Origin of the sequence: Streptomyces sp. WG5 (assembly GCF_049974565.1) — a bacterium.
Taxonomy (GTDB): domain Bacteria; phylum Actinomycetota; class Actinomycetes; order Streptomycetales; family Streptomycetaceae; genus Streptomyces.
The window spans coordinates 1-42,366 of record NZ_JBNGGC010000048.1; the positions used below are offsets into that span (position 1 = coordinate 1).

Below are 42,366 nucleotides of genomic sequence, written 5' to 3' on the forward strand. Positions count from 1 at the left end.
CGGCTGACCAGCTGGATCGACATGATGCTGTCCCCGCCCAGCGCGAAGAACCCGTCGTCCGCGCCGACCCGCTCCACGCCCAGCACGTCGGCGAAGAGCGCGCAGAGCAGCCGCTCCCGTTCCGTGCGGGGCTCCCTGCCGTTGCCCGCGCCCTGTGGGTGCGGCACCGGGAGGGCGGTGCGGTCCAGCTTCCCGTGCCGGGTCAGGGGCAGTGCGTCCAGGACCTGCAGGGTGCTCGGGAGCGCGTACTCGGGCAGCCGCTCGGCGATCAGGGCGCGCAGCCGGTCGGTGTCGAGGGTGCGGCCCGGTTCGGGCACGACATAGCCGGCCAGGTGCTTGGCGCCGGTGGGTGCCCGGTGCACGAGGACGACGGAGTCGGCCACGTCGTCCTGCTCGCCGAGGGCCGCCTCGATCTCGCCGAGTTCGATGCGGAAGCCGCGGATCTTGACCTGGTGGTCGGCCCGCCCGAGGAACTCCAGTACTCCGTCCGGGGTCCAGCGCACCAGGTCGCCCGTGCGGTACATACGGGTACCGGCCGGACCGAACGGATCGGCGACGAACCGTTCCGCCGTCTGCGCGAACCAGTTCAGGTAGCCGCGCGCCAGGGCGTCACCGGCGATGTACAGCTCTCCCGGCGCCCCGGGCGGCACCGGCCGCAGCCGGCCGTCGAGCACGTAGGCCCGCATGCCGTCACGGGCCCGGCCGATCGGCACGGTCGACGGCACCGAGCGCCGGTCGGCCATGGTGTGGGCGGTGGCGTACACGGTGATCTCGGTCGGGCCGTACGCGTCGGTGACCACGGTGTCGGGGCAGTGCTCCAGCACCCGGCGGACGGTCGCGGCGGTGACGACGTCGCCGCCGACCATCACCTCGCGGACGCCGGCGAGGCAGCCCGGGTCCTCTTCGGCCACGACGCGGAAGAGCCCGGCCGTCAGCAGGAGAAGGGTGACCTCGTGCTCGCGGACCGCCCGGGCGATGGCCGCCACGTCGGGCTCGCCGGGCGGGGCCACCACGACCTCCCCGCCGTTCAGCAGGGGCGTCCACAGCTCGCAGGTGGACGGGTCGAAGCCGTACGGCGAGTGCAGCAGCGTCCGGACGGGGCGATCGGTCGCCGTCCTCGTCCAGTGACGGTCCGTGGCCAGGCTCACCACACCGCGGTGGGTGGCCGTCACGCCCTTCGGCTCGCCGGTGCTGCCCGACGTGAACATCACGTAGGCGGCGTGATCGGGGTGGGGGCGCACCACGGGAGGTACGACGACCGGGTCCTGTCGCGGGTCGTCGTGTCGCGGGTCGTCGTGTCGCGGGTCGTCGTGTCGCGGGTCGTCGTGTCGCGGGTCGTCGTGTCGCGGGTGGTCGTGTCGCGGGTGGTCGTGTCGCGGATCGTCGTCGGTCACCGCGAGGAAGTGGGCGGCTCGGGGCAGCAGGCCGGGCGCCGTGCCCCGGTGGGTCTCGTCGGTGACGACCACCGACGCACCGGTCTGCCGCAGCATCTCGTCCAGCCTGGCCTCGGGCAGGTCGGGGGCGAGGGGCACGTAGGCCGCTCCGGCCTTCAGCACGCCCAGGATCGCCGTCACGGTCTCCGGCGAACGCTCCATCAGCAGCGCGACCCGGTCCTCCGGACCGGCCCCCAGGGACACCAGCCGCGTCGCCAGGCGGTCCGCCCGCTCGTCGAGTTCCCGGTACGTCCGCACACCGCCGTCCCAGCGGACGGCCACGGCCTCCGGCGTACGCGCCACCTGCGCCGCGAACGCCTCGACGACACTCGCCGCCTCCCTCGCCGTGTCCGCGTCGACGTCGTTCCAATCGGCCAGGACGCGGTGCCGCTCCTCCTGCGACAGCACGTCCACCGTGCCGGCGGGCCGATGGGGGGCGTCCACGAACGCCCGCAGCACCCGCACGAACCGGTCGGCCAGCACGCGTGCCTCCTCGTCGCCGAACGCGGCGGGCGCGTACTCGATGCGCAGGGACACCCCCTGCTCGCGCGGTGCGGCGATCAGCATGAGCCGGTAGTGGGCGGCCTCCCGGGTCTCCGCGCGGGTGAGGGTGAGGGAGGTGCCGGTGAGGGCCGTGGCCTTCTCGTCGACCGGATAGTTCTCGTAGACCATGGCCGAGTCGAACAGCCGGGGCAGGCCCGCGAGGCTCTGGATGTCGCTCAGACCCAGGTACTGGTGGGCCATCAGCCCGGCCTGCTCGTCCTGGAGGCCGCGCAGCAGTTCCTCGAGGGTCCGGTCCTGGTCCAGCCGCGCCCTGACGGGCAGGGTGTTGATGAACAGGCCCGCCATGGTCTCGATGCCGGGCACCTCCGGCGGCCGGCCGGACACCGTCGTGCCGAAGACCACGTCGTCACGGCCGGTCAGCCGGGACAGCAGCAGCGCCCAGGCGCCCTGGAGGACCGTGTTGACGGTGAGCCCGCGGGACCTGGCCCACGTGACGAGGCGGGTGGCGAGGCCCTCGGGGAGCTCGGGGTGCACCCGTCCGGGGCGGGCGGCCGGCGCCGGCCGGTCGGAGGCGGCGGGGGCGACGAGTGTGGGCTCGTCCACCCCGTCCAGGGCCCGCGCCCAGGCGGCGTGCGCGTCGTCGCGGTCCTGCGCGGCCAGCCAGCGCAGGTAGTCGCCGTACGGGGCGACCCGGGGCAGCGTGACCGCCGGTCCCCCGGCCGCGTACAGGGCGAACAGATCACGGGCCAGGACGGGCACCGACCAGCCGTCCAGCAGGAGGTGATGGTGTGTCAGGACGAGTCGGTGGCGTTCGTCGCCGAGGCGGAGCAGGGCGGCCCGCAGCAGCGGCGGGCGCGCCGGGTCGAAGCGCTCGGCGAGCTCCGCGTCCGCGATCCGGTCGCTCTCCGCGGCCTGCGCGGTTTCGGGCAGGGCGCTCAGGTCGGCCGTCAGCCACGGGAGTCGGGGATCGCGGGCGATCACCTGGACGGGGGTGTCCGTGATGTCGTGGACGAACGCGGCCCGCAGGTTGGCGTGCCGGGCCAGCAGCGCCGTGCAGGCGGCCTTCAGCGCGTCCGCGTCGAGCGGACCTTCGAGGTCCAGGCAGAGCTGCGGGGTGTAGACGTCGCTCTCGCCGCCGTCGTAGACGGCGTGGAAGAGCAGGCCCTGCTGGAGCGGGGAGAGCGGGAGGACGTCCTCCAGGCCGGGGTACGCGGCCTCCAGGGCTTCCACCTGCTCCTGGGTGAGGGCGGGTACGAGGGGGAAGTCGGACGGCGTGTGGCCGCCGGCCCCGGCATCCGTGCCCGCGAGGGTCTCCAGCGCCCGCAGCCACCGCTCGGCCAGCTCCCGCACCTCCGCCTCGTCGAGCAGACCGCCCGCCCACGAGAACGTCGCCGACAGCACCGGGCCGTCCGCGCCGTCGACCGCGACCGCGTTGACGTCGAGCGCGTGCAGCAGCGGGGTGGCGGGGTCGGTGCCGGCGCCCAGTCCGTGCGCGTCGTCGGCCACCGTCCAGTCGGCGCTTCCGTCGGCCCCTCCGGACCCGGACGGGGCCTGGGAGTCCAGGGACGTGGTCGTACGGCCGAGGTAGTTGAAGCCGATCTGCGGCCGGGCGCAGTGCGTCAGGAGCGGGGCCGTCTGCGGGTTGAGGTAGCGCAGCAGGCCGTGGCCGAAGCCCTGGCCCGGCACCCGGCCGAGCTGCTCCTTGACCTGCTTGGCGGCGTCCACGGGATCGTCGCCCGTGGCGTCGAGCCGTACGGGGTGGACGCGGGTGAACCAGCCCACCGTGCGGGAGAGGTCCACGTCCGGCCGGTCGCTGTCACGGCCGTGGCCCTCCAGGTCGACCAGCACCCCGCCGTCGGCGTCCACGCCCCGCGCCTCGCGCCACTGGCGCACCGCGAGGGCCAGCGCGCCCAGCAGCACGTCGTTGACCCCGCCGTGCAGGGCGGCCGGGACGGACGACAGCAGCGGAGCCGTGTGCGCCCCGGGCAGCGTCACCGTGAGCTGCCGCGCCGTGCCCACCGTGTCCTGCACGGGGTTCAGCGGGCGGGAACCGAGCGGCGGCTCCGGGGCCGCGAACGTGTCGGTCCAGTAGGGGAGTTCCTCCAGCAGCGCCGGGTCCTGTGCCCGCTCGCCGAGCAGTCCCGCCCAGCGCCGGAACGACGTGCCCACCGGGTCCAGCCGCACCGGCCCACCGGCCGCCACCGACTCCCACGCCTGCCGCAGATCCGGCAGCAGGACCCGCCACGACACCCCGTCCACCGCCAGGTGGTGCACCACCACCAGCAACCGGCCCGACGCCTCCGCGCCCGCGTCGAACCACACCACCTGCACCATCACGCCCGACTCCGGCGCCAGCCGCGCCACCGCCGCCCGCGCCTCCTCCGCCACAACGGCATCGGCGAGAGGCACCCGGCGGACGGACCCGGCAGCGTCCACCGAACCCCGCTCCCCCACCTCCAACGCCCAGACCAGTCCGCCCGCCGTCCGGGTCAGCCGCAGCCGCAGGGCGTCGTGGTGGTCCAGCAGCGCCTGCACCGCCGCCCTCAGCCGCCCCTCCCCCAGCCCCGCCGGCACCCGGAGCACCACGGACTGGTGGAAGGCGTCGACGGGTCCCCGGCGCTCGCGCAACCGGTGGACGATCGGGGTGAGTTCGACGGGTCCGGTCCCGTCGTCCTCGGCGCGGGCGGCCGGGCGGTCGTCCGCTCGTCCGCCGACCCGCGCGAGCGCGGCCACCGTCTGGTGGGTGAAGACGTCGCGCGGGGTGAGGACCAGGCCCGCCCGCCGTGCCCGGCTGACCAGCTGGATCGACATGATGCTGTCCCCGCCCAGCGCGAAGAACCCGTCGTCCGCGCCCACGCTCGCGGCATCGATGCCGAGCAGTTCGGCGAAGATGCCGCGGAGGATCTCCTCGGCCGGGGTGCGCGGTGCGCGTCCTCCGTCCGCCGTGCCGGTGGCATCGGGCCTGGGCAGGGCGGCGCGGTCCAGCTTCCCGTTGGGGGTGACGGGGAAGGCGTCGAGCACCATGATCTCGGCGGGGACCAGGTACTCGGGCAGGGTGTCGGCGGCCCGGCGGCGCACCTGTCCGCCGTCCAGGGTGCGCCCCCGCTCGGGCACGACGTAGCCGACCAGGCGCCGGCCGCCGGAGGGAGCCTCGTGGGCCACTACCACGGCGGCGCTCACGCCCTCGTGCTCGCCGAGCGCGGCCGCGGCCTCGCCCGGCTCGACGCGCACGCCGCCGACCTTGACCTGGTCGTCGACGCGGCCCAGGTACTCCAGTTCGCCGTTCTCCGTCCAGCGGGCGAGGTCGCCGCTGCGGTACATCCGGGCGCCGGGCGGGCCGAAGGGGTCGGCGACGAAGCTCTCCGCCGTGGCGCCGGGGCGGCCCAGGTAGCCGCGGGCCAGCTGGGCGCCGGCGATCCACAGCTCGCCGGAGGCGCCCGGCGGCACCGGCTCCAGGGCCGCGTCGAGGACGTACAGGCGGGTGTTGGCGACCGGCCGGCCGAGCGGCGGCGGGCCCTCGGGGTCGGCGGGGCAGCGCCACCAGGTGACGTCGATGGTGGTCTCGGTGGGCCCGTACTGGTTGAACAGAGCCACGCCCGAGGCGCCGAGCACGTCGTGGAAGCGCCGTACGAGGTCGGCGGGCAGGGCCTCGCCGCCCGAGAAGACCCGGCGCAGCCCGGTGCAGCCGCCGGCGGCCGGCTGGTCCAGGAAGGAGCGCAGGACGGTCGGCACGAAGTGCGCGGTGGTGACGGACCGGTCCCGTATCAGCTCGGCGAGCCGGGCGGGGTCACGGTGCGCCTCGGGCTCGGCGACGACCACGGCGGCGCCGGCGAGCACCGGCCAGAACAGCTCCCACACGGAGACGTCGAAACCGGCGGAGGCCTTGTGCAGCACCCGGTCGTCGGACCGCAGACCGTACTGCTCCTGCATGCCCCACAGACGGTTGACGACGGCCCGGTGCGGGACGGCGACGCCCTTGGGGCGCCCCGTCGAGCCGGAGGTGTGGATGACGTAGGCGGTGCTGTCGTGGTGCGGCGCCGTGAACCCGGCGGCGGGCCCGGAGGCGTCGTCCTGCGGTCCGGGCGTCCCGTCGAGCAGCAGGACCGGGGCCCGCACGGCGGAGGGCAGCAGGCCGCGCGCCTCCCGCGTGGTCACCACGCACACCGGGTCGGTGTCGGCGAGCAGCAGGGCGATGCGCTCGGCGGGGAGGCCGGGGTCCACGGGCACGTACGCGGCACCGGTGCGCAGGACCGCGTGCAGGGCCACCGGCAGGCCGGTCGAGCGCGGGACGAGCACCGCGACGCGGCGCTCCGGTCCGGCCCCGACCGCGCGCAGGCGGCGGGCGAGGGCGTCGACGCGGGTGTCCAGCTGCACGTAGGTGAGGCGGTCGGCACCGCAGACGACGGCGTCGGCGTGCGGGGTGCGCGCGACGCGGTCGGCGAGGAGTTCGGGCACGGTGGCGGACGGGACGTCCATGGCGGTGTCGTTCCAGTCGGTGAGTACCCGCCGGCGTTCGTCGGCGGAGGTGGTGGCGGCCCGGGACACGGTGAGGTCCGGGTCGTCGGCGAAGGACTCCAGGAGCCGGGTCCAGCGCCGGGTGAGGAGCCGTACCGCCGCGGGGGTGAAGCGGTCCGCGCGGTACTCGACACGGCCGGCGATCCCGTCCGGAGCGCCTTCGGCGGTGCGGTGTTCGGCCATGTTGAAGGAGAGGTCGAAGCGGGCGGTGGCGGCGCCGACGCGGATCAGCTCGGTGGTGAGGCCGGGGAGTTCCACGGCGTCACGGGTGAGCTCGGGCTGGGCGGCCAGCATCACCTGGAACAGCGGGTTGCGGTCCAGGGAGCGGGTCACGTCCAGGTCGTCGACGAGGCGCTCGAAGGGCACGTCCTGGTGGGCGTAGGCGGTGAGGTCGGTCTCCCGCACCCGCCGCAGCAGCTCGTGGAAGTCCGGGTCGCCGCTGGTGTCGGTGCGCAGGACGAGCGTGTTGACGAAACATCCGACGAGGTCCTCCAGCACCTCGTCGCCGCGCCCGGCCACGGCCGTGCCGAGCGGGATGTCCGTACCGGAGCCGAGGCGGGTCAGCAGCGCGGCGAGTGCGGCCTGGAGCGTCATGAAGACGGTGGCGGAGTGCTCGCGGGCCAGCTCCGCCAGGCGGGCGTGGAGCGGTGCCGGGATGCGGAAGAGGTACGAGCCGCCGGGTGCGGTGCCGGCGGAGTCACCCGGTGCGACGAGGGCGGTGGCGTCCGGTGCGCCGGTGCTGGGGACACCGGACGCGGCGGCGGTGGGGTCCACGGGCAGGTCGATGCGGTCGGGCAGGTCCGCGAGCCGCTGCCGCCAGTGCGCGAGCTGCCGGCCCGTCACCCCGTCCGCGCCGTCGTCGGCGAGCAGGTCGTGCTGCCACAGGCTGTAGTCGGCGTACTGGACGGGCAGCGGGGCCCAGTCGGGCGCCTGTCCCCGCGTACGGCTGCGGTAGGCGGTGGACAGGTCGGCCGCCAGCGGTCCGAACGACCAACCGTCGGCGGCGATGTGGTGCAGCACCAGTGCCAGGACGTGATCGCCCTCCCCCAGCTCGAACAGGGCCGCCCGCAGCGGGATCTCGGTGGCCAGGTCGAAGGGCCGGCCAACGGTCCGCTCCAGTTCCGCGGTCAGGTCCGCCTCCGCGACGCGGACCGCGACCGGTTCCGGGCGGGTCTGCTCGGCACCGGCGTCCAGGATCTCCTGGCGGGGGCGGCCGTCGGTGTCGGGGAAGACGGTGCGCAGCGCCTCGTGGCGGGCGGTCAGGTCGGCGAGGGCGGCGCGCAGCGCGGGGAGGTCGAGGGGACCGCGCAGCCGCAGCACCACCCGCATGACGTAGCCGTCCGTGGCACCCTCGGCGAGCTGGTGCAGGAACCACAGGCGGCGCTGGGCGGAGGACAGCGGGATCTCGTCGGGCCTGGGGCCGGCGGTGGGGCGGGGACGGGACGGGGTGCCGGCGGCGGCGGTGACGCGTTCGGCGAGTTCCGCGACCGTGGGGGCCTCGAAGACGGCGCGGACCGGGAGGTCGGCGCCGAGCGCGTCGCGTATGCGGGCGACGAGGCGGGTGGCGAGCAGCGAGTGTCCGCCCAGCTCGAAGAAGCTGTCGTCGATGCCGATCCGGCCGGCACCGAGGAGCCGCGCGTACAGGCCGCACAGCACTTCCTCGAGCGGCGTGCGCGCCTCGCGCCCGCCGTCCGCCGCGGAGCCGTCCGCGGCACCGGGACCGGGCAGGGCACGGCGGTCGACCTTGCCGTTGGGGGTGAGCGGCAGCCGGTCCAGGACGACGAACGCGGAGGGCACCATGTAGCCGGGCAGGCCGGCCGCGGCGTGGCGGCGCAGCTCGGCCGGGGCCGGGACGCTCTCGGGCCCGGTCACGGTTCCGGTCCCGGTCTCCGGGACGACGTAGGCGACCAGTCGGAGGTCGCCGTCGGGGGTGTCCCGGCGTACGTCCGCGACGGCGCGGGCGACCGCCCCGTGGCTCTCCAGGAACGCCTCGACCTCGCCGAGTTCGACGCGGTGGCCGCGCACCTTGACCTGGTGGTCGGCGCGGCCGAGGTGGTCCAGGCGGCCGTCCGCGGTCCAGCGGGCCAGGTCGCCCGTGCGGTACATGCGGGTGCCGGGCCCGCCGTACGGGTCGGCGAGGAAGCGCTCGGCGGACGGACCGGGGCGGCCCGCGTAACCCCGGGTGACGCCGGGACCGGCCAGGTAGAGCTCGCCGGGCGTTCCGGCGGGGACCATGCGCAGGCGGTGGTCCAGGACGTAGGCGCGGACGCCCGGGCGGGGACGGCCGATCAGGAAGCGTCCGCCGGCCCGCGGTGCCCCGGGCTCGTCCACCGCCTGGAAGGTGCTGCTCATGGTCGCCTCGGTGGGCCCGTACTGGTTGACGACCAGCGGGTTCCCGAGGGCGGCCGTCTGCCGGAGATGGCCTTCGGTGAGCGCTTCGCCGCAGGTCATCACCAACCGCGGGGAGGGGCGTCCGCCGGCGGGCAGCTGTGCCGCCTCCTCGTTCAGGGCGGCCAGCAGGGACGGTACGACGGAGAGCAGCGCGGTGACCCGGTGGCGGTGCATGGCGCGGACGAGGGCGCGGGCGTCGTTGGCCTCGTGGGGCGGCACCATGACGACGCGCCCGCCGGCGGCCAGGGTGCCGAGGATGTCGCGCACCGAGGGGTCGAAGGAGACGGACGCCAGGTTGAGCACGACGTCGTCGGGGCCGAGCCGGGCGACCCCGGACGTCAGGTACGAGAAGTAGGCGGCGACTCCCTCGTGCGGCACCACGACCGCTTTGGGCCGCCCGGTGGAACCCGAGGTGTGGATGACGTAGGCCGGGTGGCCGGGCCGCAGGGGCGCGGTGCGCTCGTCGTCGGTGGGGTCGCCGTCCGGCAGGGCGCGCAGCGCGCGTCCGGTGTCCGGATCGTCGAGCCGTACGGCGCCGGAGCGGACGTCCTCGGGGAGCGACACGGCCGCCTCGGTGGTGGTCAGCACCGTCACCGGCCCGGCGTCGCCGAGCATGTGCGCGATGCGGTCCGCCGGGTAACCGGGGTCCACCGGGAGGTACGCCGCGCCGGCCTTGAGGACCGCCAGCAGGGCCACCACCAGGTCCGGGGAGCGGGGCACCGCGACGGCGACGGTCCGTTCGGGCCCGGCGCCCCGGGCGACGAGCAGGCGGGCGAGGCGGTTGGCGCGGGCGTGCAGTGCGCGGTGGGTGAGCCGCTCGTCCCCGAAGACAACCGCCGGGGCGTCGGGGGCGGTGGCCGCCCGGTCCTCGAGGACGCCGGTGACCGTGCCGGCCGCCGTGGTCCCGTCCTGTGCTCCCTGCCAGGCGGTCAGCAGGCGGCCGCGTTCGCGCGGGGTGAGGACTCCGGCGCGGCCGGCGGGCCGGTCCAGGCCGTCGCCGAGCTCCTCGAAGAGGCGCACCAGCCGGTCCATGAGCGCGTCGGCGGCGGCCCGGCCGTAGGCGGAGGTGTGGTAACCGAGGGTGAGGTGCATCCGCTCGCCGGGGGCGGCGAGCAGCCGCAGCGGGTAGTTCGTGGCCACTGCCCCGTCGACGGCGGAGACCCGGACGCCGTCCGCCGGCCGGAACACGGCCGGGTCCAGCGGCACGTTGAGGAACACCACCATCGTGTCGGCGAGCGCTCCGGCCCCGGTCTGCCGCTGGATCTCCGGCAGTCCGAGGTGCTGGTGGGCGGCGAGGCGGGACTGCTCGTCCTGCAGCCGGCGCAGGACGGCGGCCATCGGCCGCACCGGGTCGAGACGCACCCGCACGGGAACGGTGCTGATGAACAGGCCGATGACGGACTCCACGTCCTCGACGTCGGCCGGGCGGCCCGCGTTCGGAGCGTCGAGGACGACGTCGTCGCGACCCGTCAGCGCGCCGATCAGGGTGGCCCACACGCCCTGCACCAGGGTGGCCGGTGTCAGGTCGTGGCGGCGGCAGTGCGCGGTCAGCCGGGACGTCAGGTCCGGCGGCAGCAGGCGCTCCACGACCTCGTGCCCGGGTGCGGAGGCCGTACCGCCGGTGTCGTCGTGGCCGGTCCGGCTGCCGGTCACCGGCACCACGAGGGTCGGTTCGGCGCCGTCGAGCGCCTGCCGCCACGCCTGCCGTGCCGCGTCCTTGTCCTGCCGGGCGAGCCAGGACAGGTACCGCTCGAACTGGGGTGCCGGGGGGAGGGAGTCCGGCTCGGCGTAGGCGGTCAGCAGTTCGTTCAGCAGCAGCGGCTGCGACCAGCCGTCGAGCAGGATGTGGTGGTAGGTCACGATCATGGTGTGCCGGTGCGGGGCCAGGCGTGCCAGCGCCACGCGCAGCAGCGGCGGCCGCGCCGGGTCGAACGGTGTCTGCCGCTCCGCGGTCCGCAGCCCGGCGAGCCGCGCCTCCCGCTCCGGCCCGTCGGTCGTGGACAGGTCCGTCTCCCGCCAGGGCGGTTCCGCCTCGCCGGTGACGATCTGCACCGGGCCCGCGTCCGCGTCGTGCACGAAGGCGGCCCGCAGGCTGCCGTGCCGGGCCAGCAGCCGGGTCCAGGCGGTGCGCAGCCGGGCCGGGTCGAGGGGGCCCTCCAGCGTGAGCGACAGCTGGACGGTGTAGTCGTCCACCCGGGCCCGGCCGTCCTCCCCGGCCTCGCCCGCCTGGGCGGCCTGCGCGGCGGCCAGGGACTCGAAGAGCAGCCCCTCCTGCAACGGTGTCAGCGGGAGGACCGGCATGTCCGCCGGGCCCGGGTACGGGGCGGCCAGCCGCTCACGCACCGGCGCCGGCAGCGGCGGCAGGGGCTCCTCGCCCGTCGCTTCCGGCGCTTCGGTGGCGCCGGTGGCCCCGGCCTCCCGCGCCACGGAGGCGAGGGCCGCGACGGTGGGGTGCGCGAAGACGTCGCGGACGGCCAGGCCGATCCCCGCCCGGCGCGCGGCGCCCACCAGCCGCATGGCCAGCACGCTGTCGCCGCCCAGTCCGAAGAAGCTGTCGTCGATGCCCACGTGCGGGAGGCCCAGCAGCTGGGCGAAGGCGGTGCACAGGGCCTGCTCGGTCGCGTCGCGCGGCGCCCGGCTGTCCGGTGCGGCCGCGAAGTCCGGCGTCGGGAGGGCGGCGCGGTCCAGCTTGCCGTTCGCGGTGAGCGGCAGCTCCGCCAGCACCACGAAGGCGGCGGGCACGAGGGCCTCCGGCAGAGTGCGTTCGGCGAGGGTCCGCAGTTCGGCCGGGAGCACGGCGAGCCTGCGGGCGAGACCCGGCTCGTTGGTGCGCCGTGCCGGGGCGGGGAGGGACTCCGTCGCGGGCTGGTAGGCGCACAGCACGTCACCGGTCACGGCGGCGTCCGGGGTGGCGGGCTGCCCGGTCACGGCGTCCGGGGTGACCTCACCGGTCGGGGAGTCCGGGGTGTCCGTGCGCCGGAAGACGGCGTCCACCGCGCCGGGGCCGGTCACCGACGGCGCCACGGCCACGCGGTAGCCCAGTTCCCCGGCGAGGGCGTACAGGTCCTCGGGGTCCACCGCGCCGGGCACCGGGACGTCGTCGGCGAGGACGCGCGCGGCGCGGGCGGGTTCGGTCCCCTCGTCCAGCCGCCGGGCCGCCAGGACCTGCCGGGCGGTGCGCTCGTCGGAGAGCCCGCAGACGCGGAGCCGAGCCGGGCGGGCCGTGGACAGGATGTGCCGCAGCCCGTCCAGGTCCGTGCCCTCGCCGGCGTCGTGGCTGTCGGCCGACGGCTCCGCCTCGGCCGCCACGGCTGCCGGGTCCGTGTGCAGGACGACGTCGTAGCGGTAGCGGCTCAGTTCGTTGCGGTACCCGCCCCGCTTCACCTGGACGTCCGCGGCGGTGAAGGGGCTGTCGGGACCGGTCCGTCCGGTGAACCAGGCGGGGTCGACGAGGAGTTCGTTCTCGTTCAGCAGGGCCCTGCCTATGGACCGGCGCAGCGCCGCGGTGCCGGTGTGCCGGCCCGCGGGGAGGCGGACGAGGTGCTTCTCCGTCTCGAAGACGCGGGCGGCCCGCAGGTCCCGTACGTCACCGACGAAGATCCGCCCGCCGGGTGCCAGCAGCGGCGCGACGGCGCGGATCACCCGGTCCAGGTAGCCGGCGTCCGGGAAGTACTGGATCACCGAGTTCAGTACGACGGTGTCGAAGAACCCGGTGGGCAGGCCCTCGGTGTCGTCCGCCTCCCGGTGCCGCAGGGTGACGCGGCCGGCGAGGCGGCCGGGCAGCCGGTCGCGCAGCGTGCCGATCACCTCGGCGGAGAAGTCGGTCGCCCAGTAGGTCTCGGTGTCCCCGGCGAGCCGCGACAGCAGCAGGCCCGCACCGACGCCGATCTCCAGCAGGCGTACGGGACGCAGGGCGCGGATCCGCTCCACGGTCGCGTCGCGCCAGCGGCTCATCTCCCGGTGAGGGAGGGGACGGCCGTCGTAACTGCTGTCCCAGCTGGAGAAGTCGTCGCCGAAGGCGGGGGGTTCGCCGGCCCGAAGCTCCGCGGCGGCGTCCGGTGCGGACGGTGTCCGGGCGGCGGGCGCGTAGACCGACTCCCAGACGGCGTTCCACTCCTGAACCTGCGCCTGTGCCTGCTCGGCCCCGGGCCCGTCCGTGTCACGCCCGTGGACGGCCGGCACCACGTAGGCGGTGAGCTGTCGTCGGCCCGGCTCGTCCTCCCGGACGATCACCGCGGCCCGGCTCACCGCCGGGTGCCCGGCGAGCGCGGCCTCGATCTCCGCCGGCTCGGCGCGCACTCCTCGGATCTTGACCTGGTGATCGGTCCGGCCCAGGTACTCCAGCGTGCCGTCGCGGCGCCACCGCGCCAGGTCGCCGGTGCGGTACATGCGGCTGCCGGCGGGTCCGAAGGGGTCGGCCACGAAGCGGAGCGCGGTCGTTCCGGGCAGCGCCGGGTAACCGCGGGCGAGCTGGCGTCCCGCCAGGTACAGCTCACCCGCGACGCCCGGGGCCACCGGCCTCAGCGCCGCGTCGAGCACGTACACCCGGGTGTTGTCCACCGGACGGCCGATGGGGACCGTGGCCCCGGCCCCGACAGGGACCGTGGTGCCCGCCCCGGCGGGGAGGCAGCTCCACCGGGTGACGTCGATGGCCGCCTCGGTGGGCCCGTACAGGTTGAACAACGGGACGCCGAGGAGGCCGAGGCAGGTGTCGGCGAGTTCGGCCGGGAGCGCCTCGCCGCTGCAGATCACGCGCCGCAGCCCGGCCGCCGTCGCGGCCGCGGCGGGCTCGTCGAGGACGTCGAGGAACATCCGGAGCATCGACGGGACGAAGTGCACCGTCGTCACCCGGTGGGTCTCGACGGCCGCCGCCAGGTACTGCGGGTCGCGGTGCCCGCCGGGGCGTGCCACGACCACCGCGGCGCCCGTGGTCAGCGGCCACAGCAGCTCCCACACGGACACGTCGAACCCGACGGGTGTCTTGTGCAGCACCCGGTCGTCGGCGGTCAGGGCGAACTCCCGCTGCATGCCCAGCACCCGGTTGGCGAGGGCCTCGTGGGAGACGACGACGCCCTTCGGGCGGCCCGTCGAGCCCGAGGTGAAGATCATGTACGCGGCCGAGCCGGGCGCCACGGGGACCGGCGACGACAGCGCTCCGCCGTCACCGGCGGGCGCGCCGTCCCCGAGGAGGATCGTGTCCGGGCCGCCCAGGCGGGGGAACCGCTCGACGGGGCCGGGCGTGGTGAGGACGCAGGCCGGTGCCGCGTCGTCCAGCAGCAGCCCGATCCGCTCCGCCGGCAGGTCCGGGTCCACCGGCACGTACACCGCGCCCGCGCGCAGCACGGCGTGGACGGCGACGAGCAGGTCCGCCGAACGCGGCACGGCGACCGCCACCCGGGTCTCGGGCACGGCCCCACGCTCGCGCAGCAGCGCCGCGAGCGCCGCCACCCGGGCGTCGAACCCGGCGTACGTCAGCTCCTCGGTGCCGTCCGCGCCGTCCCCGTACACCACGGCGGTCGCGTCGGGCGTGACCGCCGCCCGTGCCGCGACCAGTTCGGGCACGGTGACGGGCGGCACCGGCACGGCGGTGTCGTTCCACTCCGCCAGCACCTGCCGCCGCTCCTCCGGGAGGAGCACGTCGACGGTGCCGACGGTCCGGTCGGGGTCGGCGACCGGACCTTGGAGCAACCGCACCAGCCGTTCACCGATGAGGGCGATGTCCTCGGGCGAGAAGACGCCGGTCCGGTAGCCGAACCGCAGGCTGAGCCCGGCGGTCTCCGGCACCACCAGCAGGGTCAGCGGGTAGTGGGTGCCCGCGTGGACGTGCGGGTCGGTGATGCCGAGGCCGGGGCCCGGCCGGAAGGCGGCCGGGTCGACGGGGAAGTTCTCGAAGGTCAGGACGGTGTCGAAGAGCCGGTCGAGCCCGGTCGGGCGGGTGATGTCCGGCAGGCCCAGGTGCGCGGCGCCCGCGCGGCGCGACTGCCGGTGCTGCATCCCGCGCAGGACGCCGAGCAGGTCGTCCGCCGGGCGCAGCCGTACGCGCACGGGGACGGTGTCGACGAACAGCCCGACCATGGACTCGGCCCCGTCGATCTCGGCGGGACGGCTGGCGACGGTGGTGCCGAACACGACGTCGTCGCGCCCGGTCAGCCCGGCCAGGAGGAGGGCCCAGGCGCCCTGGACGACGGTGTTGAGGGTGAGGCCGTGCGCGGCGGCCAGGTCCCGCAGGGCGTCGGTGGTGCCGGCCGGCAGGTCGACGGTGTACCGGCCCTGCGCCGGCTCCGCCGCTTGGGCGGCGTCCGGCACGAGGACCGTCGGTGCGTCGAGCCCGTCGAGCGCGGCGCTCCACTCGGCGCGGGCCGCGTCGCGGTCCTGCCGCCCGAGCCACGACAGGTACGCGCGGGGCGGGGTCACCGGAGGCAGGGGCTCGTCGTGGTACAGCGCGAACAGCTCTCGGCCCAGCAGGGGCAGCGACCATCCGTCGAGCAGCATGTGGTGGTGGGTGAAGAGCACGGCGTGCCGCTCGGGGGCGAGCCGCACCAGGGCGACCCGCAGCAGCGGGGGGCGTGCCAGGTCGAAGCGTCCGGCCCGCTCCTCGGCGGCGACCTGCCGCAGCCGCCGGTCCCGCTCCCGCTCGCCGGTGTCCGTGGGCGCGTGTGCGAGGTCCACGTCGCGCCAGGGCAGCTCGACGTCGTCGAGCACCACCTGCGCCGGTACGTCGGCGGCGTCGGCGACGAACGCGGAGCGCAGGACGGGGTGCCTGCGCACCAGGGCGTGCCAGGCCGCACGCAGCCGGTGCCCGTCCAGCGGGCCCTCGACCGTGAAGCCGAGCTGCACGGTGTAGTCGTCGTCCCCGGCGGCCTGCGCGTCGTGCAGGGACTGGAACAGCAGGCCCTGTTGCACGGGGGTCAGGGGCAGGGCGTCCGAGAGCCGCGGGTAGCGGGCGCGCAGGCGCCCGAGTTCCGCCTCGGCGAACAGGGCGGCGTCCGAGGGCTCCGGTACCGAGGAGGCGTCGCCCGTGGCGTCCTCCCGCGGGAGCGCGCGGGTGGCGAGGTCCGCCACGGTCGGGTGCTCGAACACGTCGCGCAGGGCGAGGGTCAGTCCCTCGCGGCGTGCGACGGCGACCAGGCGCATCGCCGAGATGCTGTCGCCGCCGAGGGCGAAGAAGTCGTCGTCGATGCTCGCGCCCGGTGTGCCGAGCAGGTCGGCGCGGAGCCGGCAGAGGGTCTCCTCGACCGCGTTCCGCGGCGTCCGGCCGCCACCGGGGACGGCCGCCGCCGGCGCGGGCAGCGCGGCCCGGTCGAGCTTGCCGTTCGCCGTCAGGGGCAGTTCCGGGAGGGGCACGAAGGCGGCGGGCACCATGTACGGGGGGAGGCTCCGCGCCAACGCCGCGGCCAGCTCCTCCGCGCCTGCCACCTGTTCCGTGCGCGGGACGAGGTACGCCGTCAGCTGCCGCCGGCCCGGCGTGTCCTCGCGGAGCACGACCGCGGCACGGTCCACGCCCGGCTGCCGCTCGAGCACGGCCTCGATCTCGCCCGGCTCGATACGGTGGCCGCGCACCTTGACCTGCTGGTCCGCCCGGCCCACGTAGGCGAGCCGGCCGTCCGGCGTCCACCGTACGAGGTCGCCGGTCCGGTACATGCGGGTGCCCGGGGCGCCGAAGGGGTCGGCCACGAAGCGCTCGGCGGTCAGGCCGGGCCGTCCCGCGTACCCGCGCGCCAGTCCGGCACCGGCGATGTACAGCTCGCCCACCACGCCGGGCGGCACGGGTCGAGCCGCCCCGTCCAGCACGTACACCGCGGTGCCGGCGATCGGCCGTCCGATGGTGACCGTCGCCGCTTCGGTGTCCTCGGCGGACAGGTCCGCCGCGGTCGACCAGACCGTCGTCTCGGTGGGTCCGTAGACGTTGGTCACCGACGCGGCGGACGCGAGGAGTTCACGCGCCAGTGCGGCCGGCAGCGCCTCGCCGCCGACGAGGACGCGGACGCCGCCGAGGGCGGGGGCGACCTCCGCGGACACGGCCTGCCACAGGCTCGGCGTCGCCTGTATCACCGAGACGCCCTCGGTCAGCAGCAGTCGCCGCAGCCGGGCCGGGTCGCGTGTCTCGTCGGGTCCGGCCACCACCACCGCGGCGCCGGCCACCAGGGGCGCGAGCAGCTCCAGGTTGGCGATGTCGAAGCCCAGCGTGGTCACGGCGAGCAGGCGGTCGCCGGCGCCGAGGCCGGTCCGCCCGGCCATGTCCAGCAGCAGATTGGCGAGGCCCGACCGGGGGACGACCACGCCCTTGGGGCGTCCCGTCGACCCCGAGGTGAAGATGACGTAGGCGGCGGCCGAACCGTGCACCGCGGCGGGCGGCGCCGTGACGTCGGCCTCCGCGCGGGCATCAGCAGGGGCAGGAACGCGGGCACGACCGGGTGCGTGAACAGGTGCGTGCGCAGGGGTGGGGGCGTCGGCGGGAGCGACGTCCCGCGCCCCGTCGGTCAGCACGCGTCTCGGCCCCCGCGGCACCCGCTCGGCCAGTTCGGCCGTCGTCAGGACGACGGCCGGCCGTGCCTCGGCCACCATGAGCTCCAGCCGCTCCGCCGGGTGCGACAGGTCCAGCGGCAGATAGGCGGCGCCGGAACGCAGGCAGGCCAGCACGCCGGCCACCAGGTCCACCGAGCGTGGCAGTGCCAGCGCCACGCGGTCCTCCGGCCCCACTCCGTGACCGGCCAGGACGCCGGCCAGCCGGGCCACCCGGCCGACCAGTTCGGCGTACGTCAGGGACGCTCCCCGGGCGGTCACCGCGACGGCGTCCGGAGTGCGGGCCGCCTGCGCCGCGACCAGCCGCCACGGGTCGCTCTCCGGGGCTCCCCCCGGCTCACCCGCCGACGTCCGCTCCGGGGCGTTTCCCGGGGCGCCTTCCGTGTCGCTCTCCCCGGCCGGGGCGCCATCGCCGGCGGTTCCGGAACCACCGGACCAGCCGCCGAGCAGGCGCCGGCGCTCGTCCTCGTCGAGCAGGTCACCGTGGCCGATCGGCCGCGCGGCGGCGTCCTCGCCCGCGGTGAGCCTCTCCAGCAGCCGCAGGAACCGCTCGTGGTGTCCGGCCAGTTCACCGGCCGAGTACAGCGCGGGGTTGCCGTCGACGGCGACCTCGACCGCGCCGCGCTGTCCCGGGCGCCCGCCGTAGCAGGCGACCGACAGGTCGGCCACCGGCCCCACGGCCAGATGGTGCAGGGAGCCGTGGAGGCCTGCGAAGGTGAAGTCCTGGCCGAACGGCATGACGTTGACGAGCGGCCCGTAGAGACGGCCCCCCGCGGAGAGACCGAGGTCGCGGGTGAGGTCGGCCTCCGGATAGCGCTGGTGCCGCACCGCGTTCTTCATCTCGGCCGCGACCCGGGCGGTCAGCTCGCCGTACGTCAGGCCGGGGTCCACGCTCAGCCGCAGCGGGACGACGTTGGACACCATGCCGGGGGCGGTCTGGGCGACGGAACCGACGCGCGCGGTGACCGGGAAGCCCAGCACCAGGTCGTCCACCCCGGTCATCCGGTGCAGATAGGCGGTGACGCCCGCGACGAAGGCGGCCGGCCAGCTCGACCGGCGGCTCCGCGCGACCTTCCGCAGTCCCGACTCGATCCCGGGGCCCAGCCATGAGGTCCGCCGGTGCACCGGGGCGGAAGGCGGCGCTGCCCAATCCACCAGCCCGGCGGGTGCGGGCCGGCCGGCCATCCGTTCCAGCCAGTACGCCCGGTCGGCGCGGAAGTCGTCCGAGGCCCGGTAGGCCGCCTGCTCGGCCAGCAGTTCCCGGACCGGCCGCAGGGCGCCCCCCACGGGTTCGCGCCCCTCGCGGAGCGCGGTGTAGAGGGCCGCCGCACGCCGTACGGCGATCCCGGCACCGAATCCGTCGCTGATCAGGTGGTGGAGGCCCGCGTACCACCAGTGGCGCTGCCCGGCGACGCGGATCACCGCGCTCGTGAGGTTCGGCGGGTGGCCCAGGAGGCGCGGGCGCTCCATGTCGGCCCTCATCCAGGCGTGTGCCGCGGCCTCGGGGTCGGCCTCGGCCGACACGTCGACGAAGAGCTGCTCCCACGCACCGGCCGGTTCGACCCACTGGCGCAGTTCGCCCTCGTGCTCCCCGATCCGGACGCGGAACCCGTCGGCCTCGTCGAGGAATCGGCGCGTCGCCTCGGCCAGCAGCGCGAGGTCGAGCGGACCGGTGATGTCGACGTAGACACCGAGGTTGTAGGCGCGGCTCTCCGGCGCCAGCTGCTGGCCGAACCAGACGCCCGACTGTCCCGGGGTCAGCGGCAGGCCACGAGGGTGGTCGTCTAGCACGTGCGTAACTCCCAGGCGTGCGGATGAGCGGTGATCGCGGCCCGGCCTCGGTACCGGACCGGGACGACCCCGGTGCCCACGGCATGCACCGTGCCGGCCGATCCGTGACCCTGGTGACGGGCTCTCACCAGGGTGTCTAGCACGGCGAGTTGACCGGTCGGGGCGCCCGCCGACAGAAGATGATCTTCAGGTGAACTGTCCCGCGCGGCGCGGAACCTCCGCGGCGGCCGACGGGGGCGCGGGAACTGCGTGTCCCGTTCGTGGCGTCCGCCCGGCATTCACCCCGGCATCACTTGCGGCGACCTCGTGTTCACCCGGCTGAACTTTCCCCCAACTGCGGTGACGCCCACGGTCCGCAACGGCATCCGCCGTCCGCGGCCGGATGCCATCATCCAGCTGTCGCGGCGCCGCTTCGCCTCCGCACCCCCGGCCCTGCGCCGGCACTCGTCGCACCCTGCCCCCGGTCCCTCCCCCACCCGTTCCCGATCCTTCCCGGCCCCTCCCGCCGCGTCGTGCGGCAGCGACCCCCGAGGACTCTCATGGCGCAGCCCGGCACCCCTCCGGCGAGCCCCGCCACAACCCGCCGCGCGTTCCGCGCCCTGCTGCTCGCCCTCTTCACCGGGCTGCTGTCCAGCACCGTGGTCGTCACCGCGCTGCCCCGCGTCGTCACCGACCTGGGCGGCAGTCAGGCCGCCTTCACCTGGGTCGTCGCCGCCACGATGGTCTCCTCCACGCTGAGTCTGCCGCTCTGGGGAAAGCTCGCCGACCTCGCGGACCGCAAGACGCTGATCCAGTGCGCGCTCGGCCTGTTCGCCCTCGGGTCGGCGTGGTGCGCGCTGGCCGGTGACGTCGGGCAGCTCATCGCGGGCCGGGCCGTGCAGGGGCTGGGAGCCGGCGGGGTGAACGCGCTGGCCCAGGTCATCATGGCCACGCTGGTCCCGCCACGAGAGCGTGGCCGGTACAACGGCCGCGTCACGCTGGTCATCACGGCCGGAACGGTCGCCGGTCCCCCGCTCGGCGGCCTCCTCGCCGAGACCCCCGGGGTGGGCTGGCGCGGCTGCTTCCAGCTGGGCGTGCTCCTCGCGGCCGGCGCCGGACTCGCCCTCCACCGGACCCTGCTGCTGCCCGCGCCGGCACCCGGGGCCGGTTCCGGGCGGGCGACGGGCGGGCCCCGCCCCGACCTCTGGGGCGCGGTCCTGCTCACCGCGACGGTCGGTACGCTCCTCCTCGCCGTCACCCGGGCCGGCGACGTCGTCCCGTGGCTGTCCTGGCCGTCCGCGGGAGCGGCCTGCGCCGTGCTCGTCCTGGCTGTGCTGTTCGTCCGTCACGAGTCGCGGGCCGCCGATCCGCTGGTGCCGCTGCGCCTTTTGCGCGACCGCACCGTCGCCCTGTCGGCGCTCGCCGGTTTCGCGGTCGGGCCGGCGCTGTTCGCCGCCCCCGCTCTGCTGAGCCAGTACTTCCAGACCGCCCGGGCGCAGTCGCCGGCCGCGTCGGGCCTGCTGACCCTCCCGATGATCGCGGGTCTGCTGGTGGCCTCCGGCGTCGCCGGGCGTCTGATCGCGACGCGAGGCCGCTGGAAACGCCTCCTGGCCGTCGGAGGCCTGCTGCTCGTCCTCGGCTTCTCGCTCATGGGCACCGTGGCGGCGGACACCCCGCTGCCGCTGGTGAGCGCCGCCCTGTTCGCGGGAGGCGCGGGCATCGGCATCGTCTCGCAGAACCTCGTGCTGATCGCCCAGAACGCGGCGCCGCCGGACGACCTGGGCGCCACCACCACTTTGGTGGTCCTGTCCCGCAGCCTCGGCGGTGTACTCGGGCTCGCCGCACTCGGCTCCCTGCTGACCGCCCGCGTGGACGCCCTGTCCCGCGCACACACCGCGGCCGGAACCGGGCCCGACGGCGGCCTGCCGGACCTGGGCGCCCTGCCGCCCTCCGCCGTGGAGAGCGTCCAGGCGGTGCACGGGCAGGCTTTCGGCGACGTGTTCGCCACCGCCGTACCCTTCGCGCTGCTCGCGCTGACCGCCGTCCTGCTGATGCGGGAGACGCCCCTGCGCACCGCGCACGGGGAACCCGAGTACACCGCGCACGGGGAACCCGACCGGAGGCCGGCCCCCGGCCAGGAGTAGAGCTCCAGGGCACCGCACCTCGCGGACACCGCTCCTCGTCACGCGGTCGGCTCGACGGTGCTCACGGGGCCGGCCCGGGCGCCTCGGGCAGTGCGTCGCGCAGGCCTGTGGCCGCCGGCACCCGGCGCGCGGCCGGCGTGCGGCCATCGGCCGACCCCGGTTGCTTCGCGGGCATACCATGCCGCCCATGGCGCAAGAAGACGAGCAACTGGACAGCCTCGTACGCAAACGGATCCGCGCGCTGCGCGTCGCCCAGGGCTGGTCCCTGGAGGAACTGGCCACCCGGGCCAACCTCAGCCAGTCCTCACTGAGCCGCATCGAGAACGGGCAGCGCCGCCTCGCCCTGGACCAGCTCGTCACCCTCGCCCGCGCCCTGGACACCACCTTGGACCAGCTCGTGGAGAACGCCGCTGACGACGTCGTCATCAGTCCGACGGTCGACGGCGCCCACGGTCTGATGCGCTGGCCCGTGAAGGGCGACCCCGGCATGAGCGTGATGCGTCAGCGGATGACCGACCCGCCGCCCGAGAACCCGGCCCGCATGCGCGCCCACCCCGGCCGCGAATGGCTCGTCGTGCTGTCCGGCACCGCCGTCCTCATGCTCGGCCACCGGCGCTTTCGCATCGAGACCAACCAGGCCGCCGAGTTCCCCACCATGATGCCGCACGCCATCGGCGCCGAGGGCGGACCGTGCGAGATCATCGGCATCTTCGACCGCGACGCCCGCCGCGGCCACCAGAAGGACGCCCTCACCGACGGCACCGAAGCCGACCGCGGAGGCGCGCAGGACCCCCGCGCATAGAGTGCGGCGACCGCCCCGGCGGTCCCGCTCCGCCGGGCGGTCTTGCCCGGCGGGCAGCACCCCGAGCCATCTTCTTGCGTTCTACGCAAGCAGTCGTGCTGTTCGCGCATGAGCGTCCTACGGTGTCGCCATGACATCAGCAGACCAGCACACCTGCCTCTCCCCCCACGGCGACCCACACGGCCACCGCCGGTCGCACGACGACAGCGGCCAGGCGGAGATCCTCGACCTGGACGCCGAAGTACTCGCCGAGCACATCGCGTCCATCACCGCCTGGCTGCCGCTCGAGAACGAGCCGCGCCGGATCGTGGACCTGGGCTGCGGCACGGGAGCGGGCACCTTCGCGCTCCTCGAACGGTTCCCCGAGGCACACGTCACCGCCGTCGACGCCTCAGCCGGGCATCTCCGGCTCCTGAACGAGAAGGCACGCGCCCGCGGCATGCGGGAGCAGGTGCGCACCGTGCAGGCCGACCTCGACTCCAGCCACTGGCCCGACCTCGGCACACCGGACCTGGTGTGGGCCTCGGCGTCGATGCACCACATGGCCGACCCCGGCCGGGCCCTCACGAGCGTCCACGGCCTGCTCGCTCCCAGGGGCCTGTTCGCCGTCGTCGAGCTCGCGGGCTTCCCCCGTTTCCTGCCCGCGGACGCCCCCGAGGAGCGGCCGGGTCTCGAAGAGCGCGCCCATGCCGCTGCCGACCGCTTCCACGCCGAGCACGTCCCGCACCGCGGCGCCGACTGGGGGCCGATGCTGACCGCAGCCGGCTTCACCGTCGTGGGCGAGCGCACCATCAGCGTGAACATCGAAGGTGGGCGCAGCGAGGCGATCGGGCGTTACGCCTACGGCGGCCTGCAGCGCATCCGCGGCGCCGTCGCCTCGGTACTCGGCCCCGACGACCTCGCCGCGCTCGACGAGCTCCTGGACACCGACAGCCCGCACAGCGTTCTGCGCCGCGAGGACCTCGCCCTACGCACCGAGCGCACCGTCTGGGCCGCCCGCCGCGCCTGACGTTCGGGCACCCGTCCAGGGTCGCCTGCCAGGCCGCCCCGCACGGAATCGCCCGCCCCGCCCGTGATCATCGCCCGCGCAGGGCCGTGCGCTCCGCCGGGCGGAGCGAGATCAGGCGGCCAGGAGGCGCGGGACGTGCCCGCCGCCGGTCGGCGTCTGCACCGCGAAGGGACCGGGGCAGGCTCCGGATGCGGTCGTGGCGGCGCCCGGCGGCGCCCGTCGGGGACGGGCGGCGCCCGGCGGGGACGGGCGGCGCCGGGCGTCCGGGGGGCCGCTCAGCCGGTGCGGCCGGCCATGCGGGCGTCGATGAGGCGGGTGACGGCCTCGCGGTGGTCCTGCAGATAGAAGTGGCCGCCGCGCAGCACGTCCAGCCGGAAGCGCGAAGGGGCGATGTCCGCCCAGCCCGACATGTCATGGACGCCGATCGACGGGTCCCGGTCCCCGAGGTACGCGTAGACGGGGCAGTCGACCGGATCCGCGGGGCGTGGCCCGTAGGTGCCGACGATCGTGAAGTCGGCGCGGATCGCGGGCAGCACGATGTCGCGCAGGTCGGGGTCGGACAGCAGCGCCTCGTCCGTGCCGCCGAGCCGGCGGACCTCCGCGATCAGCGCGTCGTCGCCCTGCTCGTGCAGGCGCCGCGGCGTGAGCCGGTGCGGCGGCTTGCGGCTCGACACGTGGAGGGCGGCGGGCGACACGCCGTGCCGCTCGGCCAGCCGCAGGGTCATCTCGTAGGCGAGGGACGCGCCCATGCTGTGCCCGAACAGGGTCACCGGCACGTCGAGCAGCGGCAGCAGCGCCTCGGTCACCCGCTCGGTGAGCTCCGCCATGCTGTCCACGCACGGATCGGCGAGCCGGTCGTGCCGGCCCGGGTAGCGGGCCACCACCACCTCCGTGCCGGCGTCGAAGGCGGTTCCCCAGGCGTGGAAGAAGCTCGCCGAGCCCCCCGCGTGCGGCAGGACGACCAGGCGGCGCCGCGGGGCGTGGGCGGCCGGGTAACGGCGGAACCACTGTTCGCCGGCGACAGCGGTCCGCGCTGCCGTGGTACGGGGGCCGAGATTCATGCTGTCGTCCTTCGGGCGGTCTCCGGCCGGGTGGCGGAGTGCTGGGTGATGAACTCCACCCGGGGGCGGGCGAGAGCCACGTAGTCGTCGGTGTCCAGGGCGACCGAGCGGTCCAGGCGCGCCGCGTTGAAGAATATCTCGTCGTGCACGAGCAGTTCCGGGTCGACCACCAGGTCGAGTTCGGGATGGCGGGCGAACGGCACCACGGAGCCGCTGACGCTGCCCGCCAGCCGCTCGGCCACGTCCCGCGCCGCGAAGGCGGCCTCCGAGCCGCCGTACATCCCGCACAGCCCGTCGAGGTCCACCCGCCGGTCGCCGGGCACGACCGCCAGCACGTACCGCCGGGAGCGGCGTCCCGTCGCGACGCGCACGACGAGGCACTTGGCTGCCTGGGCCAGCGGGTGCCTGCGCAGCTCGCTGGCCCGCTCGGTGTGCCCCTCCGGGGGGTGGTCGATCAGCCGGAACCGGGCCCGGGTGCTGACCAGTTGCTCGATCAGCCAGTCGTACGCCGTCATCGTCACTGCTCCAGTCCCCAGCCGCGCACAGCACCCAGCCGGACGGCGGCGTCGTCGAGCGCCGCCGGATCGAGGGGGGCGGCGAGGGCCGCCGCGACCAGGACCGTGCCGCCGTCCCCGCCGGTACGGGCCAGCCGCAGGGACTCGACTGCCGCTCCGGCCCGGGCGAGCGCCTCGCCGACACGGGTGACCAGCCCGCTCTCGTCGGGCGCGAGGAAGAAGGCGAGGCCGTCGCCGAACGGTACGTCGACCTCGTGTCCGAGCAGCTCCACGAGGCGCTCGCCACCGCGGTGCCCGGTCAGGGCGCCGGAGACCGACACGTGTTCCCCACCGGGCAGCGTGCCCTCGACCCGCACCAGGCTGCGGTGCGCGGCGTTCTCGGGCCCGGTGACCAGCTCGGTGTCCAGCCCTCGCTCCTGGGCGAGCAGCGGGGCGTTGACGTACGTGACCCCGCCCTCCACCACGGGTGCCAGGAGGCCCTTGACCGTGGCGAGTTCCAGGGCCGCTAGTTCGTGCCGGGCGATCTCCCCGCAGACGGTGACGCGCAGCCGGCCGGGCAGCGCCCCGGCGGTCCCGGTGAACAGGCCGCCCAGCCGCTCGGCGAGCGCCAGCCACGGGTCGAGTTCCGCGTCGACCTCGCCCAGCCGCACATTGCAGGCCTCCGGCACGAAGCGGCCGGCCAACGCCTCCCGCACGGAACGTGCGACGGCCACGCCCGCCCGTTCCTGCGCCTCGGCCGTGCCGGCTCCGAGATGGGGGGTGACGACCACGTTGTCCAGCTCGAACAACGGGGAGTCGGTGCACGGTTCGGTGGCGAACACGTCGATGCCCGCGGCGGCGACCCGGCCCTCCTTCAGCGCCGCGTACAGCTCCGCCTCGTCGACGATTCCGCCGCGGGCGGCGTTGACGATGCGGATGCCCGGCTTGACGCGCTGCAGGGCGTCGAAGCCGAGGATGCCGGTGGTCTCCGGTGTCCTCGGCAGATGGACCGTGAGGAAGTCGGAGGACTCGAGGAGCTCGTCGAGCCCGACGACGCGCGCGCCCAGCCGTTCGGCGTGCCCGGCCGGAACGTACGGGTCGTGGGCGAGCAGCCGCATGTCGAACGCGGCCATGCGGCGGGCCACCAGGGAGCCGATGCGCCCGAGTCCGAGGATGCCGAGTGTCCGGCCGGACAGTTCGACGCCGGTGAACCGGCCGCGCTGCCACTGCCCGCCCTTGAGCGCGGCGTCGGCCTGCGGGATGTTGCGCGCCACGGCGAGCAGGAGACCGGCGGTCAGCTCGGCGGCGCTGGCCACGTTGGAGGTGGGGGCGTTCACCACCATCACGCCGGCGCGGGACGCCGCGGGCACGTCCACGTTGTCCAGGCCCACCCCGGCCCGGCCGATCACCTTCAGCCGGGTGCCCGCCGCGATCGCCTCGGCGTCCATCCGGGTGGCGCTGCGCACGAGCACCGCGTCGGCGCCCGGCAGCGCCGCGAGCAGCGAGGCCCGGTCGGCGCCCGCGCAGTACCGGATCTCGAATTCCGGGCCGAGGGCGTCGACGGTGGCGGGTGAGAGTTCCTCGGCGATCAGTACGACTGCCTTGTCCATGTCGCGGGTTCCTTGTCTCACAGGTGTCTCGGGGCGCCCTCCTGCGGGGCGCGTGGGGGACTCAGCCGGCGCCGGGGACCAGTTCCAGCTCCTTCTCCGGCTCCCCCGCGTCCCAGGTCTGCGGCGCGCCGAAGTGCCGTTCCACCCATGCGGGGTCGTACACCGTGTCGAGGTAGCGGTCGCCCTGGTCCGGGGAGAGGGCGACCGCGGTGAGCCGCTCGCCGCGCGGCCGGCCGGCCAGCCAGCGCAGTGCGCCGCTGACGACGGTCCCGGTGGAGCCGCCGAACAGGAAGCCCTGCCGGGCCATGGCGTGGCAGCTCTGCAGGGTGTCCCGCTCGGGCACCATCACGACCTCGTCGAGCAGTCCCTCGTCGAGCAGTTGCGGGCGGACGCCCGCGCCCAGGCCCGGGATGTGGCGGGTGGACGCCGGCCCGCCGAAGGTGACCGAGCCGACGCTGTCGACGGCGACGATCCGCACACCGCCGCCGCGTTCGCGGAAGTAGCGGGCGCAGCCCATGAGCGTGCCGGTGGTTCCCGCGCCGACGAACAGCACGTCCAGGTCCGGGAACTGGGCGGCGACGGACGGGCCGGTGGTGCGGTAGTGGGCCAGCCAGTTGTGCGGGTTGACGTACTGGTTGAGCCACACGTAGTTCGGGTCGAAGTCGACCAGGCGCTGCACGTAGTCGATGCGGGCGCCGAGCAGCCCGCGTTCCTTGTCGGCGCGGGAGATGACGAGGACACGGGCTCCGAAGGACTCCATCAGCCGCCGGGTGGCGGAGTTGCAGCGCGAGTCGGTGACGCAGACGAAGCCGTAGCCGCGGTGGGCGGCGATCATGCTGAGGGCGACACCGAGGTTGCCGGAGGAGGACTCCACGAGCACGGCGCCCGGGGTGAGGGTGCCGTCCCGCTCCGCGGCGAGCACCATCTCCAGGGCGGCCTTCAGCTTGACCGAGCCGGCGAGGTTGATCCCCTCGTACTTCAGGTAGAGGGGTACGTCGAAGACGGACCGGAGGTCGACGAAGACGTCGTCGACGTTCATCTCGTACGGGGCGGTTATGACGGTCACTTCATCACCGGATTCCGTTCGGCGCCGGGTCGCCCGGGCGGCCGTAGCGGTCGAGCTCGTGGAAGAAGCCCTCGACGACCGGCAGGCGGCCGGTGTCGCGCAGTGTGTCGAGGACGTGGCGGCCGACGGCGAGGTCGAGCACGCCGAGGCCGAACGGCGAGAAGACGACGGGCCGGTCGGCGGGGAGACCGACGCGGCCCTCGAGGACGTCGTACAGCGTGCCGTCGATGAAGTCCCGCCCGCCGGTGAGCTGTTCGGCCAGGTGGGGAGAGGTGTCGGCCTTCAGGCAGTGCTCGACGTCGTCGAGGATGTTGGCGGAGGCCAGCAGGATTTCGGGGGCGAGGTCGCGCAGGGACACGTTGAGGACGAGCGGGTTGTGCGCGAACCAGGCCGGGTCGTGGATGTGCGGGCGCGGCGCGACGGTGGCCAGGACGATCAGGTCGCTGGACCGGACGAGTTCCTCGGCGGTGCGGTGCACGACCACGGGGGCGTCGCCGGAGCGGCCGGTCAGGTAGCCGGCGAAGGACTCGGCGTGGGTGTCCGACAGGTCGTGGACGCCGAGTTCGTCGAACGTCCAGCCGGTGGCCTCGAGGTAGTGGTGGACGTAACGCCCGATGAGTCCGCCGCCGATGAAGCCGATGCGGCGCGGGCGCTCGCCGCGGCTGAGCCGGTCGGCGGCGAGGGCGGCCGAGGCGGCGGTCCTGGAGGCACTGATGATGGAGCTCTCCAGGCAGGCGATCGGGTATCCGGTGGCGGGATCGTTGAGGATGAGCACCGCGGAGGCCCGGGGGATGCCGGCCGCGACGTTCTCGGGAAAGCTGGAGATCCACTTCAGTCCGTCGGTGGGCCGGTCGCCGCCGACGGAGGCGGGCAGCGCGATGATGCGCGCGCTGGGCCGGTCGGGGAAGCGCAGGAAGTAGGAGGGCGGGTTCACCGAGTCGCCCCGGCCGTGCAGCCGGTAGACGTCCTCGACCAGGTTCACGACGTGCTTCTCGCTGCCGGTGAGCACCTCGGCCACCTGCGCGCCGGTGATCACGGCGAACGGGGGCACGAGCGGCTGGCGGGACATGGTTGCTCCATCCGTGAGTGGTGGGTGGGCGGCCGGGCGCGGCGGACGCGCCCGGCCGGCGTGCGGTCAGGAGGACGCGGGGAGGGCGACCGGATCGCCGAGGACGACGGCGATGTGCCGCTCGCCCTCGTAGGGCTCCCGGCTGTGCGCCATGCGGAGGTTGTCGACGACGAGCAGGTCACCGTCGCGCCACGGCTCGCGGAGCGTGTGCTTCTCGTACACGCCGTTGATGGTGAGCACCGTGTCCTCGTCGAGGCGGTCGCCGCTTCCGTAGCGGCTGTTGAACGGCAGTCCGTCCGGCCCGAACTCGAAGGTGAGGTACTCGCGGACGACGGGGTCCAGGGTCCACTCGTTGAGGAAGGCGATCTGGTTGAACCAGCCGCTCCGGCCTGTCACCGGGTGGGTGAGCACCGCGGCGGCCCGCTGCCGGGTGCGGAGGTCGCCGCCCGGCTCCCAGCGGTACTCGATGCCCCGGGCGGCGCAGTACGCCTCGACGTCGGCACGGTCGTCGCTGCCGAAGGCCTCGGCGAGACCGACGCCGACGGTGCCCGTGTAGTTGCGTTCGACGAGCCAGCCCTCGCTCTCGAAGCGGCGGACGAGGCCGGCCGGGAGCGCCTCGAGCACCTCGGCCGAGTCGCTGACACCGGTGGCGCCGCCGGACTCGGGCGCGGCGAGGCAGGCGAAGAGGAGCGTGCCGGGCACCTCACGGGTGTAGCACAGCTCGTGGTGCATGCACATGGGCTGGTCGGCCGGCCACTCCGTGGACGAGTAGACGCCGTCGGCGAGCCGGCGGCGCGGGGCGAAGCCCTCGCGTTCGGTCATCACCTCGTGCAGCAAGGCCCGGCCGACCCGGCCGACGGTCCCGGCGTCGGCGAGTCCGAGGCCGCGCACGAGCACGGCGCCGTGCTCGGCGACCGTGGCACGCAGCCGGCCGGCGTGTTCGGCGGCCCAGGCGGCGGGGTCGGCGGGGGGCGGCCCGTCCAGGACGAACACCGCGGGCCGGCCCTCGGTGCGGACCACGTCGAGCGGCGCGGCACCGCCGTCGGTGCGGGGCGCGGTGGTCGCGGCGGCCGGAGCGGCCGCGGCGAGGGGACCGGCCGCCGGGTCCGCCGCCCCGGGAGCGGGGGCGGCGGAGGACGGGTCGTCGACGAAGGCGGCCAGCGCGGCGAGGGTCGGGTACCGGGTCACGTCGCGCAGGGTGAAGGCGCGCTCCGTCCGTACGACGAGACGTACCGCGGAGAGTGAGGTGCCGCCCAGGTCGAAGAAGCCGTCCGCGCGGCCGATCCGCTCCACCGGCAGCTTGAGGACCTCGGCCCAGGCGGCGGCGAGCCGGCGCTCGGTGGCGGTGCGGGGTTCGTCGCGCTCCGCCGTGCCCTCCTGTTCGGCGAGTTCCGCCGCGAGGGCGCGCAGGGCGCGCTTGTCGGTCTTGCCGTTGGGGGTGAGCGGCAGCGCGTCGAGCCGTTCCACCCGGCTCGGCACCATGTACGCCGGCAGGGTCTCGCGCAGCCGGTCGCGCAGGGCGTCGGACGTCGCCTCGGAGCCGCACTGGAAGGCGACGAGACGGCGTCCCCGGTCGGGTGACTCGACGACCACGACGGCACCGTCGCGGACGCCGTCGACGCGCAGCAGCTGGTTCTCGATCTCACCGATCTCGATGCGGAACCCGCGGATCTTGACCTGGGCGTCGCGGCGGCCGAGGAATTCGAGGGTGCCTCCGGGCAGCCGTCGTCCGAAGTCGCCGGAGCGGTACAGGCGGTTGCCGGGGCGGTGCGGGTCCTGGGTGAAGGACTGGGCGGTCCGCTCGGGGTCGTTGATGTAGCCGCGTCCCACGCAGACACCGGAGAACACGATCTCGCCGGGGGCGCCGAGCGGCACCGGGCGCAGGTTCTCGTCGACGACGTACACGGAGACGTTGTTGACGGCGCGGCCGAGCGGCACGGAGTCCCACGCCGGGACGGCGGTCATGACCTCGTGGTTGGTGTCGTCGGACGTCTCGGTCAGGCCGTAGGCGTTCATCAGCGCGATGTCCGGGAAACGCGCGAACCAGCGGACGACCAGCTCCTTCTTCAGGGCCTCGCCGGTGACCGAGACGCAGCGCAGCGCGGGCAGGTCCCGGGGGAGCTCCTCCAGGCGGCTGAGCACGACCTCCAGGTAGGAGGGGACGACCTGGAGGATCGCGACCTCGCCGCGCTCGACGGTGTCGAGGTAGCGGTCGACGTCGAGGATCGCCTCCTGTTCGACGATCAGGGTGCGGCCACCGACGACGAGGGCGGCGACCAGCTGCCACAGGGAGATGTCGAAGGACTGGGGGGCGGTCTGGGCCACGACCTGGCCCTGGGTGATGCGCTGGTCGTCGATCTTCGCGAACAGGTGGTTGACGAAGCCGGCGTGCTCGCACATCGCGCCCTTGGGTTCGCCGGTGGAGCCCGAGGTGAAGTACAGGTAGGCGAGCTGGCCGGCGGCGACGGGCACTCCCGGGTCGCCGGTGGGGTGTTCCTCCGCGTACGCGTCGGCGGCCGTGAGCAGTTCGACGCCCTCGGGGGCGGCCTGCCGCACCCGGCCGAGCGCGCTGTCCTCGGTCAGCACCAGGCGGCAGCCGCCGCGGACCAGGGTGCGGGCCATCCGGTCGGCCGGGGCGTGCGGTTCGACGGGCAGGTAGGCGGTGCCGGCCTTGAAGACGCCGATGACGCAGGCCAGCCAGTCCAGGGTGCGCTCGGTGATGACGGCGACCACGGCCTCGGCGCCGAGGTCGCGAGCGAGCAGGGCGTGGGCGACGCGGTTGGCGCGGGTGTTGAGCTCCTCGTAGGTCCAGCTGTGGCCGGCATGCACGGCGGCGACGTCCGTGGGCCGCAGGCGGACCTGCTCCTCGAACAGCTCGTGGAACCGGCGGTCCGGCAACTGGCGTTCCGGCCCGGACAGTTCGTGGACCTGGTGGTGGTACTCGGCCTCGGACAGCAGTCCCCGGGCGTGGGCGGGGGCGTCCGGGCCGTCCGTCAACTGCTCCAGGGCCGTGACGTGGTAGCCCGCGATCCGCTCGGCGGCGGCTGCGTCGAGGACGTCGGTGCGGTACCCGATCAGCAGAGCGGGACCGTCCGCGTCGAGACGCGGGGCGACGCGCAGGGCCGTGTGCCCGGACGGCGCGGCGGGCGCGCCGGTGGCACTGCCGAGGTCCAGGACGGTCTCGAAGGTGCCCTCGGCCGGGGCGGCGGCGGCCCGCGCGGAGGCGGTGAGCAGCTCGCGCCAGGTGTGTTGCTCCAGGGTGAGGACGACGGGCACGGGCCGCGGTGCGGCGGTGGCCGGGCCGGCGGGGTGCGGCGCCGGGGGCAGATAGCCGGCGAGGACGGTCCGCTCGCCGCTGATCGCGGTCAGCACGGCCGTGTGGGCGGCGAGGACGGCGGCCTCCCAGCCGGTGCCGGTACGGCGGGAGAGCAGCCGGGTCCGGGCGGCGAGCCGGTGCGGCACGGGGTGGCGCAGTTCGGCCCAGCCGGTGCGGCCGGGTGCACCGGGAGGGGCGGGGGCAACCCAGCGGGGCACGGTCCGCTGGGGGGTCGGCGTGGTCGTCATCGGTGTCTCCTGTCAGACCGGGCGGCTGCCGTCCGGCGCGGCCGGCGACGGGATCGCGTCGAAGGGGGCGTCGCTGACGCCGTCCCAGGCCTCGCCGCGGACTGCGGCGACGAACGCGCCCACCCGCTCGGCGCCCCAGAACGGCTCGCGGCCGTGGACGAAGAACGGCACGCCGAAGGCGTCGTCGTGGTAGGCCGCGATCAGGCACTCGGCGCCCTTGATGCGCAGCTCGGGGTCGTCGACCGAGTCGGCGATCGACGGGTCGAGGCCCAGGTCGCGGGCGATGGCGGCGATGGTGCCGCGGTCCGCGAGGTCCCGGCCCTCGGTCCAGCGGGCCCGGTAGGCCCGGTCGACGAACTGCCGGCCCAGGCCCTGCTCCTCGGCGGCCAGGTAGGCGAGGTGGGACACCTCCCAGTGCGGAGCGCGGTCCACGGGCCACGTCACCTGCCAGCCCCGGGCGTGCGCCCAGCGGCGGGCGTCACGGAGGATGTAGAAGTTCTTGGTGCGGTGCATGGGCATCACCGGCAGGGTCACGCCGGCGTCGGCGAGCAGCCGGGTGGACTCCTCGTCGGGCTCCCAGTACGGGATCCACTCGATGCTGTCGAGGACGTCGGGGTACTTCTCGCTCAGGTCGCGGTAGGCGAACCAGGAGTACGGGCTGCGCAGGGAGAAGTACCACCTGGGCTGCTTCTTCCTGCCGTGTACGGTGCTCACAGGGCTATCCCCCCGTCGATCTGGAAGACGGAACCGGTGATGTAGGCGGCGCGCGGCCCGGCGAGGAAGGCGACGAGGTCGGCGACCTCCTCGGCGGTGCCCATCCGGCCGAGGGCGACGGAGGCGAGTGCCTCGGTGCGCAGCCGTTCGGGCACGGCGGCGACCATGTCGGTCTCGACGAATCCCGGGGCCACCACGTTGACGCGGATGCCGTAGCGGCCGACCTCCTTGGCGAGGGACTTGGACAGGCCGATGATCCCGGCCTTGGAGGCGGCGTAGTTGGTCTGGGTGGCGTTGCCGTACACGCCGGCCACGGAGGAGAGGTTCACGAGCGAGCCCCGGCGGCGCTTCATCATCCCGAAGGTGACGGCCCGGCAGATGTGGAAGACGCCGTCGAGGTTGGTGCTCAGCACCGAGCGCCAGTCCTCGTCGGACATCATCACCAGGCCCTTGTCGCGGGTGATGCCGGCGGAGGTGACGGCGGTCTCGACGGGGCCCAGTTCCTGTTCCGTGGCGCTGACCCAGGCGCGTACCGCGGCGGCGTCGGAGACGTCGACGCCTCGGTGGAGCACGCGGGCGCCGAGTGCCTCCGCCTCCTTGGCCAGGATCTCGGCGGCGTCCTGGCTGGTGCGGTAGCAGAAGCTGATGTCGTAGCCGTCCGCCGCGAGCTTGAGCACGGTGGCCCGGCCGATACCCCGGGAGCCTCCGCTGATCAGGGCCACGGGCCTGGTCTCGGTCATCGTTCGGCCTCATTTCCGGTTGCGGCGGACGGGTGGGTGGGTGCGTCGGGCCCCGCGGGCCGGAGCAGGCCGGCGGGGCGGAAGGCCATCACCATCTGCCCCACGGTCATCACGGTGCGGTCACCGCAGTGGCTGCTGCCCTCGAAGACGACGGAGTCGGTGAAGGTACGGGTGACGGCCACCCGGTGCTCGACGACGTCACCGGGCAGGACGGGGTGGTGGAACACGGCGTCGGCCACCGAGCCGAAGAGCATGATCTGGTCCGCCGGCGCGCCGCCGCCGGCGACGGTGAGCAGGCCTGCCGTCTGCCCCCAGGACTCGACGAGCAGGCTCGGCGGGTAGGCGAGGTCCGCGTCCGGGGCCGTGCCGGCGTACCAGGGCTCGTTGACGGTGATCGCCTTCACGGCGCGGATCCGTTCGCCCGGGACCACGTCGACGACGCGGTCGACGAGCAGCATCGGGTAGCGGTGCGGCAGCGACCCGGCGACGGACGGGGCCGGGCCTGCGTCGGCGGCGGTCATCGGGCACCTCCGGCGGGCTCGAAGCGCAGGCGGACTCGGGCGGCGGGGCCTCGGGAGGTGGTGGCGGTGGCCTTGCAGCGCCACGCGGTGCCGGTGTGCTGCCAGGTCAGGGCCAGTTGGAGGGTGTCGCCCGGGTAGACGGCGCCGGAGAACCGGGCCGACTCGACGGCGGCGAGCGTGCCGGGAGCGGACGCCGGATCCGCGTCGAGGGCCGCGCGGCGGACGCACTCCAGGACGCAGACGCCGGGGAAGATCGGGAATCCGGGATAGTGTCCGGCGAACACCGGTTCCGTCTCGTGCAGTTCGGCCGTGGCGCGGGCCGCCAGCCCCTCGCCGGTGCGCGACTCCACGACGATCCGGGCGGCGACGGGACTGACCACGGTGGCACCGCCCGTGGCGGTGGCCGGCGCGGAGGCTCCGGGCGCGTCGTGGAGGGCGGTGGCGGCGGGCCCGGCGCGGTGACCGCCGGTCGCGACGCTCATCGGGGACCCGCCAGCCTGAGGACCGCGCAGGCCAGGGAGCCGTCCCGGTCGGCGGACGTGACCAGGGCGATGCCGCCCGCGGCCGTCCTGTCGTCGGCGGCGGTGGCGAGCAGGGTGGCGATCTGGAACTGGGCCGACGCCGCGGACACGTCGCCGATCCGGCCGACGGCCGGCACCCGGTCCACGGCGGGTGCCCCGCAGACCTCGGTGAGGACGTCCCGCTCCAGGTGGCCGAGCAGGCCCGGCGCGTCACTGGGGCTCGCCGCCCACACCTGGCCTGCGGTGACGCCCGCCGCTTCGAGGGCGGACCGCACGCAGGCCTCGAGCGTGGCGCGCACCCGGCTGCCTGTCGCGACGCGGGAGCGCACCGCCAGTATCTCGGCGAGCGCGGGGCGTTCGGGCGTGGCCGCGGAGGCGGGGCGGATCAGCATGACGGCCGAGCCCTCGCCGAGGGCGGCGCCGGGTGCCTCGGGGCCGCGGCTGTGCCGCTCCAGCCAGTACCGGGCGTGCGAGTACTCCTCGGCGGCGGCGCACAGCACGGTGTCCGCGCGGCCCGTGGACAGCAGCCGGATCGCGTAGTTGAGGGAGAGCAGGCCCGCCGCCCGGCCGCCGGCGAGTGTGGTGTTGGGGCCCTTGATGCCGTACCAGATGGCGCACTGGCCGGCCGCGCAGTTCATCACCGCGTTGGGCATCACGGCCGGGTCCACGTCGTAGGGCCGGGCGCCGACCAGGGAGCTGCGTGTGAAGTCCATCATGCTGGCGGCGCTGCCGGTGGTGGTCGCCAGGACGAGCGCGGCCCGCTCACCGGTCTCCGTCTCGCGCTGTGCTCCGGGCCGGTCGAGCAGGGAGCCGACGGCGGCGACGGCGAGGCCGGTGACCCGGTCCATGGAGCGGGTGCCCTTCTTGCCGAGCACGTCACGGACCTCGAAGCCGGGGACCAGGTGGGCCCGGCTGAGGGGGACGTTCCAGCGTTCGGTGTCGACGGGGGCCAGGGTGGGCCGCTGGGCGCGCAGGCCCTCGGCGAAGGCCTCGGCACCGATGCCGTGCGGGGAGACCGCCGACCAGCCGGTGATGACCGGCGGCCCGGTCACGACGGCGTTCACGACACCGCCTTGCGGGGCGTGGTGAGGGCGGTGACGGTGGCCTCGTCGAACTCGGCCATCTCCCACTGGTTGGGCTCGGTCTCGTGGAGGTAGCCGTGCGTGATGGTTCCGGTGGCGGTCTTCACCAGCTGCCCGTCGCGCACCACGTAGCAGTCCATGCGGGTGGTGTAGAGCAACGTCTTGAAGATGTTCTCGACGGTGTAGACGGTGTAGAGCTCCTCCTCCATCACGGTCTCGTCGAGGAGTTCGACGCGGGACTGGGTGACGACGGGGATCCACCCGCGGGTGTCGAGGACCTCCTTGATGGCCAGTCCCCGGTCGGCGAGGAACAGGTCCTCGACCTCTTCCATGATGCGCAGGAAGCCGGACATCTGGACGCGCTCGTTGTAGTGGCAGTAGAAGTACCCGACCCGCCAGCGCCAGCCGAACGCGTTGGTCTCGCCGATGAGTTCGGTGAGCACCGGGTCGGCACTGGTGCCGCGTCCGGCCGTGAACTCGCCGTACGGCACGGGTGCGGCGGCCAGGTCCAGCCGTTCGCCGGTGCCCAGGCGGGCGGTCGTGAAGCGTTCGAGACCGGCCGGCCAGGGTTCCTCGGCGCGGATGTGGCCGTCGGCGCGCAGCACCACGACGAGGGTCGAGTCCGCGCACCGCACCCGCTTGCCGTCACGCTCGACGAACTGCTCGACCCGGAAGCGGAACCGGTTCTCGCCGTCCTTGGTCTTCGGTGTGACGACGGCCTCCACGTCGTCGTCGACGGCGAGCAGCGCGCCGAGCCGGGAGCGGATGTCGACCACGTCGAAGCCCAGTCCGTGGCGCCGGTACAGGTCCACGACGGGCAGCCCGGCTTCCCTGAAGTGATGCAGAACCGCCGCTTCGGCCACGTAGTTGATGTGCTTGAAGCCGATGGCGAAGCTGATGTTGTTGCCTTCGAACAGGGGACGCAGCCGCGCCGTGGTCGAGGTCTGCAGCAGCGCCGTCACCGAGGGGTGGGGCGTCGGGTCCATCACGGACTCCTTCGTGTCGGGGTGTTTCGGGTCGGCCGGGTGGTGCGGGGCTTCTCAGGCGTCCGCCAGGGGCCGGACGCGGTGCGGGATCCGGTCGAGGAAGGCGTGCACGGCGCCGGTGAACCGGGTGGGCGCCTCGAGCATCGGGAAGTGGCCGCAGCCGGGCAGTTCCAGGCACTCTCCGGCGGGCAGCCGGGCGGCGAGGTGGTGTGCCTGGGCGACGGGCGCGGACCGGTCGGTCTCCCCGCCGATCACCAGAGCCGGCGTCTCGACGCGGTCCACGGGGAACAGCGGGGTGCGCAGATAGGCCTCGAAGAACCGCAGCCAGCCGTAGGGGCCGATCCACTCCGTCATGCGCCGGGCCATGTCGGCCAGCCGTTCCGCCTCGATGTGGTGGCCGGGGGTGCGCAGCCGGATCGACTCGGCCATGGTCCGCGGGAAGTCGTCCAGGGTCGGCGCGATCATGTCCCAGTGGAAGTCGTCGGCGTCGGACCGGTAGAAGGGGTTGACGAGGACGACGCCGGGCAGCTTCAGCGGGTCGTCCGCGGCGGCGCGGCCGCTGAGCAGGTCGAGCAGTACGACCGAGCTGAACGAGTGGGCGACCACCACGTCGGCGCCGCCCGGGACCGCGTCGAGCACCTCGGCCAGCCGGGCCGCGGAGTCGGTCTCGTGACGCCAGCCGTCGATGCCGCCGCTGTGCCAGGGCAGCCGTGGGGCGTGTACGTCGACACCGTCGCGCCAGTGACCGGCGAGCGGGTCCCAGATGCCCTCGTTGTTGGCGAGTCCGTGCAGCAGTACCACCCTTGTCATGCCGCGCCTCCCGGCGGAAGCAGGGCCGCTCCGGTGGCGCCGGTCAGGGCGTACGCCGGCCGGGTGCCTCCCTCGGCGAACCAGCCGACGGCGGCGGCGCACTGCACCACGCCGAGGGCGCCGGACAGTTCGCCCCAGCCGGTCAGGGCGACGCACAGGGCGCCGGACGGCACGGGGCCGGCGTCGGTGCTGAGCCACAGCCCGCCGCGCGGGGTGCGCCGGGTCAGCTCGGCGACGGTGGCGAGGGGCTGTGCGGTGCGCACCACCGGGCCGAGGAGGGCGCGCGGCTCGCCCGTGGCGGTGCCGCTCAGCACGAGCGCCGCGCCGCCGTCGGCGACCGGCCGGCCGACGAGCCGCCGGGTGACCTCGTTGTCCGGTTCGACACCGGTGACCAGGACGTGGTCGGCGCGTTCGGAGCGCAGCAGGAGGGCGGCCCAGCGTACGGCGTCGAGGCCGGAGGTACGGCCGTTGCACACCGTGAGGTTCGGGCCGCGCAGCCCGTACCGGATGGCGGTTTCCGAGGCGATGATGTTGCTGGAGGCGTTCGGCGTGTCCATCGGGCTCAGGGCCGCGGTGGAGTCCTTGGCGATGGTCTCCACCGCCCGGCACACGGTGTCCGCGTTGCCGAGGTTGGAGCTGACCACGGTGGCGACCCGGTCGCCGGTCACGGCCCTGCCGTCGGACCCGAGGAGACCGGCGTCGGTGAGTGCGGCATACGCCAGGTGGAGCCCGAGCCGGGTGGCGCGGTCCTTGAAGCGCAGTCCCTTGCGGCCGATGAGGGCCGCGGGGTCGACGGGGTCGGCACCGGCGACGGCGGGGCGCAGCAGGGCGTCGGGGCCGGACGCGCCGGGGAGGGCCACCGCGACGCCCGAGACGGCGAGCGTCATGCGGCACCTCCCACGATGGCGACGGCGTTGACGCCGCCGAAGCCGAAGCTGTTGACCTGCGCGAGGCGCATCGGGGTGACGAGCGGCTCGCCGGCGACCAGGCGCAGGGTGCTGCCCTCGGGCAGCGGCTCGGCCAGGCCCGCGATGGGCGGCACGACCCCGGCCTCCAGGCAGCGCAGCGCCACGATCAGGCTGAGCAGTCCGGCCGAGCCCGAGGTGTGTCCGGTGAGGGACTTGATGCCCGTGAGCGCCGGGTGGGTGCCGGCGAACACCTGGGCGGTGACGGCGGCTTCGGTACGGTCGTTCAGCGGGGTGCCGGTGGCGTGCAGGACGACCAGGTCGATGTCGGCCGGGGCGACTCCGGCGTTCCGCTGCGCCTCGCGGACGGCGGTCTCGACGCCCGTCCCGTCGGGTGCGGTCTGGTGGTGCGCGTCGCAGTTGACGGCGACCGAGTGCAGCAGGCCCCGCACCGGCCGGCCGGGCCGCGCCTCGCGCGTCAGGACGACGGCGGCGGCGCCCTCGCCGAGGATGGTGCCCCGGCGGTCCTTGTCGAAGGGGCGTACGGAGGGCGGCGGGTCGAACTGGACCCGGTCGGCCTGGCCGAACATGCTTTCGGTGACGACGTCGCAGCCGGCCACGACGACCGTGTCGGTCTCGCCGAGTTCCAGCAGGTCCCAGCCGAGGGCCAGCGCGTAGAGGGAGGCGGAGCAGGCTCCTGCGAAGGTGTGGGTGTCGATGGCTCCGAACCGCTCGCGCAGGACGTTCCCGAAGTGCAGGCGGTCGGCGTCGAAGACGGTGCCGTCGCGCCACCACAGTTCCAGGGAACGCAGTTCGCGCAGTCCGGTGCCGACGAGGACGGGTATGCCGCCGAGGTCCTCGGGCAGTCCGGCGTCGGCGGCGGCCTGCCGGACGGCCTCCGCGAGGAGGCGGCCGGCCCGGCCGGGCTCGTCCAGGCCGGGGGTGTGGCGGTCGTCGATCTCGAACAGCTGCTGGGCGCGGTACCGGGAGCGGTCGAAGGCCTTCAGCGGTGCGAGTCCGCTGCGGCCGGCGCAGAGGCTGTCGAAGATCTCCCCGGGGTCGGCGCCGATGGCGGCGACGGCGCCCGTACCGGTGATGGGGTACGTCATCCGATGTCACCGTCCCGGCCGTATCTGCCGAGGATGACGATGGCGTTGTTGCCGCCGAAAGCGAGGCCGTTGTTCTGCACCACGCGCAGGTCGGCGTCGACGGCGTGGTTGGGCACGCAGTCGATCTCGCACTCGGGGTCGGTGCGGTGGTGGTTGATGGTGGGCGGGATGAAGCGGTGGGTGATGGCGAGGCCGCAGGCGATGGCGCCGAGGGCGCTGGCGGCGCCCATGGTGTGGCCGAGCATCGACTTCAGGGAGATGGTGCGCGGGGTGTCGGCGCCGAACACCGAGCGGATGGCGGCGGCCTCGGTGATGTCGTTGGCCTTGGTGCCGGTGCCGTGCGCGGAGATGAGGTCCACCTCCGCGGGTTTCACGCCGGCGTTGGCCAGGGCGAGGCTCATGCACTGGGCGACGCTGTCGCCGTTCGGGGCGACCTGGTGGAAGGCGTCGCAGTTGAGGCCGTAGCCCAGGACCTCGGCGTAGATGCGTGCGCCGCGGGCCAGGGCCGACTCCAGGCTTTCGAGCACCAGCAGACCGGCGCCCTCACCGGTGAGGATGCCCTTGCGGTCCGCGTCGAAGGGCTGGCACACCTCGGGGGCGATGGTGCCGAGCCGGTAGAAGCCGGTGAACGTCTTGCGGCACATGGCGTCCGCGCCGCCGCACAGCGCGTATTCCGCCTCGCCGGAGCTCACCGCGTCGAAGCCGTAGCCGATCGCGTAGTTGCCCGCGGAGCAGGCGGTGGCGATGGTGGGGGCCTCGACGTCGGTGAGGTCCAGCTCGTGCGCGATGGCCGTGGAGAGCCGGGCCGCCGATACCCGCCGGACGATCTGGGGGTCCATGTGTTCCGGACCGTCGGCGAGTTCGGCGGCCACCAGCCGGTCCAGCTCGTAGGACTCGCCGTCCGTGGTGCCGACGGAGATCAGTCCCCGTCGGCCGGCGAGGTCCGCGGGATCCAGACCGGCGTCACGCAGCGCCATGACCGCCGCCGCGACGGCGAAGCGGCTGGCGCGTCCCAACTCCCGCACCGGGGTGCGGGAGATCCACTGTTCGGGGTCGAACCCCTTGACCTCGCAGCCGTTGACGTGGGCGAAGCCCTCGACGTCGAACAGCGAGATCGGGCTGGCACCGCTGCGGCCGGCCCGTAGGCTCTCGGTGAATTCCTCGGCCCCGATGCCAATGCTGGAGATCACTCCGAAGCCGGTGAGGACCACCCGGCGATTTCCGGTTACGCCGCCGGGGCGTACTGAGGACATGTTTTCCCCTTAAACCTTCGGTTCGGCGGGACGGTGCCCGGGTCAGCGGGCGGGGGCCTCCGCGACGATGGTGTAGACCGCCTCGAGGTTCACCATCTGGGCCAGCTCGGACTGGTCGATGGTGATGCCGAACTCCTTCTCCAGGGAGGCCAGGATCTCGATGGCACGAAGCGAGTCGGCGCCGTGGTCGTCGATGAAGAGGCTGGTGTCGGTGACCTCGTCCTCCTCCAGCTCGAGGATGTCGCAGACGATTTCCTTGACAGCGGACCGGCGGTCTTCGGCAAGTATCGGCATGACGTTGTTTCTCCTAGACGGTTCGGTGTGCGATGCGACGGGTTCGGCGGGCCTGTCCCTCAGGCCCCGGCGTCCATGGCGGCCGCGAGGCTGCGCGGGCGCATGTCGGTCCAGTGCTGGTCGACGTAGTCCAGGCATTCCTGGCGGGATGCGGCGCCGTGCGCCTTTTCCCAGCCGGCCGGAATCTCCGCGAACACGGGCCAGATGGAATGCTGACCCTCGTCGTTCACGAGCACGTAGTACTCGGCATTGTCATCCTCGAACGGATTGGCCATGGGCGTTTTCCTTCCTGGCACGGTCACGTAATTCGGCTCGACTGTACGCAGCGGAGATTCACTCGGACAAGACTTCTCGGGGATCGCACCGACCGTGCGTTCGAGAGTTTTCAATGAGAAGAATTGAATAATGTGTTGCGGGTCTTTCGGCCTGCCCGCACCGTTCGGGCCGGCGCGACCCGGAGCGGTGTCCCGCAGGTCCGGCCGGGCCGCGGAAGGGCCCGCTCGTCACTGCTTGGCCGGTCCCCGGCCACCGAGCGTCACTTCCGGGCATCGAAGAATTCTTGGTCGTCCGCGCCGCCGGCCGGCCGCAACCGCTACGTTGCTGCGAGCCCGTCGCGAGCCGACACGAGCCCTCGGAAAGGAGGCCGGATGGCCGGGCACCTCATCCGCCCGCTCCCCAGGCCGCAGGCCGGCCGGGTGCTGTTCTGCCTGAGCTTCTGCGGGGGCGCCACCGCGCCCTTCCGGCCCTGGGCGGACTGCCTCCCCGAGAACACCGAACTGGCGCTGTACTGCTATCCCGGCCGCGAGGCCCGCTACGGCGAGCCGTTCGCCCGGAACTGGCAGCACCTGCTCGACGGGGCGCTGGCCGCGCTGCGCACGCTCGCCGGGCGCAAGGTGGTGCTGTGCGGCCACAGCATGGGCGCCTGGGTCGCCTTCGACCTCGCGGTGCGCGCCCGGCGCACCGGGCTGGCGGAGCCGGAGGCGGTGGTGGTGTCGGCGGCGCACGCGCCCGCCGTGCTCTCCCGGCACACCGACGTGCCGCCGCACCCGCGCAACACGGACCGGGAACTCCTCGACTGGATGCTCACCGCGGGCCAGCTCTCCGAGGCGGTGCGCGGCGAGCCGGAGCTGCTGCGGATGGCGGTCGAGGTGCTCCGCGCCGACCTGATCGCGGCGGACACCTACCGGTTCCGCCACGGGGACCGTGTGGACGCGCCGCTGCAGCTGCTCCACGGCGACCAGGACGATCTCACCGAGGCGGACCTGGCCGGCTGGAGCGGGCTGACGACCGGTCCGTTCGAGGCGACCCTGCTCGAGGGCGGCCACTTCTACACGCCCGCGGTGTGGCGGCGGCTGCCCGAGCACATGGCGGTGGTGCGCCCCGGCGCGCCCGGCGGGACACCCCCCCCCGCACAAGGCCCCCCCCCCCCCCGCCCCCCCCCGCGGCGGGGCGCCCCCCCCCGGGGCGCCCCGGGCA

General features: G+C 74.6%; 23 protein-coding genes. 4 read left to right on the top strand and 19 right to left on the bottom strand.

All coding sequences use genetic code 11. From position 1 onward, the window contains the following. On the bottom strand, positions 1–19,157 hold a 19,157-nt coding region (locus tag ACP4IX_RS33450; protein WP_426558250.1), incomplete at its 3' end, for an amino acid adenylation domain-containing protein. A gap of 539 nt (positions 19,158–19,696) precedes the next feature. Between ACP4IX_RS33450 and ACP4IX_RS33455 the strand changes: the two genes are divergently transcribed. The 3 genes from ACP4IX_RS33455 to ACP4IX_RS33465 all read left to right on the top strand — a co-directional run bounded on the left by ACP4IX_RS33455 (position 19,697) and on the right by ACP4IX_RS33465 (position 23,091). Beyond that, the gene (locus ACP4IX_RS33455) at positions 19,697–21,280 is read left to right on the top strand and encodes an MFS transporter (RefSeq protein ID WP_426558252.1); all 1,584 of its coding nucleotides are present in this window, start codon (positions 19,697–19,699) and stop codon (positions 21,278–21,280) included. A gap of 187 nt (positions 21,281–21,467) precedes the next feature. Then, positions 21,468–22,082 carry a helix-turn-helix domain-containing protein gene (locus ACP4IX_RS33460; protein ID WP_426526599.1) on the top strand — a complete coding sequence of 205 codons (615 nt, stop codon included), beginning with the start codon at positions 21,468–21,470 and terminating at the stop codon, positions 22,080–22,082. A 130-nt stretch (positions 22,083–22,212) separates the two neighbouring features. Continuing rightward, complete coding sequence (locus tag ACP4IX_RS33465) at positions 22,213–23,091, top strand: methyltransferase domain-containing protein (protein WP_426558254.1); 879 nt, start codon at positions 22,213–22,215, stop codon at positions 23,089–23,091. Positions 23,092–23,366: 275 nt separating this feature from the next. On the opposite strand, the gene ACP4IX_RS33470 is transcribed toward ACP4IX_RS33465, so the two are convergent. The 18 genes from ACP4IX_RS33470 to ACP4IX_RS33555 all read right to left on the bottom strand — a co-directional run bounded on the left by ACP4IX_RS33470 (position 23,367) and on the right by ACP4IX_RS33555 (position 41,165). Next, positions 23,367–24,152 (bottom strand): thioesterase II family protein, encoded by a 786-nt coding sequence (locus ACP4IX_RS33470; protein ID WP_426517834.1) that lies wholly within the window; start codon positions 24,150–24,152, stop codon positions 23,367–23,369. Further along, on the bottom strand, positions 24,149–24,667 hold the full coding sequence (locus tag ACP4IX_RS33475; protein ID WP_426517836.1) for a YbaK/EbsC family protein: 519 nt from the start codon (positions 24,665–24,667) through the stop codon (positions 24,149–24,151). Before ACP4IX_RS33475 ends, ACP4IX_RS33470 begins: the two co-directional genes overlap by 4 nt. 2 nt (positions 24,668–24,669) lie before the next feature. Further along, a complete protein-coding gene (serA, locus tag ACP4IX_RS33480) occupies positions 24,670–26,256 on the bottom strand; it encodes a phosphoglycerate dehydrogenase (RefSeq protein WP_426558256.1) in 1,587 nt (528 codons plus the stop codon). A gap of 61 nt (positions 26,257–26,317) precedes the next feature. Next, entirely contained in the window at positions 26,318–27,322 is a 1,005-nt protein-coding gene (gene sbnA / locus ACP4IX_RS33485; RefSeq protein ID WP_426558258.1) for a 2,3-diaminopropionate biosynthesis protein SbnA, read from the bottom strand. A gap of 4 nt (positions 27,323–27,326) precedes the next feature. Beyond that, a complete protein-coding gene (sbnB, locus tag ACP4IX_RS33490; RefSeq protein ID WP_426517842.1) occupies positions 27,327–28,391 on the bottom strand; it encodes a 2,3-diaminopropionate biosynthesis protein SbnB in 1,065 nt (354 codons plus the stop codon). 66 nt (positions 28,392–28,457) lie between these two features. Then, the gene (locus ACP4IX_RS33495) at positions 28,458–31,955 is read right to left on the bottom strand and encodes a non-ribosomal peptide synthetase (protein ID WP_426558260.1); all 3,498 of its coding nucleotides are present in this window, start codon (positions 31,953–31,955) and stop codon (positions 28,458–28,460) included. Between the two features lie 12 nt (positions 31,956–31,967). Then, the gene (locus ACP4IX_RS33500) at positions 31,968–32,669 is read right to left on the bottom strand and encodes a 2-hydroxychromene-2-carboxylate isomerase (protein ID WP_426517846.1); all 702 of its coding nucleotides are present in this window, start codon (positions 32,667–32,669) and stop codon (positions 31,968–31,970) included. Continuing rightward, positions 32,666–33,409: a 3-oxoacyl-ACP reductase FabG gene (gene fabG, locus ACP4IX_RS33505; RefSeq protein ID WP_426517848.1), complete on the bottom strand. Its 744-nt coding sequence runs from the start codon at positions 33,407–33,409 to the stop codon at positions 32,666–32,668. Before fabG ends, ACP4IX_RS33500 begins: the two co-directional genes overlap by 4 nt. Continuing rightward, entirely contained in the window at positions 33,406–33,930 is a 525-nt protein-coding gene (locus tag ACP4IX_RS33510) for a 3-hydroxyacyl-ACP dehydratase FabZ family protein (protein ID WP_426558262.1), read from the bottom strand. The genes fabG and ACP4IX_RS33510 overlap by 4 nt, the downstream gene beginning before the upstream one ends. Next, complete coding sequence (locus ACP4IX_RS33515) at positions 33,927–34,412, bottom strand: 3-hydroxyacyl-ACP dehydratase FabZ family protein (RefSeq protein ID WP_426517852.1); 486 nt, start codon at positions 34,410–34,412, stop codon at positions 33,927–33,929. Before ACP4IX_RS33515 ends, ACP4IX_RS33510 begins: the two co-directional genes overlap by 4 nt. Next, the gene (locus ACP4IX_RS33520; RefSeq protein ID WP_426517854.1) at positions 34,409–35,515 is read right to left on the bottom strand and encodes a beta-ketoacyl synthase N-terminal-like domain-containing protein; all 1,107 of its coding nucleotides are present in this window, start codon (positions 35,513–35,515) and stop codon (positions 34,409–34,411) included. The genes ACP4IX_RS33515 and ACP4IX_RS33520 overlap by 4 nt, the downstream gene beginning before the upstream one ends. Further along, positions 35,512–36,519 carry a hypothetical protein gene (locus tag ACP4IX_RS33525; protein ID WP_426517856.1) on the bottom strand — a complete coding sequence of 336 codons (1,008 nt, stop codon included), beginning with the start codon at positions 36,517–36,519 and terminating at the stop codon, positions 35,512–35,514. Before ACP4IX_RS33525 ends, ACP4IX_RS33520 begins: the two co-directional genes overlap by 4 nt. Before the next feature lie 54 nt (positions 36,520–36,573). Further along, positions 36,574–37,329, bottom strand: a complete 756-nt coding sequence (locus tag ACP4IX_RS33530) for an alpha/beta fold hydrolase (protein ID WP_426558264.1) — start codon at positions 37,327–37,329, stop codon at positions 36,574–36,576. Continuing rightward, the gene (locus ACP4IX_RS33535; RefSeq protein WP_426558266.1) at positions 37,326–38,216 is read right to left on the bottom strand and encodes a beta-ketoacyl synthase N-terminal-like domain-containing protein; all 891 of its coding nucleotides are present in this window, start codon (positions 38,214–38,216) and stop codon (positions 37,326–37,328) included. The genes ACP4IX_RS33530 and ACP4IX_RS33535 overlap by 4 nt, the downstream gene beginning before the upstream one ends. Continuing rightward, positions 38,213–39,343, bottom strand: a complete 1,131-nt coding sequence (locus tag ACP4IX_RS33540; RefSeq protein WP_426558268.1) for a beta-ketoacyl-[acyl-carrier-protein] synthase family protein — start codon at positions 39,341–39,343, stop codon at positions 38,213–38,215. Before ACP4IX_RS33540 ends, ACP4IX_RS33535 begins: the two co-directional genes overlap by 4 nt. Then, positions 39,340–40,596, bottom strand: coding sequence for a beta-ketoacyl-[acyl-carrier-protein] synthase family protein (locus ACP4IX_RS33545; protein ID WP_426517864.1), 1,257 nt, complete (start codon positions 40,594–40,596; stop codon positions 39,340–39,342). The genes ACP4IX_RS33540 and ACP4IX_RS33545 overlap by 4 nt, the downstream gene beginning before the upstream one ends. A 42-nt stretch (positions 40,597–40,638) precedes the next feature. Continuing rightward, positions 40,639–40,890, bottom strand: coding sequence for an acyl carrier protein (locus tag ACP4IX_RS33550; protein WP_426517866.1), 252 nt, complete (start codon positions 40,888–40,890; stop codon positions 40,639–40,641). Positions 40,891–40,949: 59 nt separating this feature from the next. Continuing rightward, on the bottom strand, positions 40,950–41,165 hold the full coding sequence (locus ACP4IX_RS33555; protein ID WP_426517868.1) for an MbtH family protein: 216 nt from the start codon (positions 41,163–41,165) through the stop codon (positions 40,950–40,952). Between the two features lie 372 nt (positions 41,166–41,537). Between ACP4IX_RS33555 and ACP4IX_RS33560 the strand changes: the two genes are divergently transcribed. Further along, the coding region (locus ACP4IX_RS33560) for a thioesterase II family protein (protein WP_426558270.1) at positions 41,538–42,366 on the top strand (829 nt) is incomplete at its 3' end.

Coding starts and splice junctions, on each gene's coding strand:
- ACP4IX_RS33455 (WP_426558252.1), top strand. CDS start 19,697: ATGGCGCAGCCCGGCACCCCTCCGGCGAGCCCCGCCACAACCCGCCGC.
- ACP4IX_RS33460 (WP_426526599.1), top strand. CDS start 21,468: ATGGCGCAAGAAGACGAGCAACTGGACAGCCTCGTACGCAAACGGATC.
- ACP4IX_RS33465 (WP_426558254.1), top strand. CDS start 22,213: ATGACATCAGCAGACCAGCACACCTGCCTCTCCCCCCACGGCGACCCA.
- ACP4IX_RS33470 (WP_426517834.1), bottom strand. CDS start 24,152: ATGAATCTCGGCCCCCGTACCACGGCAGCGCGGACCGCTGTCGCCGGC.
- ACP4IX_RS33475 (WP_426517836.1), bottom strand. CDS start 24,667: ATGACGGCGTACGACTGGCTGATCGAGCAACTGGTCAGCACCCGGGCC.
- serA (WP_426558256.1), bottom strand. CDS start 26,256: ATGGACAAGGCAGTCGTACTGATCGCCGAGGAACTCTCACCCGCCACC.
- sbnB (WP_426517842.1), bottom strand. CDS start 28,391: ATGTCCCGCCAGCCGCTCGTGCCCCCGTTCGCCGTGATCACCGGCGCG.
- ACP4IX_RS33495 (WP_426558260.1), bottom strand. CDS start 31,955: ATGACGACCACGCCGACCCCCCAGCGGACCGTGCCCCGCTGGGTTGCC.
- fabG (WP_426517848.1), bottom strand. CDS start 33,409: ATGACCGAGACCAGGCCCGTGGCCCTGATCAGCGGAGGCTCCCGGGGT.
- ACP4IX_RS33510 (WP_426558262.1), bottom strand. CDS start 33,930: ATGACCGCCGCCGACGCAGGCCCGGCCCCGTCCGTCGCCGGGTCGCTG.
- ACP4IX_RS33515 (WP_426517852.1), bottom strand. CDS start 34,412: ATGAGCGTCGCGACCGGCGGTCACCGCGCCGGGCCCGCCGCCACCGCC.
- ACP4IX_RS33525 (WP_426517856.1), bottom strand. CDS start 36,519: ATGGACCCGACGCCCCACCCCTCGGTGACGGCGCTGCTGCAGACCTCG.
- ACP4IX_RS33530 (WP_426558264.1), bottom strand. CDS start 37,329: ATGACAAGGGTGGTACTGCTGCACGGACTCGCCAACAACGAGGGCATC.
- ACP4IX_RS33535 (WP_426558266.1), bottom strand. CDS start 38,216: ATGACGCTCGCCGTCTCGGGCGTCGCGGTGGCCCTCCCCGGCGCGTCC.
- ACP4IX_RS33540 (WP_426558268.1), bottom strand. CDS start 39,343: ATGACGTACCCCATCACCGGTACGGGCGCCGTCGCCGCCATCGGCGCC.
- ACP4IX_RS33545 (WP_426517864.1), bottom strand. CDS start 40,596: ATGTCCTCAGTACGCCCCGGCGGCGTAACCGGAAATCGCCGGGTGGTC.
- ACP4IX_RS33550 (WP_426517866.1), bottom strand. CDS start 40,890: ATGCCGATACTTGCCGAAGACCGCCGGTCCGCTGTCAAGGAAATCGTC.
- ACP4IX_RS33555 (WP_426517868.1), bottom strand. CDS start 41,165: ATGGCCAATCCGTTCGAGGATGACAATGCCGAGTACTACGTGCTCGTG.